A 57,671-nucleotide genomic window follows, 5' to 3' on the forward strand; every position below is an offset into this window, starting at 1 on the left:
GGAATCAGCAGAATAGAGAAGGAATTTGAGAGCTCAGACAAACGATACTTTTTTGTACCTTGTCCACATTGTGATCACTATCAGGTGCTGAAATGGCCACAAATAAAGTGGAAGGATAAAAATCCAAATACAGCCCACTACGTTTGCATAGAGTGTAGGGGAGAAATAAAAAATCATCAGAAAACAGAGATGCTAGCCCGTGGAAAATGGAGGCCTACTAATCCAATAAAAGGTGAAAAAAAAGGATTCCACCTTTCAAGCTTGTATAGCCCAGTTGGCTGGTATAGTTGGAAACAAGCAGTAGAAGATTACCTGCATGCGAAGGAAAATGAACAATTACTGAAAGTTTGGATAAATACAACACTCGGAGAAACCTGGGTAGATAAAGGAGAAGTACCAGACTGGAAGCAATTATTTGAGCGTCGAGAAAATTTTCCGATAGGTACGGTGCCGAGGGGCAAAGTGATATTGACGGCAGGGGTTGATGTACAAAAAGATCGTTTAGAGGCAGAAATTGTAGCATGGGGAAGAAACCGAGAAAGTTGGTCAATAGACTACCAGGTATTTGAAGGTGATACTGGAAGTGGAGAAGTATGGGAAAAACTTTCAGAGCTTTTGAATCATCATTTTATCGGTGAAAATGGTCTTGAATACATGATAAGTATGATGGCGGTAGATGCTGGGTATGCAACACAAGAGGTATACAACTGGGTAAGAGGTCACCAAGGCTCTGGAAGAGTGATGGCAGTAAAAGGAGCAAACAAAGCGCTAGTGCCGCTTAACAGCCCAAGTAGAGTTGATGTAACAGTTGGCGGACAAAAGCTAAAGAGAGGAATGAAGCTGTGGCCAGTTGGGGTATCGATATTAAAGTCCGAGCTTTTTCAGCTACTTAATGTTTTAAAAAACGGGCCGGGATATTGTCATTTTCCCGAATATCCACCTGAATATTTTAAGCAACTTACTGCAGAACAACTAATTACCAAGGTAGTAAAAGGGTATACCAAGCAAGAGTGGCAAAAGATAAGAGATCGAAATGAAGTACTAGATTGCCGAATTTACGCAAGAGCTGCGTCTATTGCCCTGGGGATTGATCGTTGGCCAGAGAGTAAATGGGAGAGTTTAGCAGGTGAAAAAGCTAAAAAGTCAAAAAGAGTGAGAAGAAGTCAATGGTTGAGTGAGAAAAGTTGATGTACAACCAAGAATATTTAACTCAAGTAGAAGAAGCGATAAGGAAGCTACAGAGCGGAGAGAGAGTGGTATCGATTGCGTATGGTGATCATGTGGTTAGGTATGGAGAAGTTCAGATAAAAGATCTATTGGATTTAAGACAACGAATTAAAGCTGAGCTAAAAGTTGCAGGTGTGAAGAGAAAGATTGTTATTTCAACGAATAAAGGGATCATATAATGATAAAAATCGTTGAAAGGAACACTATGACAAAAATTATAGGAAAAGAATATACAGAATTTTTAGAGCAGTTGAAAGAACATATTGCTACTAATCGTTACAAAGCAGCACTTGCGGTTAATAGTAAGCTTATTTTGCTCTATCATTATACTGGTACAGAAATCTTAAAACGGCAAAAAGAATATGGCTGGGGAGCGAAAGTTATTGAACAACTAAGTAAAGATTTGCGAGATGCTTTTCCTGATATGAAGGGGTTTAGCATTCAAAATCTAAAGTATATGAGAAGGTTTGCGGAAGAATATAGCGAAAACGAAATTCGTCAACAAGCTGTTGACCAATTACCTTGGGGTCACAATATCGTAATAATGTACGAAATTAAAAACAAAGAAGAAAGATTTTGGTATGCTAAAAAGTCGCGTGAACACGGCTGGTCTCGCAATATCTTGTCGATGCAAATTGAAACAAATTTGTATAAACGTGAAGGTAAAGCAATAACAAACTTTAGGAATAAGCTTACATCGCCTCAATCAGATTTAGCACAGCAAACGCTTAAAAATCCTTACGTATTTGATTTTTTGAGTCTTGGTAAAAAAGCGCATGAAAGGGAAGTAGAAAAAGCTCTTGTAGCTCACATAGAACGTTTCCTTTTAGAACTTGGTGAAGGGTTTGCATTTTTAGGAAGGCAGTACCATTTACAGGTTGAAAATAGAGATTTCTATTTGGATTTACTCTTTTACCACGTTAAGCTTCGTTGCTATATTGTAATTGAACTAAAAGCAGGGAAATTCAAGCCAGAATACACTGGAAAGATGAATTTTTACCTTTCAGCAGTTGATGATTTATTAAGACAGCCAGGTGATAATCCATCAATTGGTCTTATCCTCTATCGCTCTAAAGTTGGTGTTGTAGCCGAGTATGCATTACGTGACATGAACAAGCCAATAGGGTTAGCAGAGTATCAAATCACTGAAAATCTACCAGAAGAGGTAAAAACAGCTCTGCCAACAATAGAAGAATTAGAAGCTGAATTATCAAAAGTTTCAGACAAGGAAAAGTAATGCTACTCAAATCATTCAAACAATTATTCCACAAATCACCAAAGCCTAAAGGTTCAGCATGGGATGGAGCTGGATCTGGCAGAAGATTATTGCACTTTCAACCAGAGTCAGGAAGTATAAACAATTTGCTGTCTCAGAGCCTTGAACACCTGCGTAGTCGATCACGTGACATGGTAAGAAAGAACTCGTATGCGGCAAACATCATCGATACGATAGTAAGTAACTCTGTTGGGACAGGAATAAAGCCGCAATCAAAAGCCAAAGATGCAGAGTTTCGGAAAAAAGTGCAAGAATTATGGCTGAGATGGACAGATGAAGCAGACAGTAGCGGAGTGAGTGATTTTTATGGATTACAAGCTCTTGTATGTAGAAGCATGATAGAGGGAGGGGAATGTTTTGTAAGACTCCGAACAAGAAAACGAGAAGATGGTCTTTGTGTGCCGTTGCAACTGCAAGTACTTGAATCAGAGCATTTAGACAATAAGAGCAATCAAACCCTTGCCAACGGTAATGTAATTAGAAACGGGATTGAGTTCAATAGACTTGGGCAGAGAGAAGCGTATTACCTTTTTCGAGAGCACCCTGGTGAAGGATCATTTGGCGAATCAGTGAGAGTTCCAGCAAACGATGTTTTACATATCTATAGACCTCTGAGACCTGGGCAAATTCGAGGAGTACCGTGGCTCTCTACAGTACTTTTGAAGCTCTATGAACTTGATCAATACGATGATGCTGAACTCGTTAGAAAAAAAACAGCAGCAATGTTTGCAGGGTTTATCACCAGACTCGATCCAGAAGCAAACATCATGGGAGAAGGAGAGAGTAATGAACATGGAGTAGCGCTGTCAGGTTTAGAGCCAGGGACTATGCAACTTTTAGATCCAGGGGAAGATATCAAATTTTCAGAACCATCAGATGTTGGAGGAAGTTATGAAGCATTCATGAAACAGCAATTGAGGGCAATAGCAGTAGGTATGGGGATAACGTATGAGCAGCTAACAGGAGATCTTACCGGGGTCAATTATTCATCGATACGAGCAGGGTTAATAGAGTTTTGCCGGAGGTGTGCAATGTTACAGCATAACGTGGTAGTATTTCAATTTTGCCGGCCAGTATGGGATAGGTGGTTAGAATTAGCAATACTATCTGGAGAATTAGACATAAGTGAAAAAGGGGCAAAAGCGGCAAAAGAGGTAAAATGGATAGCACAAGGATTTGATTGGGTAGATCCACTAAAAGACCAGCAAGCACAGCAAATGGCAGTAAGGAATGGGTTTAAGAGCAGGTCAGAAGTAGTTTCAGAGCTAGGTTATGATATTGAAGAAATAGACCAAGAAATTGCTGAAGATCAAAGACGTGCTAGTGAACTGGGATTAAGTTTTGACTCGGACGTCAGTAGTTTTGATTCTAATACTGAAATAATATAAGTGAGCTGGCTCAATAAACCGATGATGATAGAGCAAAGAAGCTTTGATTTATTGTCATTACATGCAGAGAAGCACCCAACGTTTAAAAATATAAAACATGCAGTAAGAAATAATAAAAAGGGAATAAAAGTAATACCGATACATGGGATCTTGACGAAGAATGCAGAAGCTTTTGATGATGTGTTGGGGATGACATCATATGAGAAGATACGTGAAGAGATAGAAGAAGCTTTAATAGATGAAGAAGTAGAAACAATAATTTTGGACATAGACAGCCCCGGAGGAGAAGTAAACGGTTTATTCGACCTTTCCGATTTTATCTACAGTGCAAGGGAAAGTGGAAAAAAGAGGATAATAGCGATGGCAAATGATGATGCGTATTCTGCGGCGTATGCAATAGCGTCAAGTGCTGAGAAAGTATTTGTAAGCAGAACATCAGGAGTGGGAAGCATAGGGGTAATAGCAAGTCATATAGATCAAAGTGGGTTTGATGAAAAGCAAGGGGTAAAATATACCACAGTATTTGCTGGAAATCGAAAAAACGATTTAAATCCGCATGAGCCGATAACGTCTGAAAGTGTGGAAAGCTTACAAGAGGAAGTAGACCGCCTGTATGAGATGTTTGTCCAGCTCATAGCACGAAACAGAAATTTGTCCACGGAAAAAATCAAATCAACGGAAGCAGGGCTATATTTTGGCGAGAAAGCAATAGAGATAGGACTTGCTGATGGAATAACAACGTTTTCTGAATTTATAGATAATTATAGGAGAAATAATATGAGCAAAGTTGAGATAAAAGAACAAGCAATAGATATTGATGATCTAATTGAACAAGGAAGATGTTTAGGGTACGAAAGCTGCCGTAAAGAAGTATTATACCAAACTTCGTTATTGGGAAGACAAATAGAATATACGATAAATTCACTTAAACCTCCAGTTATAGGCGGAAAGCACTCTTTTTCATTTGTCTCATTATTATTGAGAATTGGTATTAGAGGTAATACGATTATGTAATTTATCAAAGATGCCAGAAAAGATAGGAGAATTTATCGAGCAGAATGTAAATGCCAAACAAGCGCAAGAGATATTAATGTCGATACTAGCAGAGAGAACAAAGAAGACAGAGATTTTGAGTACAATACCGCAAAGTACACCGGAAGACTTGATGATGCAGGTAGCAAAAAGTCGGAGCATTTGATACCGCGGTCTAACATACGCCGCGGTAAATAAGTGTTCAAAATGCGCCAGAATAGCCAATTATAGAGCAACATATCTTTTACCGCGGCGAATAGCGACTTTAAACACAGCGGAATAAACAAAGGAAAAAAAGGGGGAGAAATATGACAAGCATAACTGAAACAAATAATTTAGGCGATCTTCTAAAATATGAAGCGTCTAATCTATATTCAAGAGATCAAATAACAGTAGCAAAGGGGCAAAACCTAAAGCTTGGCATGGTTGTTGGTCGTGATAAAGATGATCTAATTAAAATTATAAATGCAACGGCTACAGATGGCACACAAACGGCGATAGGTGTAATAACAAATGATGTAAACGCAACGGAAACCACCAAAGCGGTAATCATTACACGTATAGCAATACTAGCAGATCATGCAGTTGTATGGCCAGCAAATATAACAGAAGAGCAAAAAGCTGCAGCAATAAAGTAACTTGAAGCACGGGGCGTTATTATCCGCAAAGGGGTCTAAACTCAACTTAAATTAGTAAGGAAAACAAGGGGGAAAAACATGCAAAATCCATTTACAAATCCGGCATTTAGTATGACAGCATTAACAAATGCAATGAACATATTGCCGATAAATTATGGCCGAACAGAAAATTTAAATTTATTTCCAAGTAGGTCAGTAAGATTTCGACATATTACGATAGAAGAACACCATGGAGTTTTAACTTTATTACCAACGCAATCACCAGGAGCACCAGCAACAGTGGGAAAACGAGGAAAACGGAAAATAAGAACTTTTACCATTCCACATATTCCGCATGATGATGTAGTATTGCCAGAGGAAGTACAGGGAATAAGGGCATTTGGGTCAGAAAGTGAACTTAAAGCGCTGGCAGATGTAATAACTGATCATTTGCAGCTAATGAGAAACAAACATGCGATAACGTTAGAACATTTGCGGATGGGAGCGCTGAAGGGAATCATTCTTGATGCTGATGGGTCAGAGTTATTAAATCTTTATAACGAATTTGAAATTACACCTAAAGTAGTAAATTTTGCACTGGGAACAGCAACAACCGATGTAAAGCGTAAGTGTCTGGAAGTATTGCGTCATGTTGAGGATAACTTAAGTGGTGAGTACATGACTGGGATTCATGCGCTGGTAAGTCCAGAGTTTTTTGATGCACTCACTTCTCATGCTAAAGTAAAAGAAGCATACGAGAGATGGCAAGAAGGAGCAGCATTAAGGAACGACATGAGGTCAGGATTTACGTTCTGTGGAATAACATTTGAGGAATATAGAGGACAAGCAACTGATCCTGAAGGAAACGTAAGAAGATTTATTGAAGGAAATACCGGCCATTGTTTTCCACTAGGAACAGCAAGCACATTTACGACATACTTTGCACCGGCGGACTTTAATGAGACGGTGAATACCCTAGGACAGCCATTATATGCAAAACAAGAGCCAAGAAGATTTGATAGAGGGACCGATTTACATACTCAGTCAAATCCTTTACCAATGTGCCATCGTCCAGGAACATTAATCAAAGTCGTTGCAGCATAACAATACAGGTAGAGCAACTATAAAAGTGGTGAGGCATGAGACTGCTCTACCTGTATGCCCCTTCTTAGCGTGCATGTAGAGATTAGTGCATAAAGGTAAAATATGCAAGGAAAAATAAAAAGATTATTTGCAGATTGTTTTGCACATCTAGGGCAGCAAGCGTTGTATGAATCAAAGGATAAGTCATACATGGTTCAGGTGCTGAAACAACAACCAGATAAATTATATGGAATTGGTGAAGGACAATTTGTCGGGGAGATGTTGATTTTGGAGGTGAGTGTCTTTGATATATTGCAGCCAGTAGTAGGAGATACTTTTTCCATAGGTAGTTGTAGATACAGAGTACACACACCGCCACTTAGGGACAATTCGGGAATGCTATGGAAAATTCAAGCGTTAGGGGTGTAAATGCGTATAAACATAGAAATCACCGGTAGCATAGATGCAGAGAAAGCGAAAGTGGAAAAAGCAGCGGTGAGGGCATTAAACAAAACAGCACTGTGGGTAAGATCGCAAACTGTTAAACAAGTTAGCGAAGAAAAACAAATACCAAAAAAAGCAATGAGAAAAAAGTTAAGTGTGGATAAAGCAAATAGAAAGCGTTTATGGTCGATAGTAAAGCTCAGTTCGCAGTGGATAGGAGTAGCAAAACTTGGGAGCATAAAACAGACAAAGATAGGAGCAAAGGTAGGAAGCCGTATGTATGAAGGAGCATTTATAGCAACAATGAAAAATGGTCATATAGGAATATTCAGAAGAAGGTATATGACACCGTTACCAATAGATGAAATTAAAGTAAACACGCAAGCTCGGGAAATAATGAAAGAGTTAGTTGATAATGAAGTAGAAAGAGTATTTGAGAAGTATTTTGATCAGCAAATGAGTTATACCAAATCTCATAAATAAGTAGGCAAATAACTCACAGAACAAATGGTTTTGATCGAACTTTCCGTAATATTACGAATGAATGCACATACAGTATCCTCCAATAAACTAACAGAGTCATATATTCTATTTTTAATGAGATTGTCTTTCAAATATTGCCATAAACGCTCTACTGGATTTAACTCTGGTGAATATGGAGGTAAATAGATTAAGGTAATATTTTGTGGTATTTTTAAACCTTTGGATCTATGCCATCCTGCACAATCCACAACAAGAAATGCCTCCCTTGTTCCTAAATATTGTGACATCTGCTCAAGGAATATATTCATACAATCAGTATTGACGTTTGGTACGAATAAGCTAGAACTCTCTCCATTTCTAGGATTAACTGCACTATAGAGATAAAAGTTTTGCCTACCTAATTTTACCTTAACCTGTGTCCTAATGCCTTTTTTAAACCACCCGTGTCCAATCTTTGAATGTGTGCCAAACCGCGACTCATCGAAGAAAAATAGCTCTTTTTCGGGATACGTGACAATAGTTTCATTAAGATTTTTTTTTAAACTCTTCTTGTTTATTTTTATCCTGTTTATTGTGCACAGGCCTTGGAGTAATATACGAAAAACCTAACTTTTGCATCAGTCTATGTGCTGTAGACTTACTTACCTCAATAGAAAACATTTTCTCAATTATGATTTTTAATTTCTTAGCCGTTAGGTTGGCTCCTTCTTCTGCTATGACATTTTTAATTTCTTCTTGCTGCTTGTAGCTCAACTTCGGCTTTACTCCACGTCCTGGTTGTATTTTAAACGCATTGACTCCTCCTTCCTTAAATCTTGTAATCCACTTCATCAATGTAGTTCTAGTAATTCGGTATATTTGAGCAACTTTTGTTATTCCATATTCTTTTGCAGATATTATTGCCTGTAATCTTCTTCCTATCTCTCCTCTTATGCCGTGCTTCTTTAATTCCAGGTTACACTTATTATATAATTCTTCTCCTATTGCTTTACTTTTTCCTGCCATAACTCCCCACTAATTCTTAAATTATTCTATTTTAGAAATTTTTCTTTATTCGTCTATTTATTTTTAGGAATTGGTATTATATGAAATAATGTTCTGGGGAAATTTACATGAGGCAATTTGTAATAAGCTCAGGGAAGAGATACCAGCGATACAGACATGTGAAGTGTATAGAGCGGTACGTCGGGAAATAGTAGCCCCAGCAGTGTTTGTAGAGCTTGTGAGTTTAGAACCAGGAAAAGATCCGGGAACAGAGGAATTGGCGCTGAAAGCAAGATTTGAGGCAAGAGTGATAGTTGATGGAACAGTCGAGAATTCCTCCTATGATTGTTGTCAATAAGAAATTTCATATTTTGTAAAATCTTTAAAAACCCGGTTGTCTTTAAGTATGTAGAAAATGTCTGTCAGAGATCGGTAGCTCTCAATTGCATAAAAGTCAATAATGATTTTTGTATTACTCAAAACATTTTCTGATGTAAAATTCAGCTCTAATGTAATTTTTTATTTATTACTGTACCATCTTATTCGATCAAAAGTTGTTTCATTGACAACAAAAATACTAATACTAAGTTTTTAATTAATATTTTTAAATTAATGTAGCTAATGAATATGTGCGTCTACATACACTTAAAGCACATATTCATTTGGCTTATAAAAACTAAGGTATCATATTTTCCCTTACAATTATTGTTCAATAAAAAATTCAAATTTTGTAAAATCTTCAAAAATCCAGTTCCTTTTCAGTGTATAGAAAATGGTTGTTAGAAATTTTCTAGCAGTTGCAATAATAGCCTTAGCAGAACCACGCTTCTTTTTCACATGCTCGTAAAAACTTTTCAGGTAAGGACTATATCGTATAGCGACCCAGGTACACTGTACTAAAGAAGTTCGTGCCATTTTTGGCCCATATTTGGTGATTCTTCCAATAGTACATTGCTGATTAGATTGAGAAACTGATGGTACAACTCCGAAATAAGCAGTGAGCTTTTCAGGATTGCTAAAATCATTAATATCGCCAATTGTCGTGATAAAAACTGCTACAGAAATTGCACCAATACCTTTAATACTGATAAGGTTATTAAATCCAGGAAGTTGCTTAGCAAAAGCAGTAATTTCTTCTTTAAGCTTCTTGAGATTTTCTCTAATAGCTTCCAGTTGATAGATAATTACTTCAATCTCTATCTTTTCTATATAATCCCAATTGTGTTTTTGAATAGAGCGTTCAAATCCAGCTTTAGTTGTCAGCGTTTCCTTCTTAATTTTTATCCCATGATAATTAAAAAGACCGTGCATTTTATTGATTAGAGATACTTGTGATTTCACTAACTGCTCTCTTGTTCGAAGAAGAGAAGCTAACTGCTGGCATTGTTTGCTTTTACATCTCGCTTCAGGCAACATATCCTTGCTTAGAAAGAAAGCAATAGCTCTTGCATCATGCCTGTCTGTCTTCTTTACAGAGCGGCGAATAACTTCAAATTGCCAGGGTGCAATTATCACTGCGCGCTTGACGTAAGATGACACTGCATCATAAAAGAAACAGCTATTACCTGTAGCTTCGAAAGCTATTTCATCTTCTGATTTAAGACCTTCAACGAAATTGTCCAAGTTCTGTAAGTGAAATGTGCGAATATATTCTTGCTTTCCTGTTTCTAAGTAGCAAACAGTAAAGCTATTAGTATGTAAATCAACACCTATGTAACGCATAAATTTTCCCTCTTATTGAATACTACAAAATATCAGAGTAGAATATTACCGGTTGGTCCAACCTCCTATACGCGGTCACCAAATTTTATGGGCCGCACGATGGTTTTCGGTGGCAGGGGCGGTTAATCTCGATAACGAGGTCTAATCCCATTATTGCATATAAAAGCAAAATAGGGCCTCATGAATCCTTTCAACCTGCCACCTATCCACTCTGAGAAGTTATTATCTTCTCATGCTTCCAGCCAAGCAATAACAATTCATATCATCTCGATAGTTGTGAGGTCACTGGCAGCAGAAGTAGCAAGAGTAGTAAATAAGAATACTTGGAACGTGGACAATGTTTCAGCAGGTGAATTTATATCAGCGGAAGTAGACAATTTTAGACCAGAATTAGATGCATATCTAGTGTGGCTGGTCGAATGGATCCACGAGCTACATACAGGTGAGTCGAGATGGTCTGAAATAGGTGTGATACCACATACCATAAATGTAGGAGATGTACATGTTATACCAATTCTCAATAATAATGAGACAAATGAAAAAGAGTGCTTTCCGCCTATAACTGGAGGTTTAAGTGAATTTATCGTATATTCTATTTGTCTTCCCAATAACGAAGTTTGGTATTAGAGCATAATTTTGCCATTGCAGAGCTAAATAGAAAGCTAGCGAACATTATTCGTATAGGTCTAGTTAAAGAAGTAGACTATGAAAAGGCAAGAGTGCGGGTAAAAGTAGGAGAATTTATAACCGATTGGCTTCCATGGGTAACGGCAAGAGCAGGAGAAGATATAAGTTGGTTTGCACCGAATATTGATGAGCAAGTTGTGATATTTTCACCACTTGGAGAGTTATCGTTAGGAGTTGTTTTAGCTGGGATATACCAACAAAAATACCCTGCTCCGGAAAGCAAAAAAGAGGTAGATTGTTTTTTATTTGAAGACGGGACAAAAATATCATATGACAAGAAAAACCATCATTTGGAAGTATCTGTAGTTGATAAGATTACTTTTAGGGTTGGAGAATCAAGTGTAAAGATTACCAAGGGTGGTATAAAACTCAATGCAAAGAGAATCGACCTTAATTAATAGAAGAGCTATAGTTTGTGTAGGAGATTATTGCAGTGGAATACCGGCACATGTTTGTATGAGTGGTAGTAACGACGTTTTTGTAAACGGTAGATCTGTGTGTCGAAAAGGTGATATTGTAACTCTGGGAGAGACGATAACACAAGGATCAAACAGCGTATTTGTGAATGGTATTGGGGTAACAAGAACAGGAGACTTGGTATCGTGTGGTTTTAAAGTGATAGGTGTTAGCAAAAATGTATTTGCAGAATGAGAGGCATGAATGCTAGCACGGGAAAGGAATTAGAAGGAATAGAACATTTGAAACAATCAATAATTGATATATTAACCACACCGATAGGATCACGTATTATGCGGAGAAATTATGGGTCACGACTATTTGAATTAGTGGATAAGCCAATCAATAGGGACTTTACGCTGGAAATTTATGCGGCAACAGCAGGAGCACTAGAAAAATGGGAAAAAAGATTCAAACTCGAAAAGGTAAAAATCACAGAGGTGAAAGAAGGGAAAGTCACTATTGCCCTGGAAGGGATATATACACCAAATGGAGAAAATATTCATTTTGAAGGAATTGTAGTATAAAGATGGAGCAGCCAAATATTATCGAACCACTGAACTTTGAAGAGATTTTTGCTCGGATGAAGGAAGAGTTAGTGAAGCATGATGCAAGTTTTACAGCATTAGTAGAAAGTGACCCAGCGATGAAGATTCTGGAGGTAGCAGCATGGCGAGAACTTTTGCTGAGAGAAAGAATAAACGAAGCAGTAAAAAGTAATTTACTTAAGTTTGCAATGGGAGAAGATCTTGATAATTTAGCTGAATTTTACGGAGTGGAAAGGGAGAACGGGGAAAATGATGAAAGTTTTAGGAAAAGAATCAAGGCAAAAATAGTTGGCTGGAGCACGGGAGGAAATTATCGGTTTCAAGCACTCTCAGCAGATAGTAGAGTAAAGGATGCGCTGGTTGAATCAAAAGTGCCAGGAAGTGTAGAGATCTCGATTTTATCCACGGAGTTATCCACAAATAGCATAGCGTCTGAAGAACTACTTGATATTGTAAGAAAGCGAGTCACCAGGGATGATATAAGGGTATTAACAGATACGATAACAGTAGTTGGTTGCAATATTATTGAAATAGATATCCACAGTAAAATTAGCATTAAAAGACCAGATATTATTGAAACGGTAAAGAAGAAATTTATCGAAAAATTTGAAACAACGAAAAGATTGGGATGGAAGGTGACAAGATCGTGGATTATAGCGAATTTATTCGTAGAAGGAGTAGAAAACGTAGAATTAATCGAGCCAAGAGAGGATGTTGTGGTACTGGGGAATGAATGTGCTTTCTTAAAAAGTTTAAATGTTGAGTTGAACTAATGCTATTACCGCCAAATGCAACAAAACAAGAAAAAGCACTGGTTGATGCAATCGATTACAAAGTTGATCCAAGCAGCGTAAAAGGATTTAAATTTAGCCCAGGGGAAAAAGTATTACCATGGATAATAGAGGAATATGGGTTAGAAGAGATTCTGCGTTGGGTAAAAGACAAAAGAAAAGCCGTAGAGGAAGGAATAAAATTTCAGCGTTTAAGAGGAACACCGGCGTCACTGAAAATAGCATTAAAATGGGCAAGTATAGAAGATATTACAATTATTGAAGAGCCACCCGGTAAACACTTTTTTGAATTACAGATAGGGATAAGAAACGTACCAAACGACTTCTTCGTAGATGCAGTAGTAGAATTAGCAAAGCTATCATTGCCAGCAAGATCGAGACTAATGAGGATTTTTAACGATAACGTTGATAGGTTTATTTTAGATGAAAGCTTTTTTGGCAGTTTGTTATCGGATTACTCAGGTGTAAAAATAGAAGAAGATGGCCCAGTGTTATCATTTGGAAGAGTGAATTTTTTCAGGTCTAATGGTCCATTAGTAGAGATTATAGATAGTTACTTGCGAGATCATTATGAACGAGCTTTGAGCAATGATATATACCGGCTAGATGTAGCAATCCTTGGAGAAACCGAGCCTCACACAAAGAATTATAACGGTATTTATGAAAGAAATCATGTGTGGTATAACTTCAAAGCACTATATCCGCTACCACAGAGCTTATTACCAGCAATTAAGTTTGCAAAGGCGCAGATAGTATTATCAGATAGTTGGAATTTAGGAGAAGTAAATGCTTGTTTTCCAGTAAGTAGTATAGAAGAGAGGGGAAAAAGGTTTTTACTAGGAAGTGATAAGCTATCTGAACAACTGTGGAATTTAAAATACCAGCCAATTTTAGAAAGATTTTTTGCCGTTCACCACTATCAAGTAAAGAATTTCTCTACCCCCAAAATAATAAGATTTAGCGTAACAGAACACTACATTCATTTTGAAAGCGAATTAAATTCAGAGCAAAAGGATTCAATACAGGAGTTAGAAAATTACATTTTGGTGTTTTACCCAGGTTCTCTAATTGCATGAAAGTCAATAATAATTTTTTGTATCATGAAAAATATTTTTTGATGTAAAACTCAGGTCTGATACAACCTTTTATTTACTATCGTATTATCTTATTCAATCAAAAGGGGTTTTATTGGCAATCAAAACACCAGCACTAAATTTCTAATTAATCTCTTTTAAATTATGCAGCCAATGAATATGTGGATAAATACGCCACACACATTTAAAGTATTTATCCACATATTCATTAAGCTTATAAAAACTAAGGTATCATTCTTTCCCTCCATAGTCTTAATATAAGTTAAAATAGCATGCTTCCATGGTTCTCTCCGCGGTCTGATATGGCTAATTTGTATTTTAGCCAAGCCGCACTATACTTGTTAGGCGGAAGTGGACGGCAACATGTGTCTTACGAAGTCTATGCTTCAACCTAGGATCTTGCTTATCCCTTCCATCGGCATTGCTATCTTTACTTTACATCAAATTATCTACTTTTTGCATTTATTGATAACAGAATTCTGTTTTACTAACCAACATCCTATGCATAATTACAGACAACTTCCGCGCTACGGCAACAATTGCTTTCTTCATACCCTTCTTTTTTGCAAGCCTCAATCCCCAGCTTCTCAATTTAAATTTCCTTTTACATTTTACCAGTAAGACTTGTGCTGCTTCGTACAACACATTCCTACATTCTACTGGTCCCATTTTTGATATACTTCCATGCCGATCAATCTCTCCAGAAGCGTACTGTCTTGGGCTCAATCCCATATAGGCTCCAACTGCATAAGATGTTTCAAACCTATATGCATCATCTATCGCAGCTTTGTATGTCATTGCTACTATAATACCAACTCCTGGAACAGTAGTTAATAATTTACAATCCTCATCTTTTTTACCTTGCTCTGAGAGCATTTTGTCAAGTTTTCTTATCGATTCTTCTATTGTTTCTAAGCTATGTACTAATGCTTCAATTGAGTTCTTGCTAATTTCATCTAGCTCATTAATTATTTCTTGCACTTTTAAAATGAAACTTGTAGATCTGGCACGCTGATCAATTTTTATCCCGTATATTTTTAATAATCCTCTTATTGTTCCCTCAATTTTCTCTCTGCTACGTGTTAATTGTCTTCTGCTTCCAAGCATTATTTTAATCTGACAAGCTTCATCTGACTTTACTAATACCTCTTTAAATAGCCCAACTCTCATCATTTGTGCTATACCTCTTGCATCATTTTTATCATTCTTATTGATTCTTGCAGACAATGCTGCTGCCATATGCCTTGCATCTACACAAGTTACTGGCAATCCAAATCTCCTCAATTCTTTGCACATTGATATTGATAGTTGTCCACTTTCTATCCCTATTGCTTCATATTTTTTGCTTTGACTAAGCAAATACTCCGCTATTGTACTGCTTTCACTTACAATAACTTCTTCTTTAACAATTTTTCCTTTCTCATCAACGATACTGATAAAAGTTTCCTTGAGTGAGACATCTAATCCACTATAATATTTCATAAGACTGCTCCTACTGTAAAAGTTTAAATTATTTTTGAAGAACTAATTCTATTGAACTTGTTACTTCGTGCTAAAATAATGGAGTATGTCTCTCCATCATTCAATAGCAATTACAGTATGTGTACTAACGTGGCATGAACATCGACATTTAAACAGAAGTTGGGAAGAAAAACAGGTCATATGTTTAATGAGTTAAATACATATATTTATATCTTCATATACTACATTAACATTCGGTAAAAATGTGTGTTTTTTAAAAAAAAGAAGTTGCTTTTCCATGCCAAAACAGCTATAAATTAAGTAGGTGTAGGTAAACAAAAAAAATTTACCAAGCGCTGAAATGAGCCAAAACAGGCAATTTTATAGAGCATTTATAGTGAGGTAGTCATGATAAAGTTAAAAGAAGAAACAAAAAACGCTTTTTATAATTTATTGAAAGCAATATCAGTAAACGAGTTTCAACAAATAAATGAGAAAGACACAGATGGTTGTACGATATTGCACCGTGCAGCACAAGTGTCAGAGCCAGAAATAGTAGAGCTATTAATAAAAAAAGGAGCAAACGTTAACGAGAGAAATAATAGAAATGAAACGCCGTTGCACCTAGCAGCGTTTTTAGGAAGAAGAAAAAATGTGAAAGTGCTGATAGAAGAAGGAGCTACAGTAAATGCAAAATCAAACAATAAAGCAGTACCACTACACTTAGCCTGTTTAGCAAGAAGAATAGGAACAATAGAAGAGCTGATAAATGCAGGAGGAGATATGGATGCAATAGATAGGTTTGAATGCAGTCCTCTAAACTATGCAAAAATTTATCCGAAGGTGACGAGTTATCTAGAAAAGAAGGGAGTGAATATGAGAGATGTAGAAGTGATGTATGGAGAAGCAAACAAGGCAATAGAGGAGGTAATGGAGTTGAAGAAGTAAAAAATTAATATTATTGGAAAAAGCAAAAGAAGGTAAATTTAATATATTAGGTATATAGATTTATATCTTAATATAATATGCGGAAAAAATGTGTATATTTTGTAAAAAAAACTTGCTTTTTATGCCAAAACAGCCCTAAGTGAAAAAGTAGCTAGTAAACAAACAAGATTTGCTAAGCGCTAAAGTGAGCCAAATTGGAGGCACTTTATATTACATTAATAGCTGAGGAAAGTTATGGTAAAATTTAGTAAGAAAGAAAGAGAAGAATTTAATAAGTCGTGGAAAGAAGTATTAGATAACTCGATAGAAAATATTAATAAAAAAGACACAAAAGGGAGGACGATGTTGCATTACGCGGTGGGAATGCCAGATCCAAAAAAAGTGAGGTTATTAATCCAAAAAGGAGCAGATGTAAATGTGGCGGATGCAGGACAATATAGACCATTGCACTTAGCAGTCATGGGGCAACGTCTAGAAAATACAAAGGAGCTGATAAAGGCAGGAGCTGATATAAACGCAGTGGCAAATTTGCTCCGTTGCACCTTGCATGCATGGTAGCAGAGATAGAAATAGTAGAAGAACTAGTAAAAGCGGGAGCGAATGTAGAGCAAATCGCAAATAAACAGGGGGAATTTCTAGAAAAACTAGTGGTTGTATCGGAAAGTACGGTAGCAGGTGTGATAATGGCAAAGGAAGAGTTGAAAAATATGGATGAGGAAGTTAAAGACGGAGAGCTGTAGCTGAAGAAAAGTGGTATGAGAGTTATGGAAAAAAAGGAAAAAATAGAGAAGAAAGTAAAGAATTTAGGAGAGAAACCATTAGTAGAACTGAGGAAAATATGGAAAGAGGTATTTGAGGAAGAGGCACCTAGATACTCAAAGAAATACCTGATACCAAGATTGGCGTATAAAATACAGGAGAAAACATATGGAGAAATATCAAGAAAAGGAGCAAAAAGACTAGAATACCTGGCAGATCGACTAGAGAAGGGAAAAAGGATAAGTAGCGATAAACTACCAGTAGAGGGGACAGAGTTGATATTAGAGAGAGGGGAAGAAGTTCACGTTGTAATGGTAACAAATACAGGTTTGATCTACCGAGAAGAGTTTTATACGTCATTATCAGCGGTAGCCGGAAAAATAATGGGAATGAGCTACAACGGACCTTTATTGTTTGGCATGCGTGAAAAGGAGAGAAAAAGTGTGTGAAGAAATAAGATGTGCGATATATACAAGAAAATCAAATGAGGATGGATTAGAACAAAAGTTTAATAGCTTGGATGCACAGCGAGTAGCATGTGAAAAATATATAAAAAGCCGAGAAGGATGGGTAGCATTGGCAAAAAGGTACGATGATGGAGGATATTCAGGGAAAAATTTAGAAAGACCAGCGATAAAGGAATTATTAAAGAATATAGCAGCAGGAGAAATAGATTGCGTAGTGGTATATACGCTAGATAGGTTATCAAGAGAGACAAAAGACGGCATAGAAGTGACATCATTTTTTAGGAGGCACCGAGTAAACTTTGTAGCAATAACACAGATATTTGACAATAATACGCCAATGGGAAAATTCGTACAAACGGTATTATCAGGAGCAGCACAATTAGAAAGAGAGATGGTAGTAGAGAGAGTAAAAAATAAAATAGCAACATCGAAAGAACAAGGGTTATGGATGGGAGGAAATCTGCCGCTAGGGTACGATGCAAAAGAAAAGGAATTAATAATAAATGAAAAAGAAGCAAAAGTAATAAAACATATCTATGAAAGATATATGGAACTGAAATCAATGGCAGAACTAGCAAGGGAGTTAAATAGAGAAGGATACCGAACGAAGAAGTTTGAGGCAAAATCAGGAAAGGTGTATGGAGGAGAAATCTTTAAAAAAGCGACGGTAAGAAGAATAATAACAAATCCAACGTATATGGGAAAAATCAAGCATTATGAGAAGCAATATGAGGGAAAGCATGAGGCAATAATAGAGGAAGAAAAATGGCAAAAAGCGCAAGAATTGATAAAGAATCAGCCATATCGAAAAGTAAAATATGAGGAAGCATTGCTAAAGGGAATAATAAAGTGCAAGAGCTGTAATGCAAATATGACGCTGACGTACGCAAAAAAAGAGAATAAAAGGTATAGATATTACGTGTGCAACAATCATTTAGTTGGAAAAAGCTGTGCGTCAAAGAGTCGGAATATAGTAGCAGGAGAAGTGGAAAAAGAAGTAATGAAGAGAGCAGAGCACCTATACAAAAATTGGCAAGAAAAAGCGGAAGAGTGGAAAAATTTAAGTTTTGGAAAACAGAAAGAAGTGGTGAAAAAACTAATAAAGGGAGTAATGGTAAAAGAAGATGGAATAGAGGTACATTCTGAGTCAGAGAGGACATTTATAGCAATGAATTTAAAGAAGAAAGGAAATAAATGCACGGTAATAGAACCAGAAGGGAAAACGAATAATGCGCTACTGAAAGCAGTGGTAAGGGCTCATCTGTGGAAACGTCAACTGGAGGCAGGAAAATATAGAAGTGTGAAGGAGCTGAGCACTAAAATTAAGATAAGCATGAGAAGAATACAGCAAATCTTGAGGTTAAATTATCTGGCTCCAAAGATTAAGGAAGACATAGTAAATGGGAGGCAACCAAGTGGTTTGAGGTTAGTTGATTTAAGAGAAATACCGATGCTGTGGAGTGAACAGTTGGAGAAATTCTACGGTTAAATTACGCACATTAAATACAACAAATTTTAATAGAGATTATGAAAAAGATAGGGAAAGCTATTGCTAAAAAATTCAAAAATTGGAATGATAGATTTACCACTACTTCCAAAGAAACTGAGATACAAGAGCCAAGTATTTCTAGCAGCACAACAAGAGAAGAAGGCAAAAAACTTTCAGAAGAAGTTCTTAATAAAGAAGTAACCATAAAGCAGCAGGTTGTAACAGGCAAAAGTGTGCCGGCTGAAGAGGAAGTGCATGGAGTATGTGATGTAGAGCATAAATCTGTAATTGATACTGATATTAAATTATATAATATAAATAGTGAAGATCTTCAACCTATAAGTGAAAGCAGCGAAGAAGCGCAAATAGAAACTACTGTAGAGCCAAATGTTCCTGACAGCCCCTCTTCTGCTGCATGTTTTGATAGTACTGTAGACGAAAAATCATCAAAAAAGGCAATTCAACCAATTGTAGCTGGTGTTGTTGGTGCGGCATTGCTAGTTAGCAGTATTGTGGCTTATATATTGAAAATGTACGCCATAGCGGTAGTTGGCGGGATAGTTGGATTAGCTTGTGTAAGTTTTGCGCTGTACAATATCATAAATCCCAACACCAAGCTCGAGAAAGTAAAAAGTGTGGAGCAGCCTATCTTCTTTGAATCCAACATAAAAGGACATGCTCAAAAAACGTCAAGCAAATTTCAAATAAGCTAACTTCTTTAGAAGAATCTATAAGTTATTAAACTTTCTGCAATTCTTTTATCTCACTTATAGAAAGACCAGTAAACTTGACAATAGTGTCAACATCAACATTATTAGCCAGCATTGTTTTTGCTACTTCAATTTTTCCTTCAATTTTTCCTTCCTCTTTACCAATTTTTTTGCCTTTTTCAGTAGCATCATCGAGTCTTTGAGCGAGTACAGCCTGTTCATCAAGAATACGTTTTATTTCCTGCTCGTAGGCAATAAATTCTTTCTCTGACCAGTTAAATCTATTTAGCTCTTCATAGGCTTTTTTGATTATAAAATCACTCCCTATTATTTTTTCCAGCTCCTCTTCACTGGTTTCCTCTGCATACCTAAAGAAATAAGCCCACTTTTCTACTATATTCTCCAATTGATCTTCCTTATTCTTTGGAAATTTTGGCAATTCAATAAATATAAAATAAAAATCTTTTAAATCGTGTTCATTAGTGTCTTCATCTCGAATAGTATGCTTTGACTTGTACTCAGATTTATTAGGAAACAGTACACAATCTGCTATAGCAATGAAGATAATTTCCTTAAGGTCATGGTATTGATCACCCTTGTCAGCTTGTCTTGAATAAGCTTTAGCAGCATAGTACTGAGCACGTTTCTCGAAGCCTTTAGTTTTAGCGACCTGCATTTCGACTATTACTTGCAGTCCATTTTCATCTCTACAGAGGACATCAACAATACTTTGCTTTTTAGCAGCAATATCAGGGTCTTGAATAGTACTTAAAAACTCTATATCCTTTATTTCATTTTTACCAGTGAAGCCAAGGATATCATTGAGAAAGTGAATAAGAATATCCTTATTTTTTTCAGTACCAAAGATACGCTTGAACGATATATCATTTTTGGGATCAAGAAACTTAGAAAAAGTCATAAGAAATTAACCTAAAAAGCATTAATGATTATACACAATTCTGAAGAAATGTTCAACCTTTTTATGCTAAAGTCTATTAAAGTTAGCTGAATTTCAAGAGTTGGCAAATTGAGGTAGGTGTTCATATTAATATAGGCGACTGGCCTACAAAATCTTAAAGTTAGTGGCATTCTTGAAAAACCATAAACGTCAAGATAATTTCTTTAGAAAGATTTTCAAATTATTAAGATTATTGCTAAATATTTAAAATAACTCTTCCTGTTGCTATTTCTCCTTAACTTAAGCATATTGGGTTCACCACCTTTTCTGCACTGCTGTTTTCAAGTGAATGTGAAGGTCTGTTACAGTAATATATGATCGCAGCAGCAAGAAGACAACAAGCTCCAACTGCTATTCCGACTGCTAACATTTCTAGGTGAACTGCAATAGCTATTCCCGAAACAACTCCAGCTATTGCCAGCGCAGAGGCAGTTACAATAGTTCTCTTTTTACTTCGTGGAGCATCATCATCTGGATTACTTGGTTGTATATTATTGTTTTTAGCATCTTTAGATTCTTCATCCGTTGTGATATTCTTCTGCTGATTAGATGGCTCTTGTGCAAAATTTTGCATTGCTTTTACCTTTGACAATTCCTCGATGACAAGGCTGTATTCACCTCTACTTGGTATGTTTCTATTGTAATTCCGTAAAACACCCTTAATATTTTCACTAAAATATTTATTTATCTCCGCTAAAATTTTTTGTTGTTCAAACGTAACTTTCTCAGGATCATCAACATCTATATGTTCTAAGTATAATAAGTGATGTTGCAAAACCTCTTTCAACTCTGGATTATCCTTGACATATTGAATTAATTTACCAGCTAAATCTTCTACAAATGGTATAACATTTTCTTTTGTAATAGCATTTTTTCGCATTTCCTGCTTTTGTTCTTCTTCTAAATAGCGATCATATTGTGCCACGATTTCGGAGCTAATTTCGTTTATACTACTAATAATTTGGCTCCATGTGCCTTGGACGCAGGCACCGCTATTTTCACCATAAGTTGTTGCTGCTATATATATTTGTTTTAGGAGAATAAATTCTTTTTGCTCTCTCCAGACCTCTTCTATATTCAAACAACTGATTTCTTTGAACAACTCATCTACTTTTTTACCGTCATCTATACCATCTAATAATCCATGTAGTTCTGTTTTATTAAACTGTTCTTTATCGAGGATTACGCTATTTCCAAGTTTTTCTTTTACCTTAGATAATTTGTTCTTTACCAAATCTGGATTTTGTTCCATAAGAGTGACTAGCAACTCCTTTTTTTCTTTCAGTGGAACGGAAAAATCATCAATAAGTAGTTTTATATAACCTATAGATTCAGGTATAGTAATAAACCTTTCGCTACCCCTTGTGTAATCATACTGCATCCTATTTGTAGGATACCCTTGGTCATATTCACCGCGGAAGTTCTTTTTTAAATACTGCTGTTTTAGTGCTTGCTCGGCTTTATCAACAACAGCCTCAATAAATTTTTCATCACCTGGCGTAGGATCAGTCTCACGTAATGTTTCTTCCATCGCACTTTTTTTTTCATTATCAGTTAAACTAAGAAGCCTTAGTCTTATTGGATCATTCTGATATTGTTTAAGCAGTCCTATACTTTCCACATAAGAATTTACTGTTTGCTCTAATTGACCTTCACTGGCTTTTGTGGATTCAACTAGCTTCTTGGCAAAAAAATTTGTCCGTTTTACTACCAGACTTTTATGGACAGATTGACTATCTCGTGCAATGCGTTCATCATCTCTTCTTTGATTTCTTTCTTGTTCAGGAATTAAGCCATGCTCAAACAAAAGTTCCTGCATTCTAGGAGAATGAGTATAAAAATGAGAGAGTGTATGGCCTTCTTCATCCCTTGAGTTGATCAGAAAAGGATATTTATCGAGATCATTTAATAAGAGGACAACCCAATCTTTACCATCTCTCATTGCAAGCTTAAAAAACAGCTCCTTTGTAATATTCTCATCTAGTCTACTAGCGTTACTATTTTTAGACCATGCGTCTTGCACAAAGTGATAATAATCTGTAGCCCTATCTAATATAACCTTTTTCCTAGATTCTGCTAAAGCTTTTTGAGCTTCTAATGTACGATGGGAATAGTGACTCAAATAAAGTGAAGTAAGATTTTTAAGCTTAGCTAACTCTTTTGCACCTTGGTTAAAAATACCGTTGTACCTCAAATAAAGTGAAGTAAGATTTTTAAGATTACCGTTAGCTAAGGCCTCCGCACCTTTATCACCAAAACAATTGTACTTCAAGTTAAGTGAGGTAAGATTTTTAAGATTACCGTTAGCTAAGGCTTCTACACCTTCGCCACAAATAAGGTTATGGCTTAAACAAAGTGAGGTAAGATTTCTAAGATTACCGTTAGCTAATGCCTTCGCACCTTTACCACCAATTCTGTTATCGTTTAAATCAAGTGAAATAAGATTTTTAAGCTTAGCTAATTCTTTTACACACTCATCATCTTTTTGACCATAGCACCGCAATAAACTAAGCGAAGTAAGATTTTTAAGCTTAGCTAATTCTTTTATACCTTTTACACCAATCCTTACACCGCTTAAATCAAGTGAAGTAAGGTTTTTAAGCTTAGCTAATTCCTTTACACCTTCATCGGTAATATAGTTCCTGTCTAAATTAAGTGAAGTAAGATTTTTAAGTTTAGCTAATTCCTTTACACCTTCATCGGTAACATCGTCCCCGCTCAAATCAAGTGAAGTAAGATTTTTAAGCTTAGCTAATTCTTTTATACCTTTTACACTAATACTTTTCTCCAAGCAACCAGAAGTAAACCTTTCACGAAAAGCTAATCCTTTTAAACTTTCATCCCTAACTTCTAGTAAGCTAAGTTTTGTGATGTTTGTTCTATTTTGTAAAAAGCTTACTAATTCGCTTATATTGATAGCACCTGTTATTCTCAAAGAATTACCATAAACATGTTTGTCAAAAGTCATTTTACTCTACTATAGGTATAATTTAAATATTCTAGCTAACGTTTCGGTAGTTGTCAATTTTTTTGATAAATTATGTAAAAATTTGTAAAAAATACTCGATTCTGTAGCGTCACAAAAACTTTAAATATTTACTTCCTTCAAAAATCGCAAAAAAGTACCTACCTTCGTGAGAACAATTTAAATAAAAGCGGCGTTGTGAAAATAAAAACATAAAATTGTTGCAACGAAGCCAAGCAAATTAGTTCGTATCTAAATATGATGAAAATAGGCTAAAGTGGCTGGTTTTGCGGTATAGTAAAATCATTATAAATAAAAGTTCGCACAGAACAAGCGGTAGACCACACGATTCCAAAAAAAACATTTCTCACGCTTGCTGGTTTTGGGTGCTGGAAATGGTTGTACTATTTAAGTTTCTAATAAAATATGTTATTAAATTAATAGTAATTTATTTAAGAATAACAAAGAAAAATGACTTTATAGCAAGCAGAATTTGAAAATTTTTCGTCAGAGTTATCTTAGTTCTAACACCTCAAATCATCAAAAATACAAATTTCCTCTCAGGCTCATTTACAATTTTCCTCAACTTGATACCCCTAACCCATTCACTTTTAAACTTGATACATGGATTTCTTTTATCTGTCCATCCTGTAATTCGCTATTCAATAAAGCCGATCAGGTTACGAGATGAAGTAGCCAATATAATATTTCCAGCAGTTCTAACTATAAATCTTGTCTAGCAAATTCAACCACTATGGATTGAAATCCAAAGATTGAGAGAGAGCATAGAATGCTAACTTTCGACTTGAAAGTCACCAAATTTATCTTCTTTTTTAGAGTGATTTTCAATATAATTTTTTATCATTTCGTCAGTTACGTTTCCGCTAGTCCTGACAAAGTAGCCTACTGCCCATAACCCAGTATCTTTTTCTCAGCTCTGGAAAGTTTTGCTGGATTTTTCTGGAACTTTTTCCTTTTATTAACTGCACTAACTTACTAATACTTAAGTATGAGGGTACAGAAACGTATACATGTACATGACTTGACGCAACTCTACCTCTGATAATTTCTACTTGATTATTTGCACATACTTCTTGTACAACTTCTTTAGTTTTCTGCCCAATATCTCCAACTAATACTGGATATCGATATTTTGTTATCCACACTATGTGATATGTACATTCATATACAGAGTGACTGCTTTTTCTATAATATTCCACATTCTTTCAAAATTTTCACCTTAAAATTATATTCTTGAAAGGATGGTCCAGGTTTTTTCTCCCAAATTTGGGACAATAAATTACCATAAACCCTCTATTCACAACAGACGATTGAACCCTCATTAATTTCTTAATGCCCATAAGGAAAATCATTTATGCCATCATTTCCTAAGTTACGTTTTACATGCAGAGCATGAGGATGGTGGGTAACCGATGTAATAAAAGTATTTGGAGCTTGTGCTTGATCATTAAGTACAGCGTACGAAAGAATTATTTTATTTCCATCAGTAACCCGATCAAACCCTCTACGATTCTCATAATCAGCCAACTGATCATCTGCTTCTCGCTCTCTAGCTTGTACCTCTGCCCCAGTGGCAGCAAACTTTAGCTCTTTTCCAACTGGGTGAGTACCTCCTTTCCTTCCTAAAGCTCGTGACAATACTAGGTCTAACTTTCCTCCTCCTCCAACCTGAAATTCACTAATTACTCTGGCAGGATTATCACAAGTGTAAAACAACCCATGCAATATAGCATGAAATCCAGCTTCCCTAGCATTATCTCTGTTTACTACCCATCTTAATGGATGTAGCACATTAGAAATTGCTTGGTACAACCGTTCATGACTACCTGGATCTTCATTTACCCAGCCAGTATTCATCATTACATTTGCAGCGCGATGCACATTATCAACACCACCTATCCGTAAAAGCTCACCTTGAAAAGGCTGATTGCCTCTATCCCGTAGGTAGTCAGCAGGTGAGTCAAATGTTTCTACAGCAACAGTCAAGCCAAGATTATCGTTAGCTCCTCTTATTCTTCTATTTATGGTTAAATTACATACTACTTCATGCACCATAGCATTTGACCAACGTGATAGATCTAATCCATTGTTCGGAAACCGTTGATTAGCCAATATGTGGCGAACATGAAATATAACCACCTCCTCCCTCTGGTCTCTCCCACGTGATACATGTAAAACCATGGTTAAAGCACGATCTCCAATATTTACTTGTGTATTGTATCCTTGCTCATCTAACATTTTTGCATTACCGTCATAGTGAAACAAGTGCTTATCTACTATTGCACGATTTCCTTCTATTGGCACAGTTCCTTTTGCAAATGCAATACTTGCGAAAGCAAATCCACTTGTATAGAGAAATATTCTTCTATCTCTAGCGTTAACACCACCCCTATTCCTAATACCTGGTACAGCAGGTACACCAAAGGCTGGATGGAGTAGATAATCCCTAACATTTTCTCCAATCTCCTCATCCTCTACAAGTTCAAATAATCTTTCCATTAAAGAAGAACCTTTTGCTAAAAAAGCCCTCACACCAAGCTGTAAACGTCCTGGGTTACCAAAATCGAAATTCACTCCAGCGCAGACAGCTCTTGGTGATAATGTTGGAATAGATATGGATGAAACGGGACATCCATTAACATAATTTCCAGCCTGCTCTAATGCACGGCCAGCATTCCTATCTGCTCTTCTGCCTGCCTTAAGTTCAGTTACACAGGGAACAGAATTAATTAACCTCTGTGTACCATGTACAATAGAAGTAATATCTGCATATCCACCACCTACAAACAGCTCAAGGTAAATATTGGCTGCATTACGACATCTAAAATGCATCAAAACGCCAGACACAAGACCATGATAGTCCGACTCTCTGCCGTAGAAGTCTAATGCCTGATCATATCTATCATAGACACTAATGATATATCGAAAAATTCTTGTACTAGCATTCCTTACAGCTACGCTATCATTACTTTCTAGCCTGCTTATCAGATTTGGTAAATAATTATTTTGCAGTCCAGGTGTTCTGGTAATCTCTTGAAAACTGTGTCTACGAGTTAAATAAGATGCATGATTTCCAGTAAATGGTCCTTGTCCTGCCTGAAATATCCTACATCTTACTGCTTCCTCTTCTTCATCTTCACCTTGATTATCCGCCCATATGAATGTTTTATACTCTTGCCATTCTAGCTCTTCATCTTGCAGGATACCCTCCACCTGCTCCCTTTCCTGTTGGCTAAACCTAGAACCGTAGCTATTCTCTCTGTCAGCAATAGTATAGCACCTTACAACTCTTCTGTTATTTCCATCAGTTGTTAGAATTGCAACCTTTAGATTCCCCCTTCCAGGACTACCTGGATCATTATCAAAACGAAAGAAGATTCTTTCATCATTGTTTGCAACACCAGAATCATGTGCAGTAGCAAACATGCCAAAAAAGAATGCAGGAAAGAAACGATCCTTACCAACAGAATGCAAAAAAGATGGACATGAATCCAGAAAATACTCAAACTCTTCTGTAAACTCATTGCAATTCCCATTTATCAAACTTCCAATTAATCCATGCATAAAACACTCCTACCTACTATGACCAGAAAAACTACTAACTTCAGCACTCCCTAGTGTAGACTGTGGGTCACCAGCTCCACCAACATCACCTCTGCCACTAGGCAAGGTCTTATCTAATTCAGCAAACAACTTTTCTGCCAATTTACCGTAGTCTACATTTTTTTTCATACCTCCCCTACCAACTATTCTTAGATCATCAATCACGTCCTTTCTAAAATCTTCAAAACCTTCAGATGAGCAAATCTTTTGAGCAAATTGTAGCATCTCCAATATCTCGCCCTTTTTTGCAATTGCTCTGTCCTTATTATTATCGTTCTTCCAGTCTATCACCAATTTTGCCACCACATCCGTTATTGGATCTACACTATTAGAAAAATCGACTACAACCTTTTTGTACTCATTAAAGCCATTATATTGCCAAAGATCCATCATGATTGCCCTAGCTTGAGTACCTGACTCAGGCTCTTCAAGCATTATATCTGAAAGCAAAGAAAGAAGGAGTGAATAATCATGTGTTGAGAGTACCTTATTCGCCAGTACCTTACTTTTAAACAGAGAAACTACCACTTGAACTGTATCAAAAAAACCTTGATGTATCAACGCACTAAGAAGAGAGTATACTCCTTTATCTTTTTTCGACAGCTCAGAATCTTTAAATAGCTTATTTTTTGCTTGATCACTCATTTTACTAAGACAAAAATCTAAAATAATAGCACCATTATGGTCACATTGAACAGAGGACAAGGTAGTAATCGCGCTAGTAATTTCTTCCTCTTTTACCTGTTCGTTTAGACGATGATAGAAATACTCTACTCCCTCACTCCACTTAAATTTTATGGCTTTCTTAAAACCATCTGCTGCGTTGCCATGTTTTTTTAATTCTCCGGACTCTTTATCGATCCAGAAACTAAATACAGGATCTTGACTTTTCATATAACTCAACAGTTTACTCTTCACATATTTGTTATTGCTAGTTGCAGGCTTACCATCATCATCCACCTCTTTGGAAGAGAAGCTACTTTTGTAAGACTCAAGTTGCCTCTGAAAGAGCGATTGAATTTTATCTATTACACAGTATCGACATGCCATATCATACCTGGAAAGTGGGTTTTCTATTCCACCTGTTTTTTCTTCAGTAAACCTCTGTCCTAAGATTGTATTGTTCAATCTTGTACCTGACCAGCAACTTTCATCGCGGAATATGTTGTATAAGAATTGTAGTTTATCATCTTTAAGGTATTCTACTTGCTTAATATAAGTTTTCACCCATCTTTCAACAGCTAAACGCCTTTCAGCAGCAACCTTAGAATCTGCATGTTGAATAACACTCTTTAACTTATTAAGTACCGCAGCATGACGGTCTTTCTTCCTTGGCATTTTACCCTCCTATTGAATGTTTATAATATTATGTAAATAAGAGGTACTATACAAACATCAGAATGGATTGCAACATTAAAATTACTAGAATAGAGGACTTAATAAAAAAACGTTATGGCTAAAACTTTTCTTCTTGAATGTCCTTAATGTAATCAATAGAAAGGCCGATCATTTTAGCTATCACATCTATAGAGACAACGGCCTTAAGTGAATTTTTTGCCACTGCTATTTTAGTTTTCATTTCACCTTTTTCTTCGCCGATTAGGATGCCTTTTTCATGTCCGATTTGGATGGCTTCTCTATTTATGAGCTGTATTAGTTGTGGTATTACGTAGCAGATTATCCAATCCGGTGCTTTTCTGCCCTTTTCCCACTTAGCAAATCTCATCTTTTCCTTGAGATAATATCTCCTATAAGCTTCCACAGCACTGCTGCATTTATACTGATCCGGCAGTGCTTGTATAAAAGCTTGCATATCAGTTGATCGAAAAATGAGTAAATCCTTATTACTATAGTATTTTCTAAAATGAATGATAAATTTCCATTATGGTATTAGCAACCAAAAGTTGTAAGTCTGTACATTTATACATTAGAGGTCTGAGGCGGCTTTTGATGGTATGCCAACAGTGTTCTATGGGATTCAAATCTGGTGAATATGTTGGAAGATAAAGCAAATGACAGCCAAAAGACTCTATTAATGATTTTGTTTTAGTAGTCTTATGAAATGTAGCATTATCCATAACTATGGTTGTACCACGTAGCAATTTAGGTAACAACATCTTTTCCAACCATGTATTGAATACCTCTTTGTCACACCCACCTTTGAAAGTCATAGGTGCAATAAATCTCTTTCCAATCCACCCGGCTACTATACTGATTCTCTCTCGCTGGAATATCTGCATAAATTTTCTTTCCTCTTGGAGCACGTCCATATTCTCGGTATAATTTATTGTCAACTCCTGCTTCGTCTATATATAAGATGCTAGAATAGTCTATTTTTGAGATTTTATCAGTAAATCGCTGCCTATCTTCTTGATTGCGTTCTTGATATAGTGTGACTTTTTTTTAAAGTAATTCTTAGCTGTTTTAGTCTATACCAAATTGAATTTATTCCAAATCCAAGATTTTGTTTCATCTCTGCCAACGTATGACCTGGATTCTTTTTAACATATTCTTCGAGTATTTTTGGGTCTATTTTTCGAATAAAACTGCCGTTTTTAGATGGCTTGAGGCTTTCACCAGCAGCTTTCTTTTTTAACCAGCGGTACAGAGTTGCTATTCCTACTTCCAGAAGCTCTGCTACCTCAACCTTCGTCTTTCCTTTTCCTATCATCGATACTGCCTTTTCTCTTAAATCCACACTATACGCCATTATAACCCAAATAGTTTATTATATCTTTATCATTTACTTTAGGAAATACTATAGTATCAATACCATGGTTGTCAAAACAAAAATAGACTCTTTCGTCTGTACCTAAAATACCAGCATCATGTGCAGTAGCAAACATACTAAAAAAGAATACAGGGAGGAAACGGCCTTCACCTACATAGTACAAAAAAGACTCAAACCTTATGCAAAAGTTAGAATCAAATATCAACACTAAAATTATCAAGGACAAGAAAAATTTTATGAAAAACATTTTTTATATTTAAATATCATCTATTTTGCACTTAACTGATGCGTAAAATTAGTGAGAAAATCAAATAGGCTATAGCAAGAATAGCGGAAGAGTTAGATGTAGGCTTTAATATATTAGACTAATAGATAAAGAAGCACAATAAGTTGAAAAGCGCTCTAAGGGAGCTACAGTACTTAAGCTTTTTCCTTGAGTTGTGAAATTTCAGTTTGAGAAAGACCAGTAGACTTAGCTATTAAGTCAACAGATACACCTGCTTTAAGTAGATTTTTTGCCACAGCTATTTTAGCCTGTTTTTCGCCTTTTTTTTCACCAATTTGAATACCTTCCACCCTACCTTTTTGATGGCCGATAAGGATGCCTTCGTGAAGTTTTTCTTCAAGGGTAGATAAATAATCATCGGTACGTTTCTTAGCTTGATCATAAGCAAGACGTTCTTCTTTACTCCAGTTATATTGGTTTAACTCATCATAAGCCCTACCAATAATTACATCACTACCTATTATTTTTTTTAGATCCTCTTCGCTCGTTTCATCTGCGTGCTGTTGTCTAAGTGAAGAAGGTCGCCCCTCTTCACTCGACTTCAAAACCGTACGTGAGACTTTGCGCCTCATACGGCTTCTCTCTAATTTGGTGCTTGTCATGCACACCTCCTGTGTAATTCATCGTGACAATGCCCATGTAACAAAGATAAATTTTTGATCATATTGTTTCGTCTATTCCGGTCTTTATGATGTATTTCTATTATATCATCACTTTCAAACCATAGTCTACAATTACCGCATTTACTTTGTTGTAACTTCAATAGTTTTATTACTCTTGATGGCTTATCTGGTATTTCTCTAAGACGATTACCCCAATAAACCCAATCACCATCATATGGAGATCTGGTTTTTTGCACTTTGATATGTCGTTTAATAACATGATCGCTGTGTATAATAAGATGTATCTTGTTACTTGTCATAAAACGCCAGTTATCGTTATTATACTTTTTAAAGTATTTTCTTTTTATCCAGCATTTCCCTTTGTTTGGGTGCCTAAAGACTGCCCACTTCCAGAGCTTTCTATGTATAGTATTATCCAATGAGCTAAAGATTTTACATGAAACTACTGAAGAGTAATATTGACTCCACCCTCTAATGATTGGATTGAGATTCCTTATTACTACTTCCTGTGGCGCCCCACGCATTTCTCTAAGTTTATGTTTAATAGCAAATATATGCTGCTTTATAGAATTACGACTTGGTTTTATTAATAATTTGTAACCTTTCTTACTTTCTTTTGTTGGATATTGTCTTATTGAAAATCCAAGAAAATCAAATCCTGGTTTTATTCCATTAATGATTTTTAATGTATGAGAAACTTTTGTCTTAGAAGGCTTTAATTCTAATCCAATGGTTTTTAACCATTCTTCAACTAGAACTTTTGCCCTAAGAATAATTTCTTCACTTTCATGTATGACGACAAAATCATCACAGTAGAAAATTACACTAATAGACTTTTGCGCATTTTTATGCGATATCCTACCATATTTTCTTTTCATGCATTGAAAGAGTTCGTTTGTTAATGCTTTTTTGATATGTTGCTCTAATCCGTGTAATGCAACACAAGCTAGCAACGGTGAGATCGTCCCTCCTTGAATTGTACCACGTTTTGTGGATTGAAACTTTCCATCTTCCATAACGCCTGCCCTTAACCATCCTCTTATGATTTTCTTTAACGTTGGTGTGGTATTGAGCTTTTCAAGCAGTTTATTATGGTTAATATTGTCAAAACATCCAGAAATATCAGCATCTAATACATATGCTGTTTTCTGTTTTAGCACATCAAATATGGCTTCAATTGCATCATGACATGATCTACCAGGTCTAAAACCATAAGTGTTTGGCTCAAGTTTTGCCTCCCATTCTGGTTCTAAAGCCATTTTTACAAGTGTTTGTTTTGCTCGACACGATATAGTAGGTATACCAAGCGGGCGATGCTCCGATGGCTTACCAGGTTTTGGGATCCAGACGCGTCTTGATGGCTTTGCTTTTTCTTTTATATCTAAAGAATATGATAGTTGTAATCTTTCTTTTTGATTAAGATTAGCCTTTCCATCAATACCTGCAGTCTTCTTCCCCCTATTGTCCTGTGTTACTTTCCTAACAGCGAGTGTTTTTGCACTTGTTGATTTGAGTAATAATCTCTGAAGATTATGCATCTTTCTGATATCATTACATTTAGAAGCTTGGTAAATTCGTTTTTGTAGCTTAAATGAAGATTTCTTCAGCTTTCGCCAAGGAATTCCATTCCATTCATACCTAGCTTTTTGCTGGTCCATAACATATTCACTACTATTCACCACTTTACCTTCCAAATTAAAGTGTTTACGTCTGCGTATCCCAGATATTACTTTGGGCATTAGCTTCTTAAACAATCCTTCCACATAGCAGCTTGTGGTTGGCTACCTACTTATATTTTTATGAATATAAGAGCTTTTATGTGGTTACTCCGTTCCATGGCTTCGTTTCACGTTAAACTTAGATTCCTACTATTTGCCGGAAGCTGGGAACATCAATAACTAAAGTCTTCAATCTTTAGTTCCCCTTTTGCTTCGTACCATTTTGGTCTATGCGTAGTTCAACCTCTTTTCGCATACTATGCTTTGACGACAATTCAAACATAGGTTCCTCTCGTAATCATATCTAACTCTGTTTGCAGGGATTCACCATGAGGTTTAGTGTTACCTGCTTTTATCTCATGCTTGCATCCCAAAGGTTGCCACCCTTTAAAATGTGAGATATACATTATCCCCGATGTCTAGGGAAAGTGGAATTTAACCACCACAAAACCACGACTTTCAGGGTCGCACTAAAAAAATAGATCCATTTTTCAACAATATTTTCTAATTGATCTTCTTTTGTTTTATTAAACTTTGGTAGCTCTATAAAAGTGAAACTAAAGTCTTTAAGATCATGTTCAAAGGTCATCTTATCAAAAGTCACGTGATCAGACTTATAAGCCAGCTTGTTAGGAAATAAGATGAAATCAGCAATAGCAATAAAGATAACCCCTTTAAGATCATGATACTGGTCACCTACATCAGCTTGACTTGAATAAGCTTTGGCAGCGTAATATTGGGCACGTTTTTCAAAGCCCCTTGTTTTAGCGACTTGCATCTCAATGATGGTTTTGACCCCTGTAGAATCAACACAGAGAACATCAACAATACTTTGCTTTTGAGAGGCAATAACAGGGTCTTGAATGGGACTGAGAAAGGAGACATCTTTAATCTGGTTGTCATCAGTAAGATCTAATATATCATTAAGAAAGTGAATAAGAATGTCTTTGTTCTTTTCAGTACCAAATATTCTCTTAAATGCATAATCATTTTGCACATTGAGAAACTTAGAAAGAGCCATGAGAAAGTAAGATAAAAAGCATTAATAATTATACACAATTCTGAAGAAATGTTCAACCTTTTTATCACTAAGCCTTATTTTTCAAACTTTTGTGTATGTTAAAGAAAAAAAGTCTGCCAGAAATCATCTGAGAATTGCATTTAAGGCTTTAGATGTAGATTTAGATCATCTTTTCATAATTACCTTATAAAACACCTTAAAAACCCCAGCAAATGAATTGATGAGCTATGAAGAGCTTAAAAATATTTATTTTCATTGTGAGAGATTAACCTCCTAATAAAAATATGAGCCTAAAAGCTCAATTACGATTTACCTAATATCGAGAGGACAGGTTTGTCAATCTCTCACACCTTACATTTTAAAATATTCAAAAAATAATATCAACATATTTCGGTAGCAAATTTACGTTGAATCTATATCCTGTAAGTATGGGCGAAAAAAAGAAGGTTACAATATATACAGATGGAGCATGTTCCGGAAATCCGGGGCCTGGTGGATGGGCAGCCGTGGTGATGTATGAAAATAAAAGTGTCTTTATCAAAAAACGTATCTCTGGAGGTGAAGAAAACACAACGAATAACAAAATGGAGTTAAAGGCTGTGATTAACGGGCTAAAGATGTTGAAAGTTTCTTGCAAAGTTATTTTACACACTGATAGTCGATATATTAAGCAAGGTATAACAGAGTGGATCAATAAATGGAAGGTAAATGGTTGGAAGACAGCCGATAAAAAGCCAGTGAAGAACAGAGAATTATGGCAGGAACTAGATGAAGTTGCTTTGCAGCATGATATTAATTGGAAGTGGGTTAGAGCTCACAACGGTAATATGTACAATGAGGAGGCAGATAGACTTGCTAGAAAGGAATCTAAAAAGCTAAAATATAGAGATTGTGAGGTCAAGAAATCACCAAAAAATAGAGGGAACTCTAAGTTTCATAGATTGGGTGGAGTATTATGGCAATAATTCTTTTAGACACAAAAACTATAAATCGTATAGCAGCGGGAGAGGTAATAGAGAGGCCAGCAAGTGTAGTAAAGGAATTAGTAGAAAATGCAATAGATGCTGGAAGTTCAGAAATAGAGATCAAAATAGAAAGTGGTGGGCGCAATCTTATAACTGTGACAGATAATGGAAATGGAATAGAAAAGGAAGATTTGCAACTTGCGTTTATGCGCCACGCTACTTCAAAATTAAGCGATAGTGAGTTAATAGAAATCAAGCACCTTGGGTTTAGAGGAGAAGCTTTGCCTTCAATTGCAGCAGTAAGTAGAATGAACTTATCGTCTAAGGCAAGTGGAGCAAAGGAAGCATGGTCTATAAGTTATGAAGGAGGAGAAAAAATAGGAGAGGTTATCCCTTGTTCTTTGCTACAGGGTACATATATTGAAGTTCGTGACTTATTTTTTGCTACACCAAATAGACTAAAATTTCTAAAAACCGAGAGGGCAGAGACACAAGCTATAGTTGATATTGTAAATAACTTAGCAATAATTAATTATAGTATTGGGTTTACTCTCACTTCCGGCAATAAAAAGCTCTTAAAATATGTTAAGCAAACTTCATTATTTAACAGATTATGTGAAACAGAAGAAGAATTTCAGAGCAATTCGTTGGAAGTTAAAGAGGAAGAAGAAGGCATCAAACTTAAGGGACACATCTGTAAACCTAATGTCAATCGTGGCAACTCAACTCAGATTTATACGTTTGTTAATGGAAGGCCAATAAAAGACAATCTACTTGTTGGTGCAATTAGATATGCGTATCACGATTTTATTCCAGACAATAGGTATCCTTTTGCAGTGTTGCATTTAGAAGTACCATATGACCAAGTAGATGTAAATGTGCATCCAAATAAATCGGAAGTAAGATTTCAAAATAAGAGGTTAATATATGAAATAGTGAGAAGAGGGCTAATAAAAGCGTTGTCAATGAGAATAGGTACCTCTTCAGTGAGTGATATTGATGGATCTAGGTGTCAAGGTATTGGAGAAGAACTGGGTGGTTCGCCTTTTGATGTTAGTGAAAGTCAAAGGAATAATGAGCGTGTTAATAATGGAAAAAGCAGAGAAGTAAAGGGTCAAAAAGAATTTTACGAAAGGAGGCCAAGTCTTTTAGAAAATCGTCTAATGAAAGAATTCAATGCACCAGATGAAAGAAGGCAAAGCTTACCAGAAACGTTTAAATATGGAGAATCTCCACCCCAAAAGGGAACGATGGTTTTAGAAAGGAAGCAAATTGATTTAATAGCGGATCATCCTCTAGGATATGCACGCTGTCAGGTCTACAATACTTACATTATTGCTGAGGCTAAAGGCAAATTAATTATAGTAGACCAGCACGCAGCCCATGAGAGATTGATATACGAGAGCTTAAAGCAAAAATCAGGCATAAAAAGACAAAAACTTCTTCTTCCTGAAACAGTTGAGATTAAAAACCAAGCAGGAATGGAGATGGTTGAAATGTATAAAGATAAGCTTTTTGAAATGGGTTTTGGTATTGAAATAGAATCAGAAGATAAAATAATGGTGAAAGAAATACCTTCAATCTTGGGAACAATAGATATAAAAGAGATGCTAGTTGATATAGTAGACAAGTTAACGGAAATGGAAGATACGTTGCCAATAGAGGATAAGGTGAATAAAATATCAGCCACAATCGCTTGCCATGGAGCAGGAAGAAAAATGAAATTGGAAGAGATAAATGAGATACTAAGACAAATTGAGAAAACTCCATATTCTGGTCATGAAAGACCAACTTATATAGAAATGAAACTAAGTGATATAGAAAAATTGTTTGAAAGGAGATGAGTTCAGTTTGTCAAAAAGGTTGCCAATTAAGTATACGTAACAGCTCTTCTGGTTATGGAGTATAAAATGTGAAAAAAGAGAATAAATGCTCTAATTTTTTAGATTACAAAGTAATAGGACAGGAAGTAAGAAATCGTAGATTAGCAAAGGGATATACTCAAAAAGATTTAGCGGAGAAAGTCAGTGTAACGTATCAAGTAGTACTACAATATGAAAAAGGAATACGTAAAATTTCGATTGAAAAGTTATATGCTATAGCAAAAGTGTTATCGGTTGATATTATAGACCTAATTCCTGTATCAAATGAGAAAGCCTGCTTTAAAAATGAAGAACTAAATCTAATAAGAGAATATAAAAAGATTAATGATCAAGGGTTACGTAAGATATTTTGTTTACTAACCAAGTTTGTTCAAATTAGTGAGAAAAGTAGTAAAAAAGCAGAGAAAATAAAAATTGCAAAGGGTCTGGTTAAAGCAGGAGTTTCTGTTGATATTGTTGCAAAAATAATTGGTCTCTCTGCTGATGAATGTATTGAAGAAAAAACGGGTTCTATCTACTACAAAATAGGGAAAAGGATAAAAGAATGGAAGAGAGTACACTCAAAAGGATTTAGCACAGAAGATAGATACAACGCGTGACGAAATAAGCAACTATGAGCAAGGAAGGACTGCTGTTCCACTTGATAAATTATATGAAATGGCAGAAGCGTTATCGATTAATATCATGGACCTACTTGAATTAACAGAGGATACAGATGATAAAGTGGTACCGAATTTAATTGAAGAATACAAAAAGATTGAAAGTCAAGAACTACGTCATGCACTAATAAGATCTTTGTTTGAAGGCATACGGATTTGTGAGGAGAAAATTAGAGAAGCAGAAAGAACCAAAATTGCAAAGAATTTATTTAAAAAAGGAATTTCTACCGATATTATTTTGCAAACAACAGGCCTCTCTTTAAGCGAAATTCAACAAGTTTAAAATAAAAAAATCATTATATATTAATATCTTCACTTTTTAATGAAAAAATAAGTAAAAAAGATTGAGAAATTGATTTGACTTCACTCGGAAGCTATGGCTTTATGCCAATGCTGATAAAAAAAACAGCAGTAAATATCTAAAAAAAGTTTGTTGTTAGTGAAAGGTAAATTATATGAATAAAAGTAAAGAAGAAATCGAATTCAGAATATTAGAAAGCAAAGGAAAAGCACTACTTGATCGTGAAATAATGGAAACGTTTCTAAGTGCAGTACATGAAAGGCCGCAAGCTCAAGAAATTGCTAAAAATCTGGTGAATACTTATACAGGAGTAGGAAGGATTTTAGGTAGAGAAATGGATGACCTGAAAGTTATAGAAGGAGTGACTGATTCTGCAGTAGCAATGATTATGTGTGTTAAGGAAACGCTAGAAAGGGTACTGAGAGAAAAGCTTAAGAGTGAACCAATAATGGACTTACAAGGGCTAGTAGAATATTTGAACGTAAGTATAGGCCACTCAGAAAGGGAGTGTATAAAAATACTGTACTTGAATAAAAGGCGCCAACTAATCGGAGAAGAATCCTATATTGGTGAAATGGAAAAAGCACCGGTATATATAAAGGAAATTATAAGAAAAGCATTAATAAAGAATGCAACATTAGTAATAATGTCACATAACCATCCTGGGGGACGCTTAGAACCATCAGAAGAAGATCAAGCAGTAACGAAGAGCTTAGCAGCAGCGTGTAGTACTGTAAGTGTTAGATTGTTTGATCACATTATTATCACAAGTGCAGGCTATTTTAGCTTTAGAGAAAACGGATTGTTATAGCAGAAAGTATTTGCAAATCTACTCACTATAATTTATAATGAGTAATAGAATGTATAAATTAAGATTTGTATATTTAGAAAGTATTTTTAATATGGGGGTTATGTGACTAGTAAAGATTGGAATAAAAAGACTAATGTTAATCACAAGTTGTTGAAGAAAATATTTGGTGCTCTTGAAGGCATTGATATAAAGCAGTCTACTTTTGTAAGTAAAATTAATAAGGCTAAAAATCCTGGAGATGTACCTTTCCCTGGTAGAGAAGTTCGCGAAAACCAAATCAACTATGGGAAAGGATTTGACTACATGTATGGCACAAAACCTGTAAGCGATCAAGCAGATTATCAAAATCCATTTACTTCAGCTTTGCAAAAAATAAAGCCAAGTGCAAGCGAAAGTGAAAAGTTGAGCTGGTTTAAGAGTGCGGTAGTAGAGGTAAAAAACGTAAATGAATTGCACAAAGTTATAGACAAAGTACTAGCCTCTGGAGCAAGAATAAATGCATGTAATGATGGAGAATGGAGCTTTGCAGAATATGTAGTATTAGGTACACATTTTCACAGATTAGAAAAAAGTGATCGAAAAAAGCTAATACGTAAATTAATGCTAAGCGGTGCAGAGTTTCATGATACTTTACTGCAGAATAAACTGATAGGTGAAATCTATGATGAGCTACAACCAGAAGTTCAGCCACAGATAGAGAAGCAACTAGAAGAACTAGAAAAAGCTGGCGAAAGTGCTGTGCAAGAAGGATCCTTAATAGATCTCGAGATAGACAATACAACATCATATATAGAATTTTCTGAGGACAGTAAAGTAGAAGTTGCCAAAATACTGGAAGCAAACAGGGAGTTAGGAAGTAATATTTTAAAAATTGGTAATGATGCAGTTGAAGTTAAAAGTGAAAAGGGAGGTATAAGAAACTATACTGATATATCAGATGGCAGCTCTATCATGTTAGAATTTCCTACAAGCATTGGTAAGCTAAATATTATATTGTACCATGATGTAAAAAAATATGATCAAGTATAATTGAGAGTAGAAAACAAGGAAATGTGGGCTGAATTACAAAAAATAGGAGAAGAAGTAGGAAAAAATTGCCTTTTCGGGGGAGTAAAACTTAAAGAAGCAGTAGAGAGAGGTAGTTTCACTAGATGTGGCATATGGAGTGAAAAGTATGCTATAAAAGAGATTAGCAATGATGAAGTATTGTCTCCGTCTTCATGGGTAAATAGGGTATGTGGAGGTAGTAAAGAAACCTTTAGGGAACTTTAATTCATTTATTTTAAGGTTCCAGAGTTTACTGGAGCCTTTGAGCTATAGTAGAAAATATTATATATATGGTTTTTTGCGTGGAAAAAAGTCTAGACTATGAAGTAGGGCAAAAATTGAAAAGTTGGAGGTTAGAGCGAGGGTATACTCAAAAGGATTTAGCGGAGAAAATTGGTGTAAAGTACTGGGTAATACTGCAATATGAAAAAGGGAACCGTAGAATTTCAATTGAAAGGTTGTATGCTATAGCTGAGACACTATCAATCAGTATTACGGATCTAATTCCTATATCAAAAAGCTGTCTTGAAGATGAGGGAGAAGAAATATTAGATCTAGTAAGAGAATATAAAAAGATTAATGATCAGGAGTTGCGTAGGATGTTTTGTTTGCTAACCAAATTTGTCCAAGTCAGTGAAAAAAGTAGTAGAAAATCGGAAAAAATAAAAATTGCAAATGGTCTGGTTAAAGCAGGAATTTCTGTTGATATTGTTTCACAAGCAATTGGCCTCTCTGCTGATGAATGTATTGAAGAAAAAGTTGGTTCTATACACTGCCAAATAGGAAAGAAGATAAAAGAATGGAGGCTAGTGAGAGAGTATGCTCAAAAAGATTTAGCAGAGAAAATGAATACAACACGTCACGAAATAAGCAACTATGAACAAGGAAGGACTTCTGTTCCACTTGATAAATTATATGGAATAGCAAAGATGTTATCAATTAATATCATGGACCTACTTGAACTAACAGGAGATGAGATAGAAAATGAGCTACCTGATTTGGTTAAAGAATACAAAGAAATTGAGAGCCAAGAACTACGTAATGCATTAAGAGAGTCTCTGTTTGAAGGTATAAGGATTTGTGAAGAAAAAGTGAGAAAAGCGGAAAGGATCAAAGCTGCAAAGGATTTAGTAAAAGGGGGAATTCCTGTTGATATTATTTTGCAAGCGGTAGGTTTACCTGTTGATATAGTTTTAGATGGGTAGCTCGTGGAAAAATTATAGTAATAGAGTTTTTTTCTTAAATGGAGGTATATGTGTTTGTTTCTGCAAGCAATGTTAGTTATGGAATAGGGCAAAAAATAGAAAATTGTAGGTTAATGCGAGGTCATACTCAAATAGGATTAGCAGGTCAAATAGGTTTAACATACCAAGAAGTGAACAGCTATGAAAATGGCTATAGCGCTATTCCTGTTGAAGTATTATATATAATAGCAAAAGCATTATCAGCTACTGTTACAGATCTGCTACCTGAATCAGTAGTAGTAAGAGAGTATAAAGATGAAGACGAAGAAATACTCTATCTAACAAAAATATATGAGAATCAAAAGTTAGGCAAAATAGTACCTTCATTAGTCAGGTTTGTTCATATTAGCGAGAAAATCAATCAAGAGGAGGCAAGATTAGAAGTAGCAAAAAATCTAGTTAAAGAAGGAGTTTCAGTTGACATAATTTCCCAAGCAACCGGCTTATCTATTTACGAGTATGATAATACAGAGAAAGAAGTCTGCACTGATTCTATATACTACAGAGTAGGGCAAAGAATAAGAGAATGGAGATTGATAAAAAGGTATACTCAGAAAGATTTAGCAAACAAAGTTGGTTTAACACTCAAGGAAATACACGAGTATGAAATAGGATACACTGCCATATCATTTGACAAATTATATCAAATAGCAGAAGGATTATCAGTGAATATTAAAGTTCTGCTGCCTAAAACAAATGAAGATAGTGAACTACTTAATTTACTAAGAAAAACTGAAGAGCAAGAATTAGTGAAGAAATTTTTATCTAGGGATATGAAGAATAGCAAAGAGAAAGTAAAAAAAACAGAAAAGATCAAGGTTGCGAAAAATCTAGTTAAGGCGGGTGTTTCTACTGATGTTATTTTGCGAGCAAGTGGCCTAACTGCTGATGAGTGTGAAAATTGAATTGTGTTAAACAATATATTAAGATATAAGTAAAGATAGTTATATATTTAATATTTCTATACAGAATTTTTCTATCACTTTCTGATTGTCCTCTATCATTGCATTTGCTTCTTGCTGAAGAGATTTGATATTTTTTGATGTAATACCAATTCTCAATAATAATGAGACAAATGAAAAAGAGTGCTTTCCGCCTATAACTGGAGGTTTAAGTGAATTTATCGTATATTCTATTTGTCTTCCCAATAACGAAGTTTGGTATAATATTATCCATATCAGGTGATGCTATTTTTAATTGCGATTGTATACGTATATATTTATCAGCTATAACTTGATTAAGTTGATAGTTTACTGCATCTAAACTTGAAGAAAACATCACATGTATTAGTGGTTTTATCCAGCCTATTTTTCCAAATCTCTTTGAATTGGCATACTCTATGCTTCTATCTGTTCTTCCAGTACCTATCGATAACAGTAGAATATCATCATTTGGAAATAACCTCTTACCACTTGCATATGCACAAGCCGCTGGATTATTGGCAAATACCCCGCCATCCACTAATACCATTTCCTTTTGGTTGATTTTAAGATATTTAGGTGCAAAGTAAGTAGGTGCAGCAGTTGTAGCTCGTAATGCATCTTTCAATTTGATAAAATTTCTATCTTCTCTCCAGCTCTTAAAAAAGAAAGGATAGTTGTTATGAATATCGTAACTTGTAATCAGTACCTTACTTAAAGTGTTTTGTAGAGCATCTTCACCAAAGTACTTATCCAGCACAGATTCAATATTTTTATGTGGGTATTGTGCGCAATTAAGCCAAGAAAATATTGATCTTCTTAAAAATGAAGATTTAAAAATATATGACCCGTATTTTTGGTAAAATTCAACTAAATCATTGGCTGAATATTGAGGGTTTCCTTGTTTATCTTTTTTACATAATCCTGCTATAACAATTCCACCGGTTGAGGTTCCTGCCATTAAGTGAAAGATTTCAGCTATAGTTCTTCTTGTTCTTTTTTCTATTTCTGCTAATATTATTGTTGGTATTATTCCTCTTATGCCTCCGCCGTCAACTGAAAGGATATATTTAGTCATGTTTAGATATTTAATGATTTTATTAACTTGTTCTCTTTTATCAGGTTGTGTTTCTTGTCCAAGTACTACTGTATGTTTCACTCCTAGAGAAAATTGCACCAACCTAATAATTGATTCCGTGGATCATGCTAAAAAATCCGTGTTGGTTCAGGCATACCAATTTACCTCAAAGCCTATTGCTGAATCCTTGGTTCAAGCTAAAAAGCGTGGAGTTGATATTAAGGTTATCCTAGATGAATCACAAACTAGTTCAAAACATAGTGTAATTAACGAATTATTTGAGCACAAAATTCCGATATGGATTGACTTTAAACCCGCTATTGCTCATAGCAAGGTAATTATTATTGATGAGCAAAAAATCATAACCGGATCATTTAACTTTTCAGATGCCGCTCAGCAAAGAAATGCTGAAAACCTACTGATCATAACAGGAGATTCTCCACTAGTTGAACAATACGTCAAAAATTGGAAAAATCGCCAATCGCAGTCTAAGCATTATACACCAGACTTTAAGTTATCTTTGAATTCATCTAATTCCTCAGAAAGATTTTTCACCCTTTCCTCAAGTACTAACACTTTTTCCATTAAACCATATTCAATAAGTTTATCGTGAAATTGTACCCTTGAGTCTAGCTTGGATAACCACCATATGATTGCTACTGTTTGGATTAATATGGTAATAATTACCGTAATTGGGATTTTTTGATTTTGCATAATGATTTAAAAATGTGAGTTTATTATGGATAGCTACTTTAGTAACTACTATTTTGATTTATGCTGTTCCTCAGCATTTGCAAGTAGCTTAATAATTTCTCTGTAAGGTTTATCTTTGTTGTGCCTTGATCCTAGTATAGCAACTTTTCTTGGCGTTTTCCCATCTGTGTCTCTAATGGTAGGGTCTGCACCTTTGTCTAATAAAAACCTAATTGTTTCTAAATTTCCTCTGTATGCAGCAGAATGTAAGGCTGTCCATCTTTCATATTTTGCTGTGTTTATATCAGCTCCTTTCTCTATTAGAAATTTAATAACCTCCACACATCCTGCACCAGATGCATAATGTAATGCCGTTAATTCGGGAATCTGTGTATTAATATCTAATAGGTTATTTGCTGAAAATTTTACTACTTCTAAGTTACAATTTTGAGAAGCAGTTCGTAATATTGTTTTATAATGATCTGTAGCTTTTGCTTTCATGTAGCAATAGGTAATAACAACACATATTATCATTGTTATACACCACCAAAAATGTAGCTTATTTCTTGAGTCTCTATTCATATTCAATACTTTTTTCAACATTAAACATTTGTTTTACTGATTTTCCTTTAACGTTTACTGATAGATGCTGATAACATAGTGCGATAACCTGAACCATCTAATACGTGTTCTGCTCTGTCAATTATCCATTCACCGTCTATATCTTGATGAAAACCTAACAAGCTAAGTTTCGCCTCTGCAAATAGTTCTGGATTACCAGGCATGGTGATATCCAATACTGCATTATTTCGCTTTAGTTGTTTTAACTTAGTATTTGCTGCACTTAGTGCTGATTCTACATTAGAGTAAAGTGTTTGTATAGTATAACTTGGACTACCAGAGCCAACTGTTTCTGATATAGTTTCACCCCTTTCATAGCTATGCCATTTTACAACCACTGAGTTGTACCTACTCACAGTAAAATGCACTTTCCAATTTATCGTATCTTGAGTTCTAATAGCTGTTGTTCCTAAAGCTTTTCCAGTTGCCGATTTTGCTTTACCTTTTGGAATAAAGAGTATGTATCCGCCAGCTAGTTTTGCCATTGCTCCGTATTCTATTGCTATTTTTGTTAATAAACTTATATCACTTTCTTCTATTTGGTTAATATGTGGAATCAACACATTTTCAAATTCTTCTGCAACTCTGCATCTATATCCATGCTTTTCTGCTATTTCCTTAACCAAGTTACCTAGAGTAATTTGATGCCATTCTTTAGATACTTTTTCCTTTAATGATAGTCTTAAATTTGTTGCATGAGCCTTTATTAGTAAGGTTTTAGGTGGACTCTGTACTGTAATTTCATTAATTGTATATACACCCATGGGCGTCACTCCGATTTCCCTATACCCTAAAGAAATATTCAATTCATCTGGGATATTTAAGTTTTCATCTCTGTAATCAACATACACTTCAACTACATCGTCTATTGTCCCAGATTCATCTGTGAGGCGCAATGATATAACTCTATCTTTAATTGATTCACATTTATCTATTATAAAATCTGGCTGCATTTATTCCCAGACCTTTAATTTTGACTTTTGTACTGTTTTCTTAATAGTAGGAAGCTTTATCTTTAATCCAGCAGGTAAAAAGCTTCCGTATTCTGCCAAACCTAAGTTCTCTGCTAGTACTAATTCCACTACTCCATCAGTAAATCCGTAATGTTTCCAGCAAATCAGATCTAGCATTTCTCCTTCTTTAGTTAAGTAATATATAGTCATCTATAGCTTTTCAAACTCAAACTAAATTCAACTTTTCTTGGAAATCCACAAGGGAGAAATGATGTTTGCTTTTCTTCTAATCTTGTAATCACAAACTGTCCCAAAACATTTCCCATGTTATCAACCAAAGTGTGAGGTTCTTCTGCTTCTTTTGCACTATTTAATTGACTCAAATTTCCAGGGTTATGAAGATAAGTTATTCCCTCTAAGTCTATAGTTTCCACTCCTTGACCAATATTTTGTAGTGACGGCATTTTATCGATGCATTCAATTACACTCCAACGATTTTCTTTACTATACTTCAAACTTATCAGAGTAAATTTATATGGACCAAGAGATAACATATTCATTGACTTAAGCAGGTGGTAGCTGTTTGATATAAAATTTTATTTCTATGACACACGGGTTTTTATTGCCTATATAATTTGCAAAATTACACAAATAAAAAATTTTTAAAAACATAGTTGATCAATAAAACGTCTCTACTGTATCAAATAAAACATCACGTGATTTTTCTCTTATCCTTTTTATTACTTCATCTGCAAGACTACGAACATCTTGATTTGGCTCTGCTTTGATGCCGATAGTGTAATTATTAGTGATGTTCTGAGTTTTATTTTGTTCTTTATTTTCAAATTTACTCCTTGCAAAATCTGCAAATATCTTATTATTATCGCTCTCTGTAAACTTTTTCTCCTCAGTAAGGCTTTTGATTCTGAAGCTATTCTGATTTCTCTTGGAAAATTCTTTAATTATACTGTTACCTAGCAAAGGATTTCCACTGTTGAGAATATTACTCTTTAGGGGAGTATGTACTGCTTTTATTTCAGTAACAATACTTTTTCTTTTTTCAAACTCTTTCAGTGGGCTATTCCCCAATACTTTTCCAAATACACTTTCCCCTATCCATGAAAAAGCTTCTTCTATGGTTTTTATTATCGATTTCCAAAAGCTAGAGAAAAAGTCTTTCACTTTTTGCCAATTAGTGATAACAAGAGCTGCACCAGTGACAAGACTTGCTATTAAAAGTCCTATAGGGTTACTCATTACAGCGAGTGTTATTGCTCTTAGTCCTGTTATTACTGCAGGAAAAACTGTAGCTGATAAAAATGAAAATACTCCAAGTAGGTTTGCTTTCAGACTAAAAATCGTACTTCCTAGCAATGTAAATCCGTATCCTAGTCCTACTGCTGCAATTTTTAAACTTATCAAAGCTGCTAAAGTACTCATGATTGCCGTAGTTAAAGTTGGATGTTTTTCTGCAAAAGAAGCTATACGCTCTGTTATTGCTTTTAAACTTCCAGCTACATAATTTAAAGTAGGTAACATTACTGACCCTAGATTCATTCCAGCTTCAACTATTGCATTTTTAAGTAATTGTAATTTATTAGCTGTAGTATTTGCACGATTGTTAAATTCGTCCTGCATTGAAGCGTTATATTTTTCTTTATCAGCTAAATGTTCAATAGCTTTCTTGTAAATGTCTAAGCTTCCTACTAAAAGAGCAATGTCATCTTGAAACCCAGAGCCAAACAAATTCATAAGAATACCGGCACGCTCTTGATCATCTATTTTTTTTAAAGTTTCAAGGAATTGTAATATTGCCTCTTGAGGATTTTTTTTAATAGTTTGTTCGAGCTCTTCTATACTTGTTCCCATCTCATCTAATGCATCGTGAAATTCAGGACTTTGCTCTCTTGCAGTCTGCAGTTTACTAAGAAAGTTATTTATAGCAGTTGCTGCTTTTTCAGGTTGTTTACCTAAGCTTATGAATGCACTTGCTAAGCTACTTGCTTGATCAATTTCTAAACCAAACTGTTTAGCATTACCGCCAATTCTATTCAGCGTAAGAACCATTTCTTTTGCTTTAGCAGCAGTATTATCTGAAAGATGGTTTATTATGTTACCTACATTTTCCATACCATCAACTTTAATTCCATAGACATTGGATATTTTCGCAATAGCATTACCAGCTTCTTCTGCCGACATATCAAACGCTGTGGTCATTTTAGCAACTACTGTTGTAAACTTAATAAGGTCATTTTTGTCAATACCAAGTTGACCACCACCTACCCCTACAACAACATTGCAAGCATTGATTTTTCTCCATATGAAAAGAGTCTGGAAGCTCTTTTACTCTAAACACGATGTTTACATCCTCAAAATTAATCTCAATTCGCTTAACTAACGTTCTAATAATATCACGTTTAGTTAGCCAGTCTGCATTATTAAGACTTGAGTTAATACTAGAGGAAAACCCCTCTAAATTTGTTATACCAAATCTCATAAATAAGTAGGCAAATAACTCACAGAACAAATGGTTTTGATCGAACTTTCCGTAATATTACGAATGAATGCACATACAGTATCCTCCAATAAACTAACAGAGTCATATATTCTATTTTTAATGAGATTGTCTTTCAAATATTGCCATAAACGCTCTACTGGATTTAACTCTGGTGAATATGGAGGTAAATAGATTAAGGTAATATTTTGTGGTATTTTTAAACCTTTGGATCTATGCCATCCTGCACAATCCACAACAAGAAATGCCTCCCTTGTTCCTAAATATTGTGACATCTGCTCAAGGAATATATTCATACAATCAGTATTGACGTTTGGTACGAATAAGCTAGAACTCTCTCCATTTCTAGGATTAACTGCACTATAGAGATAAAAGTTTTGCCTACCTAATTTTACCTTAACCTGTGTCCTAATGCCTTTTTTAAACCACCCGTGTCCAATCTTTGAATGTGTGCCAAACCGCGACTCATCGAAGAAAAATAGCTCTTTTTCGGGATACGTGACAATAGTTTCATTAAGATTTTTTTTTAAACTCTTCTTGTTTATTTTTATCCTGTTTATTGTGCACAGGCCTTGGAGTAATATACGAAAAACCTAACTTTTGCATCAGTCTATGTGCTGTAGACTTACTTACCTCAATAGAAAACATTTTCTCAATTATGATTTTTAATTTCTTAGCCGTTAGGTTGGCTCCTTCTTCTGCTATGACATTTTTAATTTCTTCTTGCTGCTTGTAGCTCAACTTCGGCTTTACTCCACGTCCTGGTTGTATTTTAAACGCATTGACTCCTCCTTCCTTAAATCTTGTAATCCACTTCATCAATGTAGTTCTAGTAATTCGGTATATTTGAACAACTTTTGTTATTCCATATTCTTTTGCAGATATTATTGCCTGTAATCTTCTTCCTATCTCTCCTCTTATGCCGTGCTTCTTTAATTCCAGGTTACACTTATTATATAATTCTTCTCCTATTGCTTTACTTTTTCCTGCCATAACTCCCCACTAATTCTTAAATTATTCTATTTTAGAAATTTTTCTTTATTCGTCTATTTATTTTTAGGAATTGGTATTACTACTTTCATCAGTAGTCAAATCTAAAGAGGTCTGTTCACCATTATATGTAGCACCGTATTGTTCCGAATGTTGATTATGACCGGGTTGTTCTATGCACTTCCGATTATTGGCAAATCGTTTTCTGCCTCTTGCAACTTTTGCGCCACAGCATCTCTTTTAGCCTGTTCTCTTTCTAATGTATCACCTACTTTGTCTGTATTGTTTTCATTAATGATTGAGTTTGAAGAAGTCTGTTCATTCTCATTTTGTACATAGATTTTTCTGTTGTTTGGTGTAGTTCCATTGTTCTCTCCCTGACCTTTTGCATTCCATGCTTGCACTGCAGCAGTTATTTTATTTCCGCCCACAGCTAAATTTCCTGGAGTTTTATTATTAGGCTGCAGTAAAGTGCCTTGTCCATAAGTTAGTCTTTTCTTTCTTGCCTCAGCATAACGTTGTTCTCCTTCCTTTAACATTTCTACTATGATATCCTTATTTGGTATATTGCTAACCATATCTCTTGGAGTTCGGCCTTGACTATCTTTTAGTGAAGGATTTGCATTAGCATCTAATAAAAGCTGAACCATCTCTTGATGACCATGCAAAGCAGCAATGTGCAAAGCAGTGAATTTAGAATTAAAATCACCCGATATTTGTTCATCAACTTTTACTTTCTTTTCTAGTAGGAGTTTTACTATTGGTACACTGTTACATTCCACAGCAAGATGTAACAATGTGTAACTTGCAATTTTATCTAAATCTTGTATCATGAATAGCTTATCTATCTTCAAATTGTTATAAGTGCTATATGCTTCTGGGTTTACACCTTTTAGCTTACTCCCTAGTCTTTCAAGCAAATTATCCTTATTCAAACCTTCACTCTCACTCACATTGCGTATTATTTCAAAAAACTTTTCCTTTTCTATTACCATAACCTTTCCTCTCAATTTATTTATTATTGCTGAATAGTCTCACAAAAAAGTTAAGTTTGTCGAAATTCGATGTTTGATCTAAAAATTAGTCATAAACATTTTCTTCCAATTCGTTGTCATTCAACTCCCCTGTCATCCCAGCACCTTCTTCTGTCATCCCAGTGCGTGACACTGGGATCTCATTTTACTTTATGATGATGTCATGAAAGTAGCTGACACTGGAATCCAGAAGACAACCAAATAATAAAGGCTAGATCCCAGTGTCACGCACTGGGATGACAAAAAAAGGAGCACTGGAATGACACCCTACTTAACCCGTCATACCGCCGCGGTATCTCCTTAGCATAGATCCCGCTAACAAGCAGCGGGATGACGATTGTCGTTTAGCTACAAACATTAAGAAATTTACCAAGTAGAAAAAAAGGCAAAAGAAGCCCCGTGGTTGGCTAATTACTTACATTATACTTTCAAGTATGGCGTTTTTTTATTCTAAACGTTTAATAACCGCGATTCAGTTGCTTTTAAGCCGCAACTAATCTAAATTATAAACATTAAGAAATTTACTAAACAGAAAAAAAGGCAAAAGAAACCCTAGGGTAGCTAATTATTCACTATCCATTTTTTAAGTTGGCGTTTTTTGATGTTTTAAATAGCGTATTTCAGCTTGTATAGGTAAAAACCTAGAAATTTGATAAAGACATAAGGTGCACATAGTGCAAAAAATTAAACATGAGACGCCAGATACGTGAGTTTTTTTGTCATTTAATCTGTACAGAGAAGATAAATAAATAGCTTCAGTTTCATGATAAGGGGGCTAGCGGAGTTTGTCAAGGAAGTTTTTTCACTTCTGCGGGCTACCTGGGTTAATATTATATAGGAGGTCTGCTGCCAATAAAGCCTAAACTTACCAAATACATTTCTGTAGATTCAGATCTACTTGACTTTGGTTTAAAATATTTTACTGTTTTAAACATTTTTTTTAGCTCGTTACAAAAATCTTTATCAGATTCTCCTTGGAAAATTTTTACTACAAACGTGCCACCATGGCTCAAGAAATGCTTTGCAAAATTGAGCGCTGCCTCACATAAAAGCATAATTCTGATATGATCCAACGATTTTAAACCACAAGATTCGGGCGCCATGTCAGATAAAATTACATCAAATTTTTGATCCTTGAATTTTTCTCTTAAAATTTCAAGCCCATTGATAATATCACATTGTATAAACTCTACTCCATTAATTGCGTTCATTGGTTTCATGTCAAGAGCAACTACATTTGCACCTTTCTGAGACGCGACTTGTGACCATCCACCAGGAGAAGCACCAAGATCAATAATTTTTTGCCCTTCTTGGAATAATTTAAATTTATTATCCATTTCTACCAGCTTATATGCTGAGCGTGACCTATAACCATCCTTGCTAGTTTTTCGCACATACTGATCATTCAAATGACGATGTAGCCACCTTGTTGAAGATAGTTTTCTGCCTCTAGCCGTCTTTACTCTAGTTTTTATTGCTAATACCCTACTTATTATTGATTATATCTTTGAGCTCTTTTTCAACTACTTCTTTTACCAGTGCATGTAGATATTTATTCAGCCATTCTGAGAGCTGAGGTTTTAAAAGAGATGTAACTAATTCTTCAACAGTAAGATTCGCTCTTTTTTGTTGTTTATGCTGCAATTCGTTTTGCATTTTTCCAAGCAGCGCTTTGATCTCTTCCATATTCTCTTTTAAAACTAGATGATCATTATTTTGCGCTTGTAAGCCGCTATTACTCGCTTTGTTATTACTCATTTGGATATTATCGTACAAATCAATGTCTTTTTTTTCTTCTGAATTGTAGCTATGGCCATTAAATTGGTTGTTGTTGCAAGCCATTTCCTCACTTTGGTCATCATTATCAATGTTCTCTTCTTTACCATTTTCTTTTTTGCCATCTTCTTCCATGTCTTCTGGATACTCTTCTTCAAGGCATAGCACATCATCATTTTCATCCTTTATTTCTGCTTTATCGTTACTTGCGTTTTTACCCGATATAGCTTTTTTTATATCTTCTAGAATATCCTTTACAGATTGATTGCCTTGTTCATCATGCATAGTGCTAATACCATTAAATTTAGAGATTTATACTATTTATTATAAAAAGCAAATTATAAACACTAGTTACATAATTGCTTTTTGCTTCAACTAAGTCTGAACGTGCTTTAAATAATGCATCTTCAGTGTCCAAAAGGTCAGATGTACTCTTTAAACTTAAGTTTACCTCTTGCTCAACTCCTTCCAATGCTAAAGCTGCTGCTTTTTCCGCTTCTTGACTTGCTTTAATAATGGCTTTTGCTGTTAGCACATTATTCCAAGCATTTACAACTGCTTGTTCTATATTTTTTACCGTTTCATAATAATCGTAGGTAGATTTTTTTGCATCCATTTTAGCTTTACTGACACCAAAAGCATTCGCTCCTTTTTTAAAGATTGGAACATCAAGAGTAAAAACTATATGAACATTTTCTAATAGCTTGTCTAATTTTACACCATCCTTCCCAAAATTTTTGCTTGCGCTTAGATTTAAAGAAGGAAGCCACTTGGAGCTTTCAGCGATCACTTCCATTCCGGCTGCTCTTTTTTGATAAACTGCTGCTTTTAGAGATAAATTATTGGTTTTTGCTAATTGTAAACATTCATTTAGCTCTGGGACAGAAGGTAGTTTATCATTAGCTTCAGAAAGGTCATCAGCATCTTCGCCAATCAAATGATAATAAGCAATATTTGCCAATTTTAATTTACCTTCAGCATCAACTCTTTCGGATATAGAAGACGAAAATTTTGCTTTTGCTAGCAAAACTTCAGCGTTAGTAACTTCTCCAAGGGAAAAGCGTTTTTTCATAGCTGACAAATGTTCCAAAGAAACGCGTTCTTTATGTTCTCTGAGCTTTAATATTTCTGTCTTTTGTAAAACACCAACATATGCTTTCACAGCATTAAGTGCAACCTCTTGTTTTAATTGCTGAAATCGCATTTTTTCTGCTTTGAGAAGATGACTTGATCGACTGAATGTGGCAAAGGTGCCACCGCCATCGATTAATTTCTGGCGCAATGTAAGGTTTTTTTCAGATGTATCAAGATTAAAGTTACTATTGAAATTGTACTGCAAACTAATGTCAGGTAAAAATCCAGCTAACCCAGAAGACTTAAGCTGTTTTTCTGCGCTTTTATATTGGTAAAATTGAGACTTTATTTTTGAGCTATTTTTGATCGCTTTGCTTATAACTTCTCCCACATCGGTTGCATAGCAACTTATAGTACCAAAAATGATTGCAAGTGTAATAATCAATCGAAACATTCTACTTCCTGTGCATATTGGTTGCGCAGCTCAATTACTAACATAAATTACTTTAATAATCAATAACTAATATTGTTGACACTATTGAGAAATTAAGTATATAGTAGCTTACTATTGTTTAGTTAAATTACAATGAAAACTTTTTTCTTAAAAGAGAAACAAATCGACAAAAAATGGTTTGTCATAGATGCAGAAGGATTAGTGGTAGGAAGGCTTGCAGCATTTGTAGCGACACTATTGCGTGGAAAGCATAAACCTGAGTATACACCTCATATGGATTGTGGCGATAATGTAATTATTATCAACGCAGAAAAGGTGCATTTTACCGGGAAGAAGCTTAAAGATAAAATTTACTATAAGCATACAGGTTATTCTGGTGGTTTGAAGAAAACTACTCCAGATAATATTTTAAATGGCAAATTTCCTGAGCGTGTAATAAAAATGGCAGTGAAAAGGATGCTTGATGATGGCCCTATGGCGCGTAGACGCTTTGAAAATTTGTATGTTTATTCTGGTTCAGAGCATAAGCATCAAGGGCAGCAACCTGAAAAGATAGATTTTGCCTCTTTGAATCGTAAAAATAAAAAGTAATGGAGTAAAAATGAAGAGTTCTATAATAAATAATAATGATTGGTCAGAAAAGACAATTAAATCAGCAGTTGATTCGCTTGGTCGTTTATATGCTACAGGCCGAAGAAAAGAATCTGCAGCAAGAGTATGGATAAAGCCGGGAAGTGGAAAATTTAGTGTTAACAAAAAAGGCGATCTAATTTCTTATTTTAAAAGAGAGTCAGTGTGCCAAATAGTGAAAATGCCATTTGTAGCAACTTCTACGTTAGACAAATATGATGTATTCGCAACTGTAAAGGGTGGAGGGCTATCTGGTCAAGCAGGTGCTCTAGCTCATGGAATAAGCAGAGCTTTAAGTAGTGTAAGCCAAGATTTGCATTCTATATTACGTAATGGTGAGTTCTTAACTAGAGATTCGCGTGTTGTTGAACGTAAGAAATATGGTCAACATAAAGCTCGGAAAAAGTGTCAATTTTCTAAGAGATAGTTATTTCATAGTGGTGTTTTTTTGTAAGTATTATACAAATATTTGCAAAAGTGTATAATATCCTCTATTTTTGTGATGAATTTAGTTGACTATCGGTGTCAACATAATATGCTATTTGTGTGATTTTTCAATATTAAGGTAATTTATGAGTAAAGAAGATATAATAAAACAATTAAAGGAAGATTGTTCTGGTCAGAATATAGATATAACAAAATCTGATTTGAGCAAGATTCATGATGCGTTTATTAAAATAATAAAGGATGAGCTGCATGGGAAAGGTGAAATACGTTTGCATGGAATAGGAACATTTTCTACTGCTATAAGTCAGGAGAAACAATGTCGTAACCCCCAAAATGGTGAGATCATGACTGTTCCTGAAAAGATAAGGGTAAAATTTAAAGCAAGCCAAACTCTTTTAAGTATTTTAAATGAGAAGGAAAAAGCAGCAGTTAGTTAGACATTATCATTTTCATTGTTTTTACTACGCTGTGTAAGCCATAAAATACAGCTTCGCTAATTAAATAGTGGCCTATGTTAAGAGCTGAGATATGAGGTATTCTTGTCATCTTCTTAGCGTGTTTATAAGTTATGCCATGTCCTGCGTGGCATTCTATTCCTAATTTATTGACGTACTCTGCAGCATTAGTAATTAACTGTAACTTTTTCTCTGATGGATTATCACAGTAATCCCCTGTGTGAATTTCTATTATGTCAGGTTTTATCTCTAGCTTCTCAAGATATTTTAGTTGATTAATATTTGGATCGATAAACAGTGAGACTTTTATGCTAGAGCTATGCATTTCCTCTATTATACTAGAAAGTTTGCTGTGCATATTAATGATATCCAGGCCACCTTCGGTTGTTAATTCTTCTCTTTTTTCTGGTACTATACTAATCGAATAGGGTTTTACCTTTTTTGCTATTTCAAGCATTTCTTCCGTGGCTGCAATTTCAAGATTTAGCTCAGTGCTAATGCTTTTTTTTAGGTTAAATACGTCTTCATCTCTAATATGCCTTCTATCTTCTCGTAAGTGTACAGTAATAAAGTCTGCTCCAGCGTCAATGGCTATTTCTGCTGCTTTCAATAGATCTGGGTAGGAAGTTCCGCGTGCGTTGCGGAGGGTTGCAACGTGATCAATATTAACACCTAGTTTCACAATCTACCTCAAAAATTATTTATGGATTATACATGTTATTAGGTCTTTTGCATAGTCATTGTTTGATTAGCAATACCATAGCCGAGAGACGGGGTTGGCGAAATGTGTCAAGATGGCCTAGCATCACGCGCTGGAATGACATTTGGGAGTATATTATCCGTTTGTCACTTCTAAATGATAAAAGCCTCAATGAATTTATTAGTTTATTACATGTCTCTTTTCATGTATAAATCTATAGAAAGTTTTATACGGAAGTTGTTTTATGAGCAAAATTATAGAAATCAGAGCGCCAAAAACTCTTGGTGGTGAGTCAGTTACGGAAGGTATAGTAAAAATAAAGAAAAATATTGGAGAAGCAGTAAAAGTAGATGACTTGATCTTTGAAATTGAGACTGACAAAACAGCACTCGAATTAACTGCAGAAGCTTCAGGGCAAATAACTGAATTTCTCGTAAAGGAAGATGATGTAATAAGTCCTGATCAATTGTTAGCGAAGTTTTCCGTGGGGGAAGTAAAAGAGGAAGCGAGAAAAGAAGATAAAAGCGAAAGTTCTGCTAAAAAAGATGCTCCATCAGCTCGCAAAATTATGGAAGAAAATGCAATTAATGCAGAAAGTGTCAAAGGAACTGGCATGGGAGGCAGAGTAACAAAGGCAGATGTGATAGGCCACATGAACAAAGCAGAACAGCCTGCAATAAAACAATACGAATTGCCAAAAAGTGTAGTGAGTGGAGAGCAAAGAGAGGAACGAGTAAAAATGAGCAAAATAAGACAAGTAATTGCTGCTCGTTTGAAGGCATCGCAAAATACTGCTGCAATACTGACCACGTTCAATGAAATTGACATGAAAAATGTCATGGATCTAAGAGCAAAATATAAGGACACTTTTGAAAAAAAATATGGAATAAAACTTGGTTTTATGTCGTTTTTTATAAAGGCAGCGGTGCAAGCACTGAAAGAGATCCCTGAAATTAACGCTGAGATCTCAGGCGATGAGATCATATATAAACATTACTATGACATAGGTGTTGCTGTTGGCACCGATAAAGGTCTTGTTGTACCAGTTATTCGAAATGCTGATCAGATGTCATTTGCAGAAATTGAGTTGACTTTAGTTGCTCTTGGCAAAAAAGCACGAGAAGGCAAATTACAAGTATCAGAAATGGAAGGTGCAACATTTACTATTTCAAACGGCGGAGTATACGGTTCGCTTCTTTCCACTCCGATAATAAACCCTCCGCAATCTGGAATACTTGGAATGCATTCAATACAAAACAGGCCAGTTGCCGTGGGTAATGCAGTAGAAATCAGACCTATGATGTATATCGCCCTCTCTTACGACCACAGAATAGTGGATGGCAAAGGAGCAGTGACTTTCCTTGTTAAAATAAAAAATTATATAGAAGATCCAAATAGATTAGTTTTGGAAGTGTAAATTGGTATTAACTTAAACAATGTCAGCAATTAAAAATGACAAGCAAGTTTTTCTAGAATCAGAAGGTTTCTAAGGCGGATGGTAAAATAGGAAAAATCGGCAAATGGCATCAAAAATTGATAGTCGCTCTTGGTTATTACTTGTTACCGAACTTGTTGCACAGCAATTTCCAAAGTGGGCTCACTTAGAGATCAAACCTGTTGAACTCAGTGGTATAGACAATAGAACTTTTCGCTTGGGTGAAGAGATGTTGATCAGGCTACCAAGCGCAGAAGATTATGCGCTACAAGTTCTAAAGGAGCAAAAATGGCTTGAGGTACTTGCACCACATTTGTCATTTTCTATTCCTAAGCCACTTGCAATGGGACAACCATCAAAGCATTATCCCTGGAATTGGTCAATATATAAGTGGATCGAAGGGGAAAGCATAAATGCATTGTCTATAGATGATCTGGATTTACAGATTATTGCTTCTCAGCTTGCACAATTTTTGAATGAGTTACATAAAATTGATGTTAAAGGAGGCCCTAATCCTGGACTCCATAACTTCTGGCGCGGCGATCACGTATCAGTCTATGACACAGAGGTAAGATCGGCCATTAAGGAATTGCAAGGTTTTATTGATGCTAGAACTATAATGTCCTTTTGGGAAAAAGCTATAAGCTCAAGATGGAACAAGAATCCAGTATGGATTCATGGTGACTTTGCAAGCGGGAATATCCTAGCGAAAGATGGATGTGTAGCTGCTGTAATCGATTTTGGATGTGTGGGTGTCGGCGATCCAGCCTGTGACTTGGTAATTGCCTGGACACTTTTGAACAACGAAAATCGGAGAATCTTCAAGTCACATCTATGTTTAGATCCAGACACGTGGGCCAGAGCAAGCGGCTGGGCTTTATGGAAGGCACTAATTACAATGCGCGACTGGAAGACAACAGAAGTTATGAAACAACAGAAAATTATTAATGAAATTCTAAATGAAGAAGCTTAGTTTAACCAAAGATTTTCAGTCCTATTTTTGCATACCTACCTTTCTTTGCTGTTCTCAAGTGAATTACTCTTAATCTAGCATAACTAACAACTTAAACGAACAACTATTTTCAGCAAACTAAACAATGCCTGTGATAGGTTCTTAATTTGAAAAGATTTCCCAAATCTAATATGTCATTGCTGTAGGCTGCATTTAGTAATATAATCTCATATTAAATAAGACTTTACTTAAGTTTATGCTAGATTCTCCGCTAATTTTGACAGCCATTCTTATATTTTTCATTTTTACGTTGTCATTCTTTTTTATAAGAAAGATATTTGGTTCCGCAAACAAGAAGATAGTAAAATCCTTTAGGAAAATTGTTCAGCAAATAAATGCATTAGAAACAGAAATGCAGAGCTTATCTGATGAGGAGCTTGCT

At 35.3% G+C, this 57,671-nt stretch carries 58 protein-coding genes and 9 pseudogenes (1 of these 67 running past the window's edge); 37 read left to right on the plus strand and 30 right to left on the minus strand.

Annotation, left to right across the window (positions count from 1 at the left end; translation table 11 throughout):
* From AAGD99_RS00005 to AAGD99_RS00050, 10 genes and pseudogenes are all read left to right on the plus strand, one after another.
* A partial coding sequence (locus AAGD99_RS00005) for a terminase gpA endonuclease subunit (protein ID WP_341822204.1) occupies positions 1-1,188 on the plus strand: 1,188 nt, incomplete at its 5' end.
* A complete protein-coding gene (locus AAGD99_RS00010) occupies positions 1,188-1,406 on the plus strand; it encodes a gpW family head-tail joining protein (protein ID WP_341822205.1) in 219 nt (72 codons plus the stop codon). The genes AAGD99_RS00005 and AAGD99_RS00010, both read left to right, overlap by 1 nt.
* Positions 1,407-1,432: 26 nt before the next feature.
* Positions 1,433-2,464, plus strand: coding sequence for a YhcG family protein (locus tag AAGD99_RS00015; RefSeq protein WP_341822206.1), 1,032 nt, complete (start codon positions 1,433-1,435; stop codon positions 2,462-2,464).
* Positions 2,464-3,891 (plus strand): phage portal protein, encoded by a 1,428-nt coding sequence (locus tag AAGD99_RS00020; RefSeq protein WP_341822208.1) that lies wholly within the window; start codon positions 2,464-2,466, stop codon positions 3,889-3,891. Before AAGD99_RS00015 ends, AAGD99_RS00020 begins: the two co-directional genes overlap by 1 nt.
* 21 nt (positions 3,892-3,912) lie before the next feature.
* On the plus strand, positions 3,913-4,905 hold the full coding sequence (locus tag AAGD99_RS00025) for a S49 family peptidase (protein WP_341823178.1): 993 nt from the start codon (positions 3,913-3,915) through the stop codon (positions 4,903-4,905).
* Positions 4,880-5,089, plus strand: a pseudogene (locus tag AAGD99_RS00030) (S49 family peptidase); the annotation flags it as partial. The gene AAGD99_RS00025 and the pseudogene AAGD99_RS00030, both read left to right, overlap by 26 nt.
* Positions 5,090-5,231: 142 nt before the next feature.
* Complete coding sequence (locus AAGD99_RS00035; RefSeq protein WP_341822210.1) at positions 5,232-5,561, plus strand: head decoration protein; 330 nt, start codon at positions 5,232-5,234, stop codon at positions 5,559-5,561.
* Between the two features lie 78 nt (positions 5,562-5,639).
* The gene (locus AAGD99_RS00040) at positions 5,640-6,644 is read left to right on the plus strand and encodes a major capsid protein (RefSeq protein ID WP_341822211.1); all 1,005 of its coding nucleotides are present in this window, start codon (positions 5,640-5,642) and stop codon (positions 6,642-6,644) included.
* A gap of 102 nt (positions 6,645-6,746) precedes the next feature.
* On the plus strand, positions 6,747-7,052 hold the full coding sequence (locus AAGD99_RS00045; RefSeq protein ID WP_341822212.1) for a hypothetical protein: 306 nt from the start codon (positions 6,747-6,749) through the stop codon (positions 7,050-7,052).
* The gene (locus AAGD99_RS00050) at positions 7,053-7,550 is read left to right on the plus strand and encodes a phage tail protein (protein ID WP_341822213.1); all 498 of its coding nucleotides are present in this window, start codon (positions 7,053-7,055) and stop codon (positions 7,548-7,550) included.
* Here AAGD99_RS00050 and AAGD99_RS00055 read toward each other — a convergent pair.
* Positions 7,541-8,555 (minus strand): IS630 family transposase gene (locus AAGD99_RS00055; protein WP_341822214.1). Its coding sequence is split into 2 segments (ribosomal slippage): positions 7,541-8,089 and positions 8,091-8,555, totalling 1,014 coding nucleotides; the frame shifts between segments, so codons are not numbered across the junction. The two genes, AAGD99_RS00050 and AAGD99_RS00055, sit on opposite strands and share 10 nt — an antisense overlap.
* 88 nt (positions 8,556-8,643) lie before the next feature.
* Here AAGD99_RS00055 and AAGD99_RS00060 point away from each other — a divergent pair.
* Positions 8,644-8,871: pseudogene (locus tag AAGD99_RS00060) on the plus strand (hypothetical protein); the annotation flags it as partial.
* Between the two features lie 365 nt (positions 8,872-9,236).
* On the opposite strand, the gene AAGD99_RS00065 reads toward AAGD99_RS00060, so the two are convergent.
* Positions 9,237-10,256, minus strand: coding sequence for an IS110 family transposase (locus tag AAGD99_RS00065; RefSeq protein WP_341822215.1), 1,020 nt, complete (start codon positions 10,254-10,256; stop codon positions 9,237-9,239).
* Between the two features lie 267 nt (positions 10,257-10,523).
* On the opposite strand from AAGD99_RS00065, the pseudogene AAGD99_RS00070 reads away from it, so the two are divergent.
* The 6 genes and pseudogenes from AAGD99_RS00070 to AAGD99_RS00095 form a co-directional block, all read left to right on the plus strand.
* Positions 10,524-10,763, plus strand: a pseudogene (locus tag AAGD99_RS00070) (hypothetical protein); the annotation flags it as partial.
* 110 nt (positions 10,764-10,873) lie between these two features.
* A complete protein-coding gene (locus tag AAGD99_RS00075; protein WP_341822216.1) occupies positions 10,874-11,341 on the plus strand; it encodes a phage baseplate assembly protein V in 468 nt (155 codons plus the stop codon).
* Complete coding sequence (locus AAGD99_RS00080; RefSeq protein ID WP_341822217.1) at positions 11,316-11,594, plus strand: PAAR domain-containing protein; 279 nt, start codon at positions 11,316-11,318, stop codon at positions 11,592-11,594. Before AAGD99_RS00075 ends, AAGD99_RS00080 begins: the two co-directional genes overlap by 26 nt.
* Positions 11,591-11,926, plus strand: coding sequence for a GPW/gp25 family protein (locus tag AAGD99_RS00085; protein WP_341822218.1), 336 nt, complete (start codon positions 11,591-11,593; stop codon positions 11,924-11,926). Before AAGD99_RS00080 ends, AAGD99_RS00085 begins: the two co-directional genes overlap by 4 nt.
* Before the next feature lie 2 nt (positions 11,927-11,928).
* A complete protein-coding gene (locus AAGD99_RS00090; RefSeq protein WP_341822219.1) occupies positions 11,929-12,720 on the plus strand; it encodes a baseplate J/gp47 family protein in 792 nt (263 codons plus the stop codon).
* A complete protein-coding gene (locus tag AAGD99_RS00095; protein ID WP_341822221.1) occupies positions 12,720-13,814 on the plus strand; it encodes a phage tail protein in 1,095 nt (364 codons plus the stop codon). Before AAGD99_RS00090 ends, AAGD99_RS00095 begins: the two co-directional genes overlap by 1 nt.
* 480 nt (positions 13,815-14,294) lie before the next feature.
* Here the strand turns inward: AAGD99_RS00095 and AAGD99_RS00100 are convergent, their stop codons facing one another.
* Positions 14,295-15,314: an IS110 family transposase gene (locus AAGD99_RS00100; RefSeq protein ID WP_341822222.1), complete on the minus strand. Its 1,020-nt coding sequence runs from the start codon at positions 15,312-15,314 to the stop codon at positions 14,295-14,297.
* 387 nt (positions 15,315-15,701) lie between these two features.
* On the opposite strand from AAGD99_RS00100, the gene AAGD99_RS00105 reads away from it, so the two are divergent.
* From AAGD99_RS00105 to AAGD99_RS00125, 6 genes are all read left to right on the plus strand, one after another.
* Complete coding sequence (locus AAGD99_RS00105) at positions 15,702-16,241, plus strand: ankyrin repeat domain-containing protein (protein ID WP_341822223.1); 540 nt, start codon at positions 15,702-15,704, stop codon at positions 16,239-16,241.
* Between the two features lie 234 nt (positions 16,242-16,475).
* On the plus strand, positions 16,476-16,799 hold the full coding sequence (locus AAGD99_RS08945; protein WP_410529917.1) for an ankyrin repeat domain-containing protein: 324 nt from the start codon (positions 16,476-16,478) through the stop codon (positions 16,797-16,799).
* Positions 16,793-16,981 (plus strand): hypothetical protein, encoded by a 189-nt coding sequence (locus AAGD99_RS08950; RefSeq protein WP_410529918.1) that lies wholly within the window; start codon positions 16,793-16,795, stop codon positions 16,979-16,981. Before AAGD99_RS08945 ends, AAGD99_RS08950 begins: the two co-directional genes overlap by 7 nt.
* A 24-nt stretch (positions 16,982-17,005) precedes the next feature.
* Positions 17,006-17,449: a DUF2924 domain-containing protein gene (locus tag AAGD99_RS00115; protein ID WP_341822224.1), complete on the plus strand. Its 444-nt coding sequence runs from the start codon at positions 17,006-17,008 to the stop codon at positions 17,447-17,449.
* Positions 17,442-18,956 carry a recombinase family protein gene (locus AAGD99_RS00120; protein ID WP_341822225.1) on the plus strand — a complete coding sequence of 505 codons (1,515 nt, stop codon included), beginning with the start codon at positions 17,442-17,444 and terminating at the stop codon, positions 18,954-18,956. The genes AAGD99_RS00115 and AAGD99_RS00120 overlap by 8 nt, the downstream gene beginning before the upstream one ends.
* Positions 18,957-18,994: 38 nt before the next feature.
* Complete coding sequence (locus AAGD99_RS00125; protein ID WP_341822226.1) at positions 18,995-19,669, plus strand: hypothetical protein; 675 nt, start codon at positions 18,995-18,997, stop codon at positions 19,667-19,669.
* 25 nt (positions 19,670-19,694) lie between these two features.
* Here AAGD99_RS00125 and AAGD99_RS00130 read toward each other — a convergent pair whose 3' ends face one another.
* The 12 genes and pseudogenes from AAGD99_RS00130 to AAGD99_RS00185 all read right to left on the minus strand — a co-directional run.
* The gene (locus AAGD99_RS00130) at positions 19,695-20,585 is read right to left on the minus strand and encodes an Rpn family recombination-promoting nuclease/putative transposase (RefSeq protein ID WP_341822227.1); all 891 of its coding nucleotides are present in this window, start codon (positions 20,583-20,585) and stop codon (positions 19,695-19,697) included.
* Between the two features lie 274 nt (positions 20,586-20,859).
* Positions 20,860-23,592, minus strand: a complete 2,733-nt coding sequence (locus AAGD99_RS00135) for a leucine-rich repeat domain-containing protein (RefSeq protein ID WP_341822228.1) — start codon at positions 23,590-23,592, stop codon at positions 20,860-20,862.
* Positions 23,593-24,382: 790 nt separating this feature from the next.
* Positions 24,383-24,809, minus strand: a pseudogene (tnpA, locus tag AAGD99_RS00140) (IS200/IS605 family transposase).
* A 130-nt stretch (positions 24,810-24,939) separates the two neighbouring features.
* Complete coding sequence (locus tag AAGD99_RS00145) at positions 24,940-27,174, minus strand: hypothetical protein (protein WP_341822229.1); 2,235 nt, start codon at positions 27,172-27,174, stop codon at positions 24,940-24,942.
* Between the two features lie 9 nt (positions 27,175-27,183).
* Positions 27,184-28,551 (minus strand): hypothetical protein, encoded by a 1,368-nt coding sequence (locus AAGD99_RS00150; RefSeq protein WP_341822230.1) that lies wholly within the window; start codon positions 28,549-28,551, stop codon positions 27,184-27,186.
* A 118-nt stretch (positions 28,552-28,669) separates the two neighbouring features.
* Entirely contained in the window at positions 28,670-28,939 is a 270-nt protein-coding gene (locus AAGD99_RS00155) for a hypothetical protein (protein WP_341822231.1), read from the minus strand.
* 133 nt (positions 28,940-29,072) lie between these two features.
* Complete coding sequence (locus AAGD99_RS00160; protein WP_341822232.1) at positions 29,073-29,453, minus strand: transposase; 381 nt, start codon at positions 29,451-29,453, stop codon at positions 29,073-29,075.
* A 122-nt stretch (positions 29,454-29,575) separates the two neighbouring features.
* Entirely contained in the window at positions 29,576-29,923 is a 348-nt protein-coding gene (locus AAGD99_RS00165; RefSeq protein WP_341822233.1) for an IS630 transposase-related protein, read from the minus strand.
* On the minus strand, positions 29,913-30,059 hold the full coding sequence (locus tag AAGD99_RS00170; RefSeq protein WP_341822234.1) for a hypothetical protein: 147 nt from the start codon (positions 30,057-30,059) through the stop codon (positions 29,913-29,915). The genes AAGD99_RS00165 and AAGD99_RS00170 overlap by 11 nt, the downstream gene beginning before the upstream one ends.
* A 305-nt stretch (positions 30,060-30,364) precedes the next feature.
* Complete coding sequence (locus AAGD99_RS00175) at positions 30,365-30,832, minus strand: hypothetical protein (protein ID WP_341822235.1); 468 nt, start codon at positions 30,830-30,832, stop codon at positions 30,365-30,367.
* A complete protein-coding gene (gene ltrA / locus AAGD99_RS00180; protein ID WP_341822236.1) occupies positions 30,829-32,616 on the minus strand; it encodes a group II intron reverse transcriptase/maturase in 1,788 nt (595 codons plus the stop codon). The genes AAGD99_RS00175 and ltrA overlap by 4 nt, the downstream gene beginning before the upstream one ends.
* Before the next feature lie 427 nt (positions 32,617-33,043).
* Positions 33,044-33,592, minus strand: a pseudogene (locus tag AAGD99_RS00185) (Rpn family recombination-promoting nuclease/putative transposase); the annotation flags it as partial.
* A 428-nt stretch (positions 33,593-34,020) separates the two neighbouring features.
* On the opposite strand from AAGD99_RS00185, the gene rnhA reads away from it, so the two are divergent.
* The 7 genes and pseudogenes from rnhA to AAGD99_RS00220 all read left to right on the plus strand — a co-directional run bounded on the left by rnhA (position 34,021) and on the right by AAGD99_RS00220 (position 41,407).
* The gene (gene rnhA / locus AAGD99_RS00190) at positions 34,021-34,557 is read left to right on the plus strand and encodes a ribonuclease HI (RefSeq protein ID WP_341822237.1); all 537 of its coding nucleotides are present in this window, start codon (positions 34,021-34,023) and stop codon (positions 34,555-34,557) included.
* The gene (mutL, locus tag AAGD99_RS00195; protein ID WP_341822238.1) at positions 34,548-36,401 is read left to right on the plus strand and encodes a DNA mismatch repair endonuclease MutL; all 1,854 of its coding nucleotides are present in this window, start codon (positions 34,548-34,550) and stop codon (positions 36,399-36,401) included. Before rnhA ends, mutL begins: the two co-directional genes overlap by 10 nt.
* Before the next feature lie 113 nt (positions 36,402-36,514).
* A pseudogene (locus AAGD99_RS00200) lies at positions 36,515-37,382 on the plus strand (helix-turn-helix domain-containing protein).
* A gap of 172 nt (positions 37,383-37,554) precedes the next feature.
* Entirely contained in the window at positions 37,555-38,211 is a 657-nt protein-coding gene (locus tag AAGD99_RS00205; protein WP_341822239.1) for a RadC family protein, read from the plus strand.
* Between the two features lie 147 nt (positions 38,212-38,358).
* A pseudogene (locus AAGD99_RS00210) lies at positions 38,359-39,483 on the plus strand (hypothetical protein).
* A 65-nt stretch (positions 39,484-39,548) separates the two neighbouring features.
* The gene (locus AAGD99_RS00215) at positions 39,549-40,463 is read left to right on the plus strand and encodes a helix-turn-helix transcriptional regulator (RefSeq protein WP_341822240.1); all 915 of its coding nucleotides are present in this window, start codon (positions 39,549-39,551) and stop codon (positions 40,461-40,463) included.
* 50 nt (positions 40,464-40,513) lie between these two features.
* Entirely contained in the window at positions 40,514-41,407 is an 894-nt protein-coding gene (locus tag AAGD99_RS00220; protein ID WP_341822241.1) for a helix-turn-helix transcriptional regulator, read from the plus strand.
* A gap of 39 nt (positions 41,408-41,446) precedes the next feature.
* Here the strand turns inward: AAGD99_RS00220 and AAGD99_RS08955 are convergent.
* Both AAGD99_RS08955 and AAGD99_RS00230 read right to left on the minus strand, forming a co-directional pair.
* Positions 41,447-41,551: pseudogene (locus AAGD99_RS08955) on the minus strand (patatin); the annotation flags it as partial.
* A 61-nt stretch (positions 41,552-41,612) separates the two neighbouring features.
* Positions 41,613-42,500, minus strand: coding sequence for a patatin-like phospholipase family protein (locus tag AAGD99_RS00230; RefSeq protein ID WP_341822243.1), 888 nt, complete (start codon positions 42,498-42,500; stop codon positions 41,613-41,615).
* Here AAGD99_RS00230 and AAGD99_RS00235 point away from each other — a divergent pair.
* Positions 42,499-43,005: pseudogene (locus tag AAGD99_RS00235) on the plus strand (phospholipase D family protein); the annotation flags it as partial. The gene AAGD99_RS00230 and the pseudogene AAGD99_RS00235 sit on opposite strands and share 2 nt — an antisense overlap.
* On the opposite strand, the gene AAGD99_RS00240 reads toward AAGD99_RS00235, so the two are convergent.
* From AAGD99_RS00240 to AAGD99_RS00295, 12 genes are all read right to left on the minus strand, one after another.
* On the minus strand, positions 42,996-43,214 hold the full coding sequence (locus AAGD99_RS00240; RefSeq protein WP_341822245.1) for a hypothetical protein: 219 nt from the start codon (positions 43,212-43,214) through the stop codon (positions 42,996-42,998). The pseudogene AAGD99_RS00235 and the gene AAGD99_RS00240 sit on opposite strands and share 10 nt — an antisense overlap.
* Positions 43,215-43,262: 48 nt before the next feature.
* Positions 43,263-43,775, minus strand: coding sequence for an ankyrin repeat domain-containing protein (locus AAGD99_RS00245; RefSeq protein WP_341822246.1), 513 nt, complete (start codon positions 43,773-43,775; stop codon positions 43,263-43,265).
* Between the two features lie 47 nt (positions 43,776-43,822).
* A complete protein-coding gene (locus tag AAGD99_RS00250) occupies positions 43,823-44,767 on the minus strand; it encodes a phage tail protein (RefSeq protein WP_341822248.1) in 945 nt (314 codons plus the stop codon).
* Positions 44,768-44,977, minus strand: coding sequence for a tail protein X (locus tag AAGD99_RS00255; RefSeq protein ID WP_341814232.1), 210 nt, complete (start codon positions 44,975-44,977; stop codon positions 44,768-44,770). It lies immediately after the preceding gene.
* Positions 44,974-45,321: a phage tail protein gene (locus AAGD99_RS00260; protein WP_341823179.1), complete on the minus strand. Its 348-nt coding sequence runs from the start codon at positions 45,319-45,321 to the stop codon at positions 44,974-44,976. Before AAGD99_RS00260 ends, AAGD99_RS00255 begins: the two co-directional genes overlap by 4 nt.
* A 124-nt stretch (positions 45,322-45,445) precedes the next feature.
* A complete protein-coding gene (locus AAGD99_RS00265) occupies positions 45,446-46,984 on the minus strand; it encodes a phage tail tape measure protein (protein ID WP_341822249.1) in 1,539 nt (512 codons plus the stop codon).
* A 40-nt stretch (positions 46,985-47,024) separates the two neighbouring features.
* On the minus strand, positions 47,025-47,264 hold the full coding sequence (locus AAGD99_RS00270) for a hypothetical protein (RefSeq protein WP_341822250.1): 240 nt from the start codon (positions 47,262-47,264) through the stop codon (positions 47,025-47,027).
* A protein-coding gene (locus tag AAGD99_RS00275; RefSeq protein ID WP_341822251.1) for an IS630 family transposase occupies positions 47,261-48,275 on the minus strand; the annotation gives its coding sequence in 2 pieces (ribosomal slippage) (positions 47,261-47,809 and positions 47,811-48,275; 1,014 coding nt in all). The genes AAGD99_RS00270 and AAGD99_RS00275 overlap by 4 nt, the downstream gene beginning before the upstream one ends.
* Positions 48,276-48,445: 170 nt before the next feature.
* Positions 48,446-49,267: an ankyrin repeat domain-containing protein gene (locus tag AAGD99_RS00280; RefSeq protein WP_341822252.1), complete on the minus strand. Its 822-nt coding sequence runs from the start codon at positions 49,265-49,267 to the stop codon at positions 48,446-48,448.
* 869 nt (positions 49,268-50,136) lie between these two features.
* Positions 50,137-50,715, minus strand: coding sequence for an RlmE family RNA methyltransferase (locus tag AAGD99_RS00285; RefSeq protein WP_264736312.1), 579 nt, complete (start codon positions 50,713-50,715; stop codon positions 50,137-50,139).
* Positions 50,716-50,791: 76 nt separating this feature from the next.
* Positions 50,792-51,367 carry a PopZ family protein gene (locus AAGD99_RS00290; RefSeq protein ID WP_264732275.1) on the minus strand — a complete coding sequence of 192 codons (576 nt, stop codon included), beginning with the start codon at positions 51,365-51,367 and terminating at the stop codon, positions 50,792-50,794.
* Between the two features lie 19 nt (positions 51,368-51,386).
* Positions 51,387-52,610 (minus strand): TolC family protein, encoded by a 1,224-nt coding sequence (locus AAGD99_RS00295; RefSeq protein ID WP_341822253.1) that lies wholly within the window; start codon positions 52,608-52,610, stop codon positions 51,387-51,389.
* Between the two features lie 132 nt (positions 52,611-52,742).
* Here AAGD99_RS00295 and rplM point away from each other — a divergent pair, with 132 nt between their 5' ends.
* The 3 genes from rplM to AAGD99_RS00310 all read left to right on the plus strand — a co-directional run bounded on the left by rplM (position 52,743) and on the right by AAGD99_RS00310 (position 54,124).
* On the plus strand, positions 52,743-53,201 hold the full coding sequence (rplM, locus tag AAGD99_RS00300; protein ID WP_253309391.1) for a 50S ribosomal protein L13: 459 nt from the start codon (positions 52,743-52,745) through the stop codon (positions 53,199-53,201).
* Between the two features lie 10 nt (positions 53,202-53,211).
* Complete coding sequence (rpsI, locus tag AAGD99_RS00305; protein ID WP_341822254.1) at positions 53,212-53,667, plus strand: 30S ribosomal protein S9; 456 nt, start codon at positions 53,212-53,214, stop codon at positions 53,665-53,667.
* A gap of 145 nt (positions 53,668-53,812) precedes the next feature.
* On the plus strand, positions 53,813-54,124 hold the full coding sequence (locus tag AAGD99_RS00310; RefSeq protein ID WP_341822256.1) for an HU family DNA-binding protein: 312 nt from the start codon (positions 53,813-53,815) through the stop codon (positions 54,122-54,124).
* Here the strand turns inward: AAGD99_RS00310 and AAGD99_RS00315 are convergent.
* Positions 54,117-54,824: a pyridoxine 5'-phosphate synthase gene (locus tag AAGD99_RS00315; RefSeq protein WP_341822257.1), complete on the minus strand. Its 708-nt coding sequence runs from the start codon at positions 54,822-54,824 to the stop codon at positions 54,117-54,119. The genes AAGD99_RS00310 and AAGD99_RS00315 overlap by 8 nt on opposite strands.
* A gap of 262 nt (positions 54,825-55,086) precedes the next feature.
* Between AAGD99_RS00315 and odhB the strand changes: the two genes are divergently transcribed.
* From odhB to secA, 3 genes are all read left to right on the plus strand, one after another.
* Positions 55,087-56,259: a 2-oxoglutarate dehydrogenase complex dihydrolipoyllysine-residue succinyltransferase gene (gene odhB / locus AAGD99_RS00320; RefSeq protein WP_341822258.1), complete on the plus strand. Its 1,173-nt coding sequence runs from the start codon at positions 55,087-55,089 to the stop codon at positions 56,257-56,259.
* 103 nt (positions 56,260-56,362) lie between these two features.
* On the plus strand, positions 56,363-57,250 hold the full coding sequence (locus AAGD99_RS00325) for an aminoglycoside phosphotransferase family protein (protein ID WP_341822259.1): 888 nt from the start codon (positions 56,363-56,365) through the stop codon (positions 57,248-57,250).
* Between the two features lie 235 nt (positions 57,251-57,485).
* A protein-coding gene (gene secA / locus AAGD99_RS00330; protein ID WP_341822260.1) for a preprotein translocase subunit SecA crosses the window boundary here: on the plus strand, positions 57,486-57,671 show its beginning. It continues 2,475 nt past the right edge of the window; only the first 186 of its 2,661 coding nucleotides appear in the window; it begins with the start codon at positions 57,486-57,488; the stop codon falls past the right edge of the window.

The sequence above is a fragment of the Wolbachia endosymbiont (group A) of Clivina fossor genome, from assembly GCF_964026865.1.
GTDB lineage: Bacteria > Pseudomonadota > Alphaproteobacteria > Rickettsiales > Anaplasmataceae > Wolbachia.

Coding starts and splice junctions, on each gene's coding strand:
- AAGD99_RS00115 (WP_341822224.1), top strand. CDS start 17,006: ATGGAAAAAAAGGAAAAAATAGAGAAGAAAGTAAAGAATTTAGGAGAG.
- AAGD99_RS00150 (WP_341822230.1), bottom strand. CDS start 28,551: ATGCCAAGGAAGAAAGACCGTCATGCTGCGGTACTTAATAAGTTAAAG.
- AAGD99_RS00045 (WP_341822212.1), top strand. CDS start 6,747: ATGCAAGGAAAAATAAAAAGATTATTTGCAGATTGTTTTGCACATCTA.
- AAGD99_RS00050 (WP_341822213.1), top strand. CDS start 7,053: ATGCGTATAAACATAGAAATCACCGGTAGCATAGATGCAGAGAAAGCG.
- AAGD99_RS00080 (WP_341822217.1), top strand. CDS start 11,316: ATGCAAAGAGAATCGACCTTAATTAATAGAAGAGCTATAGTTTGTGTA.
- AAGD99_RS00250 (WP_341822248.1), bottom strand. CDS start 44,767: ATGCAGCCAGATTTTATAATAGATAAATGTGAATCAATTAAAGATAGA.
- AAGD99_RS08950 (WP_410529918.1), top strand. CDS start 16,793: ATGGTAGCAGAGATAGAAATAGTAGAAGAACTAGTAAAAGCGGGAGCG.
- AAGD99_RS00170 (WP_341822234.1), bottom strand. CDS start 30,059: ATGTTTGCTACTGCACATGATGCTGGTATTTTAGGTACAGACGAAAGA.
- AAGD99_RS00280 (WP_341822252.1), bottom strand. CDS start 49,267: ATGGTAATAGAAAAGGAAAAGTTTTTTGAAATAATACGCAATGTGAGT.
- AAGD99_RS00215 (WP_341822240.1), top strand. CDS start 39,549: ATGGTTTTTTGCGTGGAAAAAAGTCTAGACTATGAAGTAGGGCAAAAA.
- AAGD99_RS00020 (WP_341822208.1), top strand. CDS start 2,464: ATGCTACTCAAATCATTCAAACAATTATTCCACAAATCACCAAAGCCT.
- AAGD99_RS00255 (WP_341814232.1), bottom strand. CDS start 44,977: ATGACTATATATTACTTAACTAAAGAAGGAGAAATGCTAGATCTGATT.
- AAGD99_RS00310 (WP_341822256.1), top strand. CDS start 53,813: ATGAGTAAAGAAGATATAATAAAACAATTAAAGGAAGATTGTTCTGGT.
- AAGD99_RS00265 (WP_341822249.1), bottom strand. CDS start 46,984: ATGACCACAGCGTTTGATATGTCGGCAGAAGAAGCTGGTAATGCTATT.
- AAGD99_RS00290 (WP_264732275.1), bottom strand. CDS start 51,367: ATGCATGATGAACAAGGCAATCAATCTGTAAAGGATATTCTAGAAGAT.
- AAGD99_RS00130 (WP_341822227.1), bottom strand. CDS start 20,585: ATGACTTTTTCTAAGTTTCTTGATCCCAAAAATGATATATCGTTCAAG.
- AAGD99_RS00035 (WP_341822210.1), top strand. CDS start 5,232: ATGACAAGCATAACTGAAACAAATAATTTAGGCGATCTTCTAAAATAT.
- AAGD99_RS00205 (WP_341822239.1), top strand. CDS start 37,555: ATGAATAAAAGTAAAGAAGAAATCGAATTCAGAATATTAGAAAGCAAA.
- AAGD99_RS00135 (WP_341822228.1), bottom strand. CDS start 23,592: ATGACTTTTGACAAACATGTTTATGGTAATTCTTTGAGAATAACAGGT.
- rplM (WP_253309391.1), top strand. CDS start 52,743: ATGAAAACTTTTTTCTTAAAAGAGAAACAAATCGACAAAAAATGGTTT.
- AAGD99_RS00175 (WP_341822235.1), bottom strand. CDS start 30,832: ATGACAAGCACCAAATTAGAGAGAAGCCGTATGAGGCGCAAAGTCTCA.
- AAGD99_RS00015 (WP_341822206.1), top strand. CDS start 1,433: ATGACAAAAATTATAGGAAAAGAATATACAGAATTTTTAGAGCAGTTG.
- AAGD99_RS00240 (WP_341822245.1), bottom strand. CDS start 43,214: ATGCAAAATCAAAAAATCCCAATTACGGTAATTATTACCATATTAATC.
- AAGD99_RS00165 (WP_341822233.1), bottom strand. CDS start 29,923: ATGGCGTATAGTGTGGATTTAAGAGAAAAGGCAGTATCGATGATAGGA.
- odhB (WP_341822258.1), top strand. CDS start 55,087: ATGAGCAAAATTATAGAAATCAGAGCGCCAAAAACTCTTGGTGGTGAG.
- AAGD99_RS00100 (WP_341822222.1), bottom strand. CDS start 15,314: ATGAAATATTATAGTGGATTAGATGTCTCACTCAAGGAAACTTTTATC.
- mutL (WP_341822238.1), top strand. CDS start 34,548: ATGGCAATAATTCTTTTAGACACAAAAACTATAAATCGTATAGCAGCG.
- AAGD99_RS00085 (WP_341822218.1), top strand. CDS start 11,591: ATGAGAGGCATGAATGCTAGCACGGGAAAGGAATTAGAAGGAATAGAA.
- AAGD99_RS08945 (WP_410529917.1), top strand. CDS start 16,476: ATGGTAAAATTTAGTAAGAAAGAAAGAGAAGAATTTAATAAGTCGTGG.
- AAGD99_RS00090 (WP_341822219.1), top strand. CDS start 11,929: ATGGAGCAGCCAAATATTATCGAACCACTGAACTTTGAAGAGATTTTT.
- AAGD99_RS00270 (WP_341822250.1), bottom strand. CDS start 47,264: ATGAGATTTGGTATAACAAATTTAGAGGGGTTTTCCTCTAGTATTAAC.
- rpsI (WP_341822254.1), top strand. CDS start 53,212: ATGAAGAGTTCTATAATAAATAATAATGATTGGTCAGAAAAGACAATT.
- AAGD99_RS00325 (WP_341822259.1), top strand. CDS start 56,363: ATGGCATCAAAAATTGATAGTCGCTCTTGGTTATTACTTGTTACCGAA.
- AAGD99_RS00125 (WP_341822226.1), top strand. CDS start 18,995: ATGAAAAAGATAGGGAAAGCTATTGCTAAAAAATTCAAAAATTGGAAT.
- AAGD99_RS00260 (WP_341823179.1), bottom strand. CDS start 45,321: ATGTTATCTCTTGGTCCATATAAATTTACTCTGATAAGTTTGAAGTAT.
- AAGD99_RS00160 (WP_341822232.1), bottom strand. CDS start 29,453: ATGCAGATATTCCAGCGAGAGAGAATCAGTATAGTAGCCGGGTGGATT.
- AAGD99_RS00230 (WP_341822243.1), bottom strand. CDS start 42,500: ATGACTAAATATATCCTTTCAGTTGACGGCGGAGGCATAAGAGGAATA.
- AAGD99_RS00295 (WP_341822253.1), bottom strand. CDS start 52,610: ATGTTTCGATTGATTATTACACTTGCAATCATTTTTGGTACTATAAGT.
- AAGD99_RS00065 (WP_341822215.1), bottom strand. CDS start 10,256: ATGCGTTACATAGGTGTTGATTTACATACTAATAGCTTTACTGTTTGC.
- AAGD99_RS00245 (WP_341822246.1), bottom strand. CDS start 43,775: ATGAATAGAGACTCAAGAAATAAGCTACATTTTTGGTGGTGTATAACA.
- AAGD99_RS00010 (WP_341822205.1), top strand. CDS start 1,188: ATGTACAACCAAGAATATTTAACTCAAGTAGAAGAAGCGATAAGGAAG.
- AAGD99_RS00155 (WP_341822231.1), bottom strand. CDS start 28,939: ATGAGATTTGCTAAGTGGGAAAAGGGCAGAAAAGCACCGGATTGGATA.
- AAGD99_RS00095 (WP_341822221.1), top strand. CDS start 12,720: ATGCTATTACCGCCAAATGCAACAAAACAAGAAAAAGCACTGGTTGAT.
- AAGD99_RS00145 (WP_341822229.1), bottom strand. CDS start 27,174: ATGCATGGATTAATTGGAAGTTTGATAAATGGGAATTGCAATGAGTTT.
- AAGD99_RS00105 (WP_341822223.1), top strand. CDS start 15,702: ATGATAAAGTTAAAAGAAGAAACAAAAAACGCTTTTTATAATTTATTG.
- AAGD99_RS00025 (WP_341823178.1), top strand. CDS start 3,913: ATGATGATAGAGCAAAGAAGCTTTGATTTATTGTCATTACATGCAGAG.
- rnhA (WP_341822237.1), top strand. CDS start 34,021: ATGGGCGAAAAAAAGAAGGTTACAATATATACAGATGGAGCATGTTCC.
- AAGD99_RS00040 (WP_341822211.1), top strand. CDS start 5,640: ATGCAAAATCCATTTACAAATCCGGCATTTAGTATGACAGCATTAACA.